The sequence below is a fragment of the Natrarchaeobius versutus genome (assembly GCF_041205745.1).
Classification (GTDB): Archaea; Halobacteriota; Halobacteria; order Halobacteriales; family Natrialbaceae; genus Natrarchaeobius; species Natrarchaeobius versutus.
In genome coordinates, this window is the sequence record NZ_JBGFCC010000006.1 from 1 (window position 1) to 56,082 (window position 56,082).

At 61.9% G+C, this 56,082-nt stretch carries 57 protein-coding genes and 3 tRNA genes (1 of these 60 only partly in view); 27 read left to right on the plus strand and 33 right to left on the minus strand.

Annotated elements, in window-relative coordinates; translation table 11 throughout:
• The coding region (locus tag AB7C87_RS13875; protein WP_369730074.1) for an ATP-dependent nuclease at window positions 1-1,400 on the plus strand (1,400 nt) is incomplete at its 5' end.
• On the opposite strand, the gene AB7C87_RS13880 is transcribed toward AB7C87_RS13875, so the two are convergent.
• Window positions 1,392-2,174 (minus strand): DUF7961 domain-containing protein, encoded by a 783-nt coding sequence (locus AB7C87_RS13880; protein WP_502260462.1) that lies wholly within the window; start codon window positions 2,172-2,174, stop codon window positions 1,392-1,394. The two genes, AB7C87_RS13875 and AB7C87_RS13880, sit on opposite strands and share 9 nt — an antisense overlap.
• Window positions 2,175-2,216: 42 nt before the next feature.
• The gene (locus AB7C87_RS13885) at window positions 2,217-2,351 is read right to left on the minus strand and encodes a DUF7557 family protein (protein ID WP_369730076.1); all 135 of its coding nucleotides are present in this window, start codon (window positions 2,349-2,351) and stop codon (window positions 2,217-2,219) included.
• A 542-nt stretch (window positions 2,352-2,893) separates the two neighbouring features.
• On the opposite strand from AB7C87_RS13885, the gene AB7C87_RS13890 reads away from it, so the two are divergent.
• The gene (locus AB7C87_RS13890; RefSeq protein WP_369730077.1) at window positions 2,894-3,046 is read left to right on the plus strand and encodes a hypothetical protein; all 153 of its coding nucleotides are present in this window, start codon (window positions 2,894-2,896) and stop codon (window positions 3,044-3,046) included.
• Window positions 3,043-4,071, plus strand: a complete 1,029-nt coding sequence (locus tag AB7C87_RS13895) for a tyrosine-type recombinase/integrase (protein WP_369730078.1) — start codon at window positions 3,043-3,045, stop codon at window positions 4,069-4,071. Before AB7C87_RS13890 ends, AB7C87_RS13895 begins: the two co-directional genes overlap by 4 nt.
• Window positions 4,072-4,337: 266 nt before the next feature.
• Here the strand turns inward: AB7C87_RS13895 and AB7C87_RS13900 are convergent, their stop codons facing one another.
• Entirely contained in the window at window positions 4,338-4,760 is a 423-nt protein-coding gene (locus AB7C87_RS13900; protein WP_369730079.1) for a CopG family ribbon-helix-helix protein, read from the minus strand.
• A 104-nt stretch (window positions 4,761-4,864) separates the two neighbouring features.
• Between AB7C87_RS13900 and AB7C87_RS13905 the strand changes: the two genes are divergently transcribed.
• The 7 genes from AB7C87_RS13905 to AB7C87_RS13935 all read left to right on the plus strand — a co-directional run bounded on the left by AB7C87_RS13905 (window position 4,865) and on the right by AB7C87_RS13935 (window position 10,724).
• Window positions 4,865-6,070, plus strand: a complete 1,206-nt coding sequence (locus AB7C87_RS13905; RefSeq protein ID WP_369730080.1) for a GTP-binding protein — start codon at window positions 4,865-4,867, stop codon at window positions 6,068-6,070.
• On the plus strand, window positions 6,071-7,435 hold the full coding sequence (locus AB7C87_RS13910) for a CobW family GTP-binding protein (RefSeq protein ID WP_369730081.1): 1,365 nt from the start codon (window positions 6,071-6,073) through the stop codon (window positions 7,433-7,435).
• 60 nt (window positions 7,436-7,495) lie between these two features.
• Window positions 7,496-8,089 (plus strand): MogA/MoaB family molybdenum cofactor biosynthesis protein, encoded by a 594-nt coding sequence (locus tag AB7C87_RS13915; RefSeq protein WP_369730082.1) that lies wholly within the window; start codon window positions 7,496-7,498, stop codon window positions 8,087-8,089.
• Window positions 8,090-8,173: 84 nt separating this feature from the next.
• A complete protein-coding gene (locus AB7C87_RS13920; RefSeq protein ID WP_369730083.1) occupies window positions 8,174-8,410 on the plus strand; it encodes a hypothetical protein in 237 nt (78 codons plus the stop codon).
• Between the two features lie 130 nt (window positions 8,411-8,540).
• Window positions 8,541-9,470: a replication factor A gene (locus tag AB7C87_RS13925; RefSeq protein ID WP_369730084.1), complete on the plus strand. Its 930-nt coding sequence runs from the start codon at window positions 8,541-8,543 to the stop codon at window positions 9,468-9,470.
• Between the two features lies 1 nt (window position 9,471).
• On the plus strand, window positions 9,472-10,107 hold the full coding sequence (locus tag AB7C87_RS13930; protein WP_369730085.1) for an RPA family protein: 636 nt from the start codon (window positions 9,472-9,474) through the stop codon (window positions 10,105-10,107).
• 122 nt (window positions 10,108-10,229) lie between these two features.
• Window positions 10,230-10,724, plus strand: coding sequence for a VOC family protein (locus AB7C87_RS13935; RefSeq protein ID WP_369730086.1), 495 nt, complete (start codon window positions 10,230-10,232; stop codon window positions 10,722-10,724).
• 32 nt (window positions 10,725-10,756) lie between these two features.
• Here the strand turns inward: AB7C87_RS13935 and AB7C87_RS13940 are convergent, their stop codons facing one another.
• Both AB7C87_RS13940 and AB7C87_RS13945 read right to left on the minus strand, forming a co-directional pair.
• Entirely contained in the window at window positions 10,757-11,470 is a 714-nt protein-coding gene (locus AB7C87_RS13940; RefSeq protein ID WP_369730087.1) for an alpha/beta hydrolase, read from the minus strand.
• Complete coding sequence (locus AB7C87_RS13945) at window positions 11,467-12,576, minus strand: VOC family protein (RefSeq protein WP_369730088.1); 1,110 nt, start codon at window positions 12,574-12,576, stop codon at window positions 11,467-11,469. The genes AB7C87_RS13940 and AB7C87_RS13945 overlap by 4 nt, the downstream gene beginning before the upstream one ends.
• A gap of 129 nt (window positions 12,577-12,705) precedes the next feature.
• On the opposite strand from AB7C87_RS13945, the gene AB7C87_RS13950 reads away from it, so the two are divergent.
• Window positions 12,706-13,119, plus strand: a complete 414-nt coding sequence (locus tag AB7C87_RS13950; protein WP_369730089.1) for a DUF8146 domain-containing protein — start codon at window positions 12,706-12,708, stop codon at window positions 13,117-13,119.
• 59 nt (window positions 13,120-13,178) lie between these two features.
• Here the strand turns inward: AB7C87_RS13950 and AB7C87_RS13955 are convergent, their stop codons facing one another.
• Window positions 13,179-13,634: a DUF5814 domain-containing protein gene (locus tag AB7C87_RS13955; protein WP_369730090.1), complete on the minus strand. Its 456-nt coding sequence runs from the start codon at window positions 13,632-13,634 to the stop codon at window positions 13,179-13,181.
• 176 nt (window positions 13,635-13,810) lie between these two features.
• On the opposite strand from AB7C87_RS13955, the gene AB7C87_RS13960 reads away from it, so the two are divergent.
• A tRNA-His gene (locus tag AB7C87_RS13960) sits at window positions 13,811-13,882 on the plus strand.
• Window positions 13,883-14,358: 476 nt separating this feature from the next.
• Here the strand turns inward: AB7C87_RS13960 and AB7C87_RS13965 are convergent.
• From AB7C87_RS13965 to AB7C87_RS13975, 3 genes are all read right to left on the minus strand, one after another.
• A complete protein-coding gene (locus tag AB7C87_RS13965) occupies window positions 14,359-14,856 on the minus strand; it encodes a DUF1269 domain-containing protein (protein WP_369730091.1) in 498 nt (165 codons plus the stop codon).
• 184 nt (window positions 14,857-15,040) lie between these two features.
• Entirely contained in the window at window positions 15,041-15,889 is an 849-nt protein-coding gene (locus tag AB7C87_RS13970; protein WP_369730092.1) for an aldo/keto reductase, read from the minus strand.
• Between the two features lie 39 nt (window positions 15,890-15,928).
• On the minus strand, window positions 15,929-17,074 hold the full coding sequence (locus AB7C87_RS13975; RefSeq protein WP_369730093.1) for an AI-2E family transporter: 1,146 nt from the start codon (window positions 17,072-17,074) through the stop codon (window positions 15,929-15,931).
• Window positions 17,075-17,353: 279 nt separating this feature from the next.
• On the opposite strand from AB7C87_RS13975, the gene AB7C87_RS13980 reads away from it, so the two are divergent.
• Together AB7C87_RS13980 and AB7C87_RS13985 are read left to right on the plus strand one after the other, a co-directional pair.
• Window positions 17,354-18,676: an ABC transporter substrate-binding protein gene (locus AB7C87_RS13980; protein ID WP_369730094.1), complete on the plus strand. Its 1,323-nt coding sequence runs from the start codon at window positions 17,354-17,356 to the stop codon at window positions 18,674-18,676.
• Window position 18,677: 1 nt separating this feature from the next.
• A complete protein-coding gene (locus tag AB7C87_RS13985; RefSeq protein WP_369730095.1) occupies window positions 18,678-18,971 on the plus strand; it encodes a hypothetical protein in 294 nt (97 codons plus the stop codon).
• Window positions 18,972-19,200: 229 nt separating this feature from the next.
• Here AB7C87_RS13985 and AB7C87_RS13990 read toward each other — a convergent pair whose 3' ends face one another.
• From AB7C87_RS13990 to AB7C87_RS14000, 3 genes are read right to left on the minus strand one after another with little or no spacing between them, the layout of a single operon-like run.
• The gene (locus tag AB7C87_RS13990) at window positions 19,201-20,166 is read right to left on the minus strand and encodes a carbohydrate ABC transporter permease (protein ID WP_369730096.1); all 966 of its coding nucleotides are present in this window, start codon (window positions 20,164-20,166) and stop codon (window positions 19,201-19,203) included.
• 1 nt (window position 20,167) lies between these two features.
• Entirely contained in the window at window positions 20,168-21,121 is a 954-nt protein-coding gene (locus tag AB7C87_RS13995) for a carbohydrate ABC transporter permease (protein ID WP_369730097.1), read from the minus strand.
• Window positions 21,122-21,125: 4 nt separating this feature from the next.
• Entirely contained in the window at window positions 21,126-22,196 is a 1,071-nt protein-coding gene (locus AB7C87_RS14000) for an ABC transporter ATP-binding protein (RefSeq protein WP_369730404.1), read from the minus strand.
• A 280-nt stretch (window positions 22,197-22,476) separates the two neighbouring features.
• On the opposite strand from AB7C87_RS14000, the gene AB7C87_RS14005 reads away from it, so the two are divergent.
• Together AB7C87_RS14005 and cofH are read left to right on the plus strand one after the other, a co-directional pair.
• Entirely contained in the window at window positions 22,477-22,821 is a 345-nt protein-coding gene (locus AB7C87_RS14005) for a cupin domain-containing protein (RefSeq protein ID WP_369730098.1), read from the plus strand.
• 247 nt (window positions 22,822-23,068) lie between these two features.
• Window positions 23,069-24,451, plus strand: a complete 1,383-nt coding sequence (gene cofH / locus AB7C87_RS14010) for a 7,8-didemethyl-8-hydroxy-5-deazariboflavin synthase subunit CofH (protein ID WP_369730099.1) — start codon at window positions 23,069-23,071, stop codon at window positions 24,449-24,451.
• Between the two features lie 6 nt (window positions 24,452-24,457).
• On the opposite strand, the gene AB7C87_RS14015 is transcribed toward cofH, so the two are convergent.
• Entirely contained in the window at window positions 24,458-24,745 is a 288-nt protein-coding gene (locus tag AB7C87_RS14015) for a hypothetical protein (protein ID WP_369730100.1), read from the minus strand.
• Window positions 24,746-24,883: 138 nt separating this feature from the next.
• Between AB7C87_RS14015 and AB7C87_RS14020 the strand changes: the two genes are divergently transcribed.
• A complete protein-coding gene (locus AB7C87_RS14020) occupies window positions 24,884-25,246 on the plus strand; it encodes a VOC family protein (protein ID WP_369730101.1) in 363 nt (120 codons plus the stop codon).
• A gap of 93 nt (window positions 25,247-25,339) precedes the next feature.
• On the opposite strand, the gene AB7C87_RS14025 is transcribed toward AB7C87_RS14020, so the two are convergent.
• Entirely contained in the window at window positions 25,340-27,526 is a 2,187-nt protein-coding gene (locus AB7C87_RS14025) for an elongation factor EF-2 (RefSeq protein ID WP_369730102.1), read from the minus strand.
• Window positions 27,527-27,874: 348 nt separating this feature from the next.
• Between AB7C87_RS14025 and AB7C87_RS14030 the strand changes: the two genes are divergently transcribed.
• Entirely contained in the window at window positions 27,875-28,630 is a 756-nt protein-coding gene (locus tag AB7C87_RS14030; RefSeq protein WP_369730103.1) for a DUF5781 family protein, read from the plus strand.
• Window positions 28,631-28,641: 11 nt separating this feature from the next.
• On the opposite strand, the gene AB7C87_RS14035 is transcribed toward AB7C87_RS14030, so the two are convergent.
• The 6 genes from AB7C87_RS14035 to AB7C87_RS14060 form a co-directional block, all read right to left on the minus strand.
• Window positions 28,642-29,532, minus strand: a complete 891-nt coding sequence (locus AB7C87_RS14035; RefSeq protein WP_369730104.1) for an ABC transporter permease — start codon at window positions 29,530-29,532, stop codon at window positions 28,642-28,644.
• A 4-nt stretch (window positions 29,533-29,536) separates the two neighbouring features.
• Window positions 29,537-30,451: an ABC transporter ATP-binding protein gene (locus AB7C87_RS14040; protein WP_369730105.1), complete on the minus strand. Its 915-nt coding sequence runs from the start codon at window positions 30,449-30,451 to the stop codon at window positions 29,537-29,539.
• Between the two features lie 3 nt (window positions 30,452-30,454).
• A complete protein-coding gene (locus tag AB7C87_RS14045; RefSeq protein ID WP_369730106.1) occupies window positions 30,455-31,306 on the minus strand; it encodes an ABC transporter permease subunit in 852 nt (283 codons plus the stop codon).
• A 427-nt stretch (window positions 31,307-31,733) separates the two neighbouring features.
• The gene (locus AB7C87_RS14050; protein ID WP_369730107.1) at window positions 31,734-32,342 is read right to left on the minus strand and encodes a 30S ribosomal protein S7; all 609 of its coding nucleotides are present in this window, start codon (window positions 32,340-32,342) and stop codon (window positions 31,734-31,736) included.
• Window position 32,343: 1 nt separating this feature from the next.
• Complete coding sequence (locus AB7C87_RS14055; RefSeq protein WP_086887596.1) at window positions 32,344-32,772, minus strand: 30S ribosomal protein S12; 429 nt, start codon at window positions 32,770-32,772, stop codon at window positions 32,344-32,346.
• Window positions 32,773-32,947: 175 nt separating this feature from the next.
• Entirely contained in the window at window positions 32,948-33,205 is a 258-nt protein-coding gene (locus AB7C87_RS14060; protein WP_369730108.1) for a hypothetical protein, read from the minus strand.
• Between the two features lie 143 nt (window positions 33,206-33,348).
• On the opposite strand from AB7C87_RS14060, the gene AB7C87_RS14065 reads away from it, so the two are divergent.
• Window positions 33,349-33,909 carry a hypothetical protein gene (locus AB7C87_RS14065; RefSeq protein ID WP_369730109.1) on the plus strand — a complete coding sequence of 187 codons (561 nt, stop codon included), beginning with the start codon at window positions 33,349-33,351 and terminating at the stop codon, window positions 33,907-33,909.
• Window positions 33,910-33,957: 48 nt separating this feature from the next.
• On the opposite strand, the gene AB7C87_RS14070 is transcribed toward AB7C87_RS14065, so the two are convergent.
• From AB7C87_RS14070 to AB7C87_RS14095, 6 genes are read right to left on the minus strand one after another with little or no spacing between them, the layout of a single operon-like run.
• Window positions 33,958-34,413 (minus strand): NusA-like transcription termination signal-binding factor, encoded by a 456-nt coding sequence (locus tag AB7C87_RS14070; RefSeq protein WP_369730110.1) that lies wholly within the window; start codon window positions 34,411-34,413, stop codon window positions 33,958-33,960.
• A 3-nt stretch (window positions 34,414-34,416) separates the two neighbouring features.
• Window positions 34,417-35,634, minus strand: a complete 1,218-nt coding sequence (gene rpoA2 / locus AB7C87_RS14075) for a DNA-directed RNA polymerase subunit A'' (RefSeq protein ID WP_369730111.1) — start codon at window positions 35,632-35,634, stop codon at window positions 34,417-34,419.
• Entirely contained in the window at window positions 35,627-38,554 is a 2,928-nt protein-coding gene (locus AB7C87_RS14080) for a DNA-directed RNA polymerase subunit A' (RefSeq protein ID WP_369730112.1), read from the minus strand. Before AB7C87_RS14080 ends, rpoA2 begins: the two co-directional genes overlap by 8 nt.
• Window position 38,555: 1 nt before the next feature.
• Window positions 38,556-40,385: a DNA-directed RNA polymerase subunit B gene (gene rpoB, locus AB7C87_RS14085; RefSeq protein WP_369730113.1), complete on the minus strand. Its 1,830-nt coding sequence runs from the start codon at window positions 40,383-40,385 to the stop codon at window positions 38,556-38,558.
• 3 nt (window positions 40,386-40,388) lie between these two features.
• Entirely contained in the window at window positions 40,389-41,966 is a 1,578-nt protein-coding gene (locus AB7C87_RS14090) for a DNA-directed RNA polymerase subunit B'' (protein ID WP_369730114.1), read from the minus strand.
• Window positions 41,967-42,194, minus strand: coding sequence for a DNA-directed RNA polymerase subunit H (locus tag AB7C87_RS14095; RefSeq protein WP_369730115.1), 228 nt, complete (start codon window positions 42,192-42,194; stop codon window positions 41,967-41,969).
• Between the two features lie 319 nt (window positions 42,195-42,513).
• Here AB7C87_RS14095 and AB7C87_RS14100 point away from each other — a divergent pair.
• The 4 genes from AB7C87_RS14100 (at window position 42,514) to AB7C87_RS14115 (ending at window position 45,910) form a co-directional block, all read left to right on the plus strand.
• Window positions 42,514-42,586, plus strand: a tRNA-Asp gene (locus tag AB7C87_RS14100).
• Between the two features lie 282 nt (window positions 42,587-42,868).
• Window positions 42,869-42,941, plus strand: a tRNA-Asp gene (locus tag AB7C87_RS14105).
• Window positions 42,942-43,306: 365 nt separating this feature from the next.
• Window positions 43,307-43,723 (plus strand): group I intron-associated PD-(D/E)XK endonuclease, encoded by a 417-nt coding sequence (locus tag AB7C87_RS14110; protein ID WP_369730116.1) that lies wholly within the window; start codon window positions 43,307-43,309, stop codon window positions 43,721-43,723.
• 75 nt (window positions 43,724-43,798) lie between these two features.
• Window positions 43,799-45,910, plus strand: a complete 2,112-nt coding sequence (locus AB7C87_RS14115) for a bacterio-opsin activator domain-containing protein (protein WP_369730117.1) — start codon at window positions 43,799-43,801, stop codon at window positions 45,908-45,910.
• A gap of 130 nt (window positions 45,911-46,040) precedes the next feature.
• Here the strand turns inward: AB7C87_RS14115 and AB7C87_RS14120 are convergent, their stop codons facing one another.
• The 3 genes from AB7C87_RS14120 to AB7C87_RS14130 all read right to left on the minus strand — a co-directional run bounded on the left by AB7C87_RS14120 (window position 46,041) and on the right by AB7C87_RS14130 (window position 48,341).
• Entirely contained in the window at window positions 46,041-46,787 is a 747-nt protein-coding gene (locus AB7C87_RS14120) for a protein-L-isoaspartate O-methyltransferase family protein (protein WP_369730118.1), read from the minus strand.
• A gap of 109 nt (window positions 46,788-46,896) precedes the next feature.
• Window positions 46,897-47,550, minus strand: a complete 654-nt coding sequence (locus AB7C87_RS14125) for a protein-L-isoaspartate(D-aspartate) O-methyltransferase (protein ID WP_369730119.1) — start codon at window positions 47,548-47,550, stop codon at window positions 46,897-46,899.
• Window positions 47,551-47,681: 131 nt separating this feature from the next.
• Window positions 47,682-48,341, minus strand: a complete 660-nt coding sequence (locus tag AB7C87_RS14130; RefSeq protein WP_369730120.1) for an HVO_0476 family zinc finger protein — start codon at window positions 48,339-48,341, stop codon at window positions 47,682-47,684.
• 238 nt (window positions 48,342-48,579) lie between these two features.
• Between AB7C87_RS14130 and AB7C87_RS14135 the strand changes: the two genes are divergently transcribed.
• Window positions 48,580-49,395 (plus strand): helix-turn-helix transcriptional regulator, encoded by an 816-nt coding sequence (locus AB7C87_RS14135; RefSeq protein ID WP_369730121.1) that lies wholly within the window; start codon window positions 48,580-48,582, stop codon window positions 49,393-49,395.
• A 111-nt stretch (window positions 49,396-49,506) separates the two neighbouring features.
• Complete coding sequence (locus AB7C87_RS14140; RefSeq protein WP_369730122.1) at window positions 49,507-50,337, plus strand: class I SAM-dependent methyltransferase; 831 nt, start codon at window positions 49,507-49,509, stop codon at window positions 50,335-50,337.
• 104 nt (window positions 50,338-50,441) lie between these two features.
• Here the strand turns inward: AB7C87_RS14140 and AB7C87_RS14145 are convergent, their stop codons facing one another.
• The 4 genes from AB7C87_RS14145 to gap form a co-directional block, all read right to left on the minus strand.
• A complete protein-coding gene (locus AB7C87_RS14145) occupies window positions 50,442-50,897 on the minus strand; it encodes a pyridoxamine 5'-phosphate oxidase family protein (protein ID WP_369730123.1) in 456 nt (151 codons plus the stop codon).
• 318 nt (window positions 50,898-51,215) lie between these two features.
• Window positions 51,216-52,160 carry an aminopeptidase gene (locus tag AB7C87_RS14150; RefSeq protein ID WP_369730124.1) on the minus strand — a complete coding sequence of 315 codons (945 nt, stop codon included), beginning with the start codon at window positions 52,158-52,160 and terminating at the stop codon, window positions 51,216-51,218.
• Window positions 52,161-52,250: 90 nt separating this feature from the next.
• A complete protein-coding gene (locus AB7C87_RS14155; protein WP_369730125.1) occupies window positions 52,251-53,462 on the minus strand; it encodes a phosphoglycerate kinase in 1,212 nt (403 codons plus the stop codon).
• A 45-nt stretch (window positions 53,463-53,507) separates the two neighbouring features.
• Window positions 53,508-54,581, minus strand: a complete 1,074-nt coding sequence (gene gap / locus AB7C87_RS14160; RefSeq protein WP_369730127.1) for a type I glyceraldehyde-3-phosphate dehydrogenase — start codon at window positions 54,579-54,581, stop codon at window positions 53,508-53,510.
• A 262-nt stretch (window positions 54,582-54,843) separates the two neighbouring features.
• On the opposite strand from gap, the gene AB7C87_RS14165 reads away from it, so the two are divergent.
• A complete protein-coding gene (locus AB7C87_RS14165; protein WP_369730128.1) occupies window positions 54,844-55,911 on the plus strand; it encodes a type II glyceraldehyde-3-phosphate dehydrogenase in 1,068 nt (355 codons plus the stop codon).
• A 50-nt stretch (window positions 55,912-55,961) separates the two neighbouring features.
• A protein-coding gene (locus tag AB7C87_RS14170; RefSeq protein ID WP_369730129.1) for an Hsp20/alpha crystallin family protein crosses the window boundary here: on the plus strand, window positions 55,962-56,082 show its beginning. 281 nt of this gene lie beyond the right edge of the window; only the first 121 of its 402 coding nucleotides appear in the window; its start codon is at window positions 55,962-55,964; the stop codon falls past the right edge of the window.

A 56,082-nucleotide genomic window follows, 5' to 3' on the forward strand; every position in this document is an offset into this window, starting at 1 on the left:
AAATTCTAAATTCAGGAACGACCCGAAAGGCCGTAGAAAAATCTTATTTTACAGATATAGATTCCGATTGGGTACCGTTTAGGGAGGCAGGTCGTTGTGTCTCTGAATTTGATGGAGAGGGACTCAAGCGTATGATAGGCTGGACGATTGAAGACTTTCGATTCGTAAGTCCATTTCGTCAACCAAGAAATATGGGGACCCCGCACTTTGAGTTAGATCTTGAGCCAAGTGGCGATAATCTGGTAGAAGTTCTCCATTCTTTAGAAATGAATCAGCTGGACAAATTCGAGTCAATATCTGAATCATTCATTGATATTATGGATGGCGTGACGAATTTAACCATTAAGTATGATGTTGAGGCGGGTGAAAAAAGCAATAAAGAAATCACAATAATTGTGGAGGAAGATAATTATGATGTTGAGTTTAAGTCTGAGGACATATCTTCTGGGTCAAAAGAAATTCTAGTATTACTCACCCAATTACATCTAGCAGCGGACGATACATCCGTCCTGTTTTTAGAGGAACCCGAGTTACATATGCATCCTGGTGCTGAGAATAAGGTCTTTGGTATCATTCGAGATTTAGTCAAAGACTCTAAAATACAAGTTGTTATCTCAACCCATTCAGATGTTTTTGTTAATCAAGCAAATGCAAGTAGCATAACTCGTGTTGATCGAAATGGGAAAACTACTCTTCGAAGTATTAAACCTGAAAATGTAGATGTTGAACTACAGGATCTGGGTTATGAAAAGAGCGAGCTACTTCAATCCGAAGTTGTTGTTTTTGTAGAAGGTGTGTCTGATAAGAGAGTTTTACGTCAATTCTTGAGAACAGCCGGTGTTCGTATTGATGAAACGGATATCGAAATAGTAGAACTAGAAGGTATAAATAATATGAAAAAAGATTCCAAATCACTTGTTAAGCTATTATACTCATTTAACATTCCCTATCTATTCGTCCGAGACCGCCACGATTTAACTATTGAACAGGCAAGAGGAGAATTATTTGAAAAGATGACTAGAAGCGACAATAATGAATGGTGGGACGTGTCTCTGGATAATATTATTGTATGGGATGCGTATGGAATTGAAAAGTATTTGCTCATCCCTCGGGCGATATCACAGGGTTTTGAATTATCGCGGGAAGAGGTAAATGATATAATACTTAATTCGAGTGACAAAACTGATGAAGCGGATCTTCTGAACGAGGTTTTTAAACAAGAACACAAGGGCGTGACTGATGTTGAGGAGGTTTATGATAAGAAGCGTGATGGAATGTATATTGCAAAGGAAATGAAGCCAAATGAGCTACATGATGATGTTATTGATGTCCTATCTCAGATAGTTGCCCTTTCTGATAGCATTGATCCTAACTCCCTCAAGATAGACGTTTCAGACTGAGTTCACAAATTTGAGATTCGAATATTTGTACGGGTACGTCCTGATATTCTGGTCGTCACAGTACGATGCCAGTTTTGCGGGATGAATCTCCTCCCAGTTACCCGGACCGTCCTTGAGCTGCGGAACGAACGCAACAGCAACGGCTTCGTAGTCCAACTTCTCAGGTGGCACCCGCTCGATCACGATCGCCTCGTCTCCCTCCCCGTCTCGCTTGCAAACTCGATCGCCAGGTGAGAACGGATTCTTTGGTCGCTGGTCCATCTGTGCAGTACTCGGACCGAGTTCGAGCAGTTGGTTCATCGGTCGAGCGGCCATGTGATCCAACTTTTTTGGCTCGTCTCCAGAGTAGTCAGCTTGCGTTTCCGCCTTCGACCGCAACGTTTCGATCCGCTCCCATCCTAGCAGAATCAGCGCATCCTCGTTGTCTCGGTGCCAGACCATCACGATGATATCGTCTTCGTCGTCGCCCTCGAGGATCTTCTCGGGAAGAAACGCGGACACGTCCCTCGAGGTCTTCACGTCCACCTCGTAGCCGAATATCTCGAAGTCGTAACTCGAGAATGTCTCGGGATTACAACGTCGAATCGCGAACTCGTTCTTCCAGTCCCACATCTCGACCGGAATGAACTCGCGACAGAACTGTTCGAAAGCCAGTTCACCGAGGTTTCCGACTCGCTTTACGTCGATACTGCCTCTGTTCGTTTCTGAAACCTGAATAACAGCCTGGTGTTCAGCACGCTCGTTATCAATTTCATCCGGAGTGTACCGGTACATTCTAATCGCTATTAGCGCTGACGAGTCAAATTTATAAAAGATCTACTCTTCTAACTCTTCAGCGGTATCAAGGAGATCGGAGATTACGTCGTCAAAACTATCGCCCGGCTCCTTCCTCATCGTAAGTCGTTTCCAGGTTTTCTTGGAAACCGTCACTGTCGTCGTCTCGTCGCTCATATTGTTTCATTAAACTCTGAGATCAAATCTTTATGGATGTCATGATACTATGGAACCATCGACAGATAGTTTTATGAAGTCATGAGATCATGCATTTCTTAGGAGCGATACAGAATCCTGATTGTCAGGGTATAGTACTCGAAGCGTTCCGGTGCTGGAACACCGGACCGCTAGAAGCTCCCGTAATCATGGTGCGGAAGCATGACAAGCAATGCACACAGGGAACAAAAGCGTCCCTACACGACTATCGGAAGTAGTTTCGGAAATCCCCAAAGCGAACAGAGTAGGGGTCGAAGACTTAGAAAACCGTCAGTTCCCCAACTGTCGGAAAATTCGGAAACAGCCTCCTCAAGAATAAGTCATGGTGGACAGGACATTTCAGATGACCAACGGAGCCTGACCGCACGCGCCCGAAGCTCCTACACAACGACGCGTGCGGTCTGTCCGTGGTCCCAGAAATCTGAGACCATGCACGAATGCACGCTTCACCACGGTAAGAGTACCGAATCCAACCATATCGCTGACACGCACGAGGCGGTTCGATGAGCTCGGTCGACTGGCCTGCTTTGCAGGATCTGTCGTACGATCTCGTCGACGTCGATCTCCCCGGACTCCCCGGTGCAGTCGCCTGGGATGAAGCAGGTCGACAGACTCGCGACGCGATCACCGCGACGCTCCTGGAGGACTCGAGATGACGAGCGGTCCGAAGGATCTCACTCCTCGAGCCGCGTGGCATCGCTATCTCGACAGCCGGCGAACGGAGCTGACCGAGGAAACCGCGTCGACGTACCACTACCGACTGAAGCTCTTCGGCGAGTGGTGCGAAGAAAACGGGATCGAGACGGTCGACGAACTCAACGGCTGGCTGCTCGATCAGTACGAATCCTACCGGTCCGGTCAGGGTGTCGCCGCGACGACGCTCCACAACGAGATGGAGACGTTGAAGACGTTCATCGAATACCTCGAGCGGATCGAGGCCGTTGAGGACGGCCTCGCCGAACGGGTGAGCGTTCCACACGTCCCGAGCGACCAGCGATCTCGGGAAACGAAACTCTCGACCGAACAGGCGCTCGAGCTGATCCGATACTATCGATCGGACGGCACCCTATACGGCTCCAAACGACACGCACTGCTGGAAACGGCATGGCATACCGGCGCACGACTCGGTGGCCTCCGGGCGCTCGATCTCCGTGACTACGATCGCGACGAGCAGACGATCGAGTTCGTCCACCGTCCAGAGTCGAACACGGTGCTAAAGAACAAGCGAGAGGGTGAGCGAGTCGTCGCGCTGAACGAACGGGTCTGCGAGACGATTTCGACGTTCATCCAGACTAACCGTCACGACAAACACGACGAACACGGTCGACAACCGCTGTTCTCGTCGCTACAGGGTCGTCCGAAACCGGGTACGCTACGCGTCTGGATGTACCGCGCCACCTTCCCCTGTATTGCGACCGAGTGTCCGCACGGGTACGACCGGGAAACGTGCGAGTTCCGAAGCCACTCGAAGGCGAGTCAGTGTCCGTCGTCCCGCGCTCCGCACCACGTTCGAACAGGCTCGATCACCTGGCACTGTGATCGAGGCGTTCCTCGAGAAGTGACCGCTGAACGGGTGAACGCCTCACAGGACGTGATCGACGAGTACTACGACAAATCCGAAGAGCGCGACCGGATGGAGAAACGCCGCAGACCCCACCTTAATAAACTCAACATCGAGTAGACCCATGTCAGCCACTAAAACCACTTCGTGCGTCGGACTGGGCCGTGAAAACAGCGTTAGTTCAAGGCCGGGCGATCCCATATTTCTGCCGCAAACAAACTCCTCAGCGACAGCGATTAGAAGAAGTCCGCATTTGCGCGAGGCCGAGGTTCTGTGCAATGGACCGGTTCTCGGGTCTGTTCAGATCTGGGCGGTCAAATAGCGATGGTCTGGGTTGTCCAACACTCATGCGGCAGGTTCACTCGAGTCACTCGAGATACGCTGAATTACGTATCTCGCAGGGTCCCGACTGAATCGATCGGGATCAACGAGTAGTCGACGGTCCCGACGTCTTCGATCGTCCGCAGGTTTCCGACGAACGCGGAGATCGATTCGAGGTCGCCCTCGAGGACGAACAGGTCCAGACAGTAGTCGTCGACGTGGCTGTGGTCGTTCGAGACGATAATCTCCTCGTGTTCGTGTCGAAGCTCGGTAACCCGGTGTTCGATGGGTTGCGTTCCGAAGTCGTAGAGTACGCTCACGGTACCGGCGAGTTCCCGATCCTCGAGACGTTCGTCGTCGAACTCCGAGAGCAGGGTTCGAGCACCTTCCCGGACGACTTCGCTCCGACCGGTGTAGTCGTGTTCGTCCGCGAGAGCGTCGATTCGATCGATCAGTTCAGCGGGCATGGAAACGCTGACGACGGGCATATATGAACTCGATCCTATACGATAATAGAATTTGTTATTCAGTCGATAGGGGTTGTGAAATAACTAATATTAATAAGCTCGGGGACATAGTTCACAATTAGCTGATGAACGACGATCACATCCCTGTTACCGTCCTGAGTGGAAGCCTGGGGGCGGGGAAAACGACTGTACTCAACCATATCCTGACCGCAGACCACGGTCTCGACGTCGCCGTCGTCGTCAACGACATGGGAGAGGTCAACGTCGACGCCGAACAGGTCGCCCAGCAGTCCGATCTGGGTGGCGACGAGGAGATCATCGAGATGTCGAACGGCTGTATTTGCTGTCGGCTCCGCGGGGACATGCTAGACGAGGTCGGCCGACTCGCCGACCGCCGTGAGTTCGACTACTTGCTCGTCGAATCGTCGGGCATTTCGGAACCGATTCCGGTCGCTCAGACGTTCGCGATGGGGTTCGAGGACGCGAGCTTCGATCCGACCGGCACCTACGAACTCGACACGATGGTGACTGTGGTCAACGCTCACAGTTTCTGGGACTCGTTCGACTCCGGGTCCGCGCTGACTGACCAGCAACTCGAGGACGACTCCGGTCGCGTCCCCGAGGAGGTGTTACTCGACCAGATCGAGTTCTGTGACGTTCTCCTGTTGAACAAGTGTGATCTCGTCCCGGACGACGCGCTCTCGGAGATTGAGGCAGTTCTCGAGCGGCTTCAGCCCCGCGCAGAGATCATTCGGACGGAGTTCGGTGAGGTTCATCCGGATCGGATCCTCGGAACCGACGCGTTCGATTTCCAGCGGGCACAGGATTCGGCGGGCTGGAAACACGAACTCAAGCACGACCACCACCACGATCCACAGGAGGAACACGGCGTCACTTCCTTCGTCTATCAACGCGATCGGCCGTTCCACCCCAAGCGGATCGCCACGTTGCTCTCGGACCTGCCGGACGAACTCATCCGTGCGAAGGGCTTTTTCTGGAGTGCCGGTCGCGAAGACGTCGCGATGGGGGTCGACAAGGCCGGCACCTCCGTCCGCGCGGGACCGTCCGGAAAGTGGCTCGCGACCCTCCCCGAACGGGAGCGAAAGAAGTACTTCGCCGCCCGTCCGGGGCTGAAAGACGACTGGAACGACGAGTGGGGCGACCGAATGACCCGACTCGTCTTCATCGGTCGCGAGTTCGAGGAAGACGCCCTGATCGAGCGACTCGACGACTGCGTCCTCACCGACGCCGAGATGGACGAAGACTGGGACGCTTACATCGACCCGTTCGAACCACAAGAGCGACGTGAACTCGCGCTCACGAACCAGTAGATGGCGATTCCGGTCACCATCCTCTGTGGCGAACTGGGCGCGGGAAAGACGACGTTGCTCTCCGGCTTGCTCGAGTCGAGCGACCGCGAGATCGGACTCGTCGTCAACGACGTCGGCGCGGTGAACGTCGACGCCGATCTCGTCGAGGCCCGAACCGATCTCTCGACGGGCGAGGAGGTTCTCGCCCTCGAGAACGGTTGTATCTGCTGTAGCCTGAGCGGCGACCTCTCGCGGGCGGTGATACGACTCCAGCGCGAACGCGAGTTCGACCACCTCGTCGTTGAGGCCTCGGGCGTCGGCGAACCAGAGCCGATCGCCCGTCAGTTCGTCCGCGGTCCGGCGGCGGGCGTCTACGATCTCGAGTCGGTCGTGACGGTCGTCGACGCCCGTCGATTCCACGACCGGTTCGTGGCCCCGGAAACCGACGAAGTACCCGCGATCGAGGGACCGGACGAGACCGGCACGCGGCCCCTCGCGGATCTCGCCCTGGAGCAAGTCGAGTTCTGTGACTTACTCGTCGTCAACAAATGCGACCTCGTGACCGAGACCGAACGCGAGCGCGTGGTCGCGGTACTCGAAACCCTCCAGCCGAACGCGGCTGTGGTGACGACCGAGTACGGCCGCGTCGACGCCGACGATCTCCTCGGGATCGAGCGATTCGACCTCGAGACGGCCGCCGAATCGGCTGGCTGGAAGCGCGTACTCGAGGACGAAACGGCCGCTCACGACCACGACGAGCACAGTGCGGATCACGATCACGACCACGACGACCACGGTGAGGGTCACGACCACGCTGACCACCACAATCACGGCCACACGCACGACGAACCGGCCGGTCACGATCACGACCATCAACACGACGATCACCATCACGGTTCCGGCGAGGCTCACGACCACCACGATCACGCGCACCCGCCCGAGGAGTACGGCATCGATGTCGACGGCTACCGGCGTCGACGGCCGTTTCATCCCGAGCGCTTCGCCGCCCTCCTCGCCGATCTGCCGGACGGCCTCGTCCGCGCGAAGGGGCTGTGCTGGATCGCCGGCCGCGAACGCCAGGCGATCACGATGAGCTTCGCCGGTTCGGAGACGAGCCTCGAGGTCACGGGCCGCTGGATCGCGAGCCTCTCCGAACAGCGCCAGGAGCGATACCGGTCGGGAGAGACGGACCTCGAGTGGGACGAGCAGTGGGGCGATCGGGAGACTCGACTCGCGCTCATCGGCCGCGACCTCGAGATGGACGCGCTGATCGAGCGGCTCGACGACTGTCTGCTCACCGACGACGAGATGGACGACGACTGGACTGCGTTCGAAAACGACGCGCCGACGGCGATGGACGAGACCGTCACCCTCCCAGTCGACTGACGAGTCAGCATTCGAAGACCGCTAGCAGTTATCGCCCTCGAGCGTACATTCACAGACGATATGACGACAGACAGAGACGACAGACGAAGTACCGACGACCACGGACACGACGTCATCGACCCGCTGTACGTCGGAATCGTGACCGTCTCGAGTTCGCGCGCGGGTTCGGACGAGGACGATCCGGACGACCCGGGCGGCGACACAATCCAGGAGTGTTTCGAAGCGGAGGGCCACGAGGCTCGCGAGCGCCTTCTGGTGCGAGACGATTACGCGTCGATCAGAACTGCCGTTCGCGGACTGGTCGCCCGACGCGATATCGACGTCGTTCTGACGACGGGCGGAACCGGTGTGACGGCCGACGACGTCTCGCCCGAGGCGACGTCGTCACTGTTCGAACGCGAACTGCCCGGTTTCGGTGAACTGTTCCGCTCGCTGTCGTGGGACGAAGTGGGAACCCGCGCGATGGCCTCGCGCGCGACAGCGGGCATCGCGGTCGACACGCCGGTCTTTTGCCTGCCCGGGAGTACGAACGCCTGCCGAACCGCCTGCGAACAGCTGATCGTCCCCGAAGCGCCACACCTCGCGGGTCTGGCGACGAGCCACCGTGCGGACGTGACCGAGGGGTCGCTGTCCGACTACGGCGACGGAGAGTGAGCGAGGACTGGATCGTCGGCTCGGCGAGAACGCACCGACGAACGAACCGACACCGTTGAGTCCGTTCGCTCACGAGAACAGACGATGCCCGACTGCGACTACTGTGCGGCGTCGTTCGACGACGAGGATGCGTATCTCGAGCACCTCGCGAGCGAGCACGCTGGCGAACTCGGGCGGATCGACCGCCGCCGGGTCGTCGAACGCGGCGCACACGAGACCGTAAACGACGGCGACTCGTTCGTGCGGTACGGCCTCGCGATCTCGATCGTGTTCATCGTCGTCGGCGCGGTCGGCTACGCGGTCACGTCCGGGCTAGTCTAACCGTCGACCGACCCGAAGGCGTCTTCTCGAGGCGATCAGTTCACTTTCGCTCCGGTGGCGGCAGTTTAAATACTATTGGGCGCGAACGTCGGTATGCCTCCCAGTGAAACCAAAGAGGAGGCGTGACACAATGAGCGACGTACGACAGCACGCGGACGACATACACGACCAGTTTTCGGACCACATCGACGTCAGCGTCGACGACGTCGAGGACCGCCTGAGCACGCTCGTCGACGAGTACAAGGTGCCGATGGACGAGGCACGGCGAAGCGTCACCAACCACTACCTAGAGGAGGCGGGACTCGACCGCGAGGACATCTCCAGTGGCTCGAGCGAACACGTCAACGTCGAGGACGTCGACGAGCCCGAACAGTGGATCGACCTAACGGCCAAAGTCATCGAACTCTGGGACCCCCGGAGCGACTCGGTCGCCCAGGTCGGCTTGCTCGGCGATCCGACGGGAACGATCAAGTTCACCAAGTGGGCGAAATCCGACCTTCCGAGCCTGGAGGAGGGGGGCGTCTACGAACTCCGAAACGTGGTCACCGACGAGTACCAGGGCCGGTACTCGGTCAAATTGAACAGCACCACCGTCATCGAGGAACTCGATGAGGAGATCGAGGTCGGCGACGACACGAGCGTGATCGAAGGCGCCCTCGTCGACATGCAAAGCGGCAGCGGACTCATCAAGCGCTGTCCCGTCGAGGGCTGTACCCGCGTCCTCCAGAACGGCCGGTGTAGCGAACACGGCGAGGTCGAAGGCGAGTTCGACCTCCGGATCAAAGCCGTCGTCGACGACGGTATCGACGCCCACGAAGTCATCTTCGATAAGGAAGCCACCGAGGAACTGACTGGACTCAGCCTCGAGGAAGCCAAGGAGATGGCGATGGACGCACTCGATACGACGATCGTCGCCGACGAGATCGCAGACGACATCGTCGGCACCTACTACCGCATCGAGGGACCGACGTTCGGCCGGTACGTCCTTGCCGACGACGTCTCCGAACTCGACGGGCCGGCGGATGCAGAACAACTGCTGATCAAAGCGAGGTCGATGTAACATGAGCGGCGCAGAACTCACGCGCGAAGTCGCCCGACGCGTCTTCGCCTCCGAATTCAACGACTCGACGTACGCGTTCAAAGAAAGCGACGACGAGCGCGCACCCAACTACGCGCTCCTCCCGACGGGCGACCGCGCGAACCGCGTGTTCGTCGTCGGCACCTTAACCGAGACCGAGGACGTCGGCAACGACAGCGAGTACTGGCGTGGCCGCGTCGTCGACCCGACGGGGACGTTCTTCGTCTACGCCGGCCAGTACCAGCCCGAAGCGGCGGCCGCGCTCCGCGATACGGAGCCGCCGGCGTACGCCGCCGTCGTGGGCAAACCCCGAACGTACGAGACCGACGACGGGACGGTCAACGTCTCGCTTCGACCCGAATCCATCGCGATCGTCGACGAGGCGACCCGCGACCGCTGGGTCGTCGAGACCGCCGAACGCACGTTAGAGCGCGTCGAAGCGTTCGAGGAGTGGGAGGCCGAACAGGAGCCTCCCGAGAGCGGATCGACCGCACCCACGAACGAGTACGCCCAGATGGCTCGCGAGCGCTACGACTCCCCGGTCGTCAACTACCGCAACGACGTGATCCAGGCACTCGAGTCTATCGAGGGCGCACAAAACCCCGAACCGACCGCCTAACTCGCCGAACGAAACCAACCGCGACACACCACCGATTTCGTTCGGCGGGTGGACCACCGCCGGTCGATCGGCACGGATCGGCCGGCAGGAACCTTTTTGAGATCGGTACCGACGACGTCCGTATGACCGAACCGTCGACCCCATCGACCGATCGCGGTGACGATCAGAATATCGACAGCCGACCGCAACTCGTCGGCATCAACCACGTCGCACTCGAGGTGGGTGATCTCGAGAGGGCACTCGAGTTCTACGAGTCGATCTTTGCCTTCGAGCGACGCGGCCGCTCCGAGACGAAGGCGTTCGTCGATATGGGCGATCAGTTCATCGCGCTCGCGGAGACCGAGGGTGACGGGGTCGACGACGCCCGACACTTCGGGCTCGTCGTCGACGACGCAGACCGCGTCGAGCGTCGACTCGAGCAGTTGGGGATCGATCGACTCGACGCACCGGGTCTCGAGTTTCGCGATCCCTGGGGCAACCGGGTCCAGATCGTCGGCTACGAGGACATCCAGTTCACCAAAGCCGACCACGTTCTCCGCGGGATGGGGCTCGAGAAATGCGAGAAGACGGCGGCGGCGATCGAAGAACTCGCGGAGAAGGGCATGGGTCCCGACTGACGCCGGTCGGTGGCCGATGAGACGAGAACCGGTTACGACTCCGGGAGCATCGCTCGAATCGCCTCGAACTCGTCGTCGGTTACTTCGTGGCCGACGTCGGGATAGATCCGTTCGTCGACGTCACCACCCGCTCGCTCGAACGTTTCGGCTGTCTCGGCGGCGCGTTCGGGATCAATCCGTGGGTCGTCCTCGCCCCACCCGACGAGGATCGGTGTTCCCTCGAGGCCGGCGGGAATGGTTCGGTCGTTCCGGCGGTCTGCATCGCTCGCGTCGACGGGATCGGTGACGTCGGTCGCGTCGTCGACGTCGCCAGGGAGCACCCCGGAGAGGAGGAAGACCCCGCCGTAGTGCCCCGGGTTTCGGCGGACGAACTCCGCGACCACGCTCGCTCCCTGCGAGAAGCCGCCGAGAAGCGTCCGCTCCGGCGGGACGCCGATCGATCGGGCCGCCTCGAGTCCGGCGTCGACGCACTCGACGCTCGAGGTGAGCCACGGTTCGTTCTCGGTCCGCGGGGCGGTCGTCGGACGCGGGTACCACCGGCTTCGTTCGGCTTGCGGGGCGAGGAAGGCGACGCCGTGGCGGTAGAGTGGATCGAAGAGGTTGAGGACTCCCTGGGCGGTCGCGCCGCGGCCGTGACAGAGTACGACGGCCGCCTCTGTCGCCATCGCGGGTGCACCCGCAGTGAGCAGTTCCTGTCCCTCGTGGGGGCCCGACGCTGCGGTCCGTCGACGGCTCGAGTCCGTCACGATTCCCTCTCGTCTTCGGCATCGCGGTTTTCCCCGTCGCTCGGGATCCGTCCGCGCGTCGAGGCGTTCGGTGTCGACAGCGGGGGAAGCTGGCTCTCGACCAGCTCACGGTCGGCTTCGAACCACTCCGGGAGGTAAAGCGGCAGGTCGGTCGACCCCCTCGAGTCAGTCGAGTCGTCCACCTTCGCGTCCGGCCTGCGTTCGGCGGCGACGCCTTCGGTCTCGGTCGCGAGTTCGAAGAGGATCCCGCCGGGTTCGCGGACGTACAGCGAGTGAAAGAAGTGGCGGTCTTTGACCCGCGAGACGTCGTATCCGCGATCGTCGAACAGCTCGCGCCACTCGGCCAGCGCCTCTTCGCTCTCGGCTCGGACGGCGACGTGGTGGACCGTTCCCGGCCCCTCCCGACCGAACGACGCCGCTCGTTCGGCCACCGAGTCGCCCTCGAGCCCGTCCGAATCCGTTCCGGGGCCATCCGATGTTTCCTGGGTTCCAGTTCGGACGTCGACGACCGTTGCCCGATCGCCTGGCGCGCGATACCGGACGCGGCCGTCACCTTCCGCGTCGTACGCGAATCCGAGAGTCTCGAGCGTGCTCGCCGTGGCGTAGGGATTGAACGAAAGCGCCGACACGCCGTACAAATCGCGGATTGCGGCGTCTGTCGGAACGTCGCTTTCCGGCCACGGTTCGGCGGCGAGGTCGCCGGCGTCGGCATCGGCGACGAGTTCGAGTCCCGTTCCGGCGGGATCCTCGAGTCGAAGGAACCGTTCGTCGAATCGTTCGAGCGGACCGTCGACGTCGATGCCGTCGGTCTCGAGACGCTCGTGCCAGTACGGAAGCGAGCCGTCGGGAACGCGGAAGGCGACGGCGTCGACCTGTGGTTTGCCGACGCGTCCGGGATCGGCGTGTGGGTCGGGAAAGCAGGTGATGACCGTCCCCGGCGAGCCCGTCGCGTCGCCGAAGTAGAGGTGGTGCTGGAGGATATCCTCGAAGTTCACGGTTCGGGTGACGGGGTGAAGTCCCAACGCGCCAGCGTAGAAGTCGATGGCTTCCTGGGCGTCGCCGACGATTCCCGTCACGTGGTGAATCCCGAGTGTGTCCGCGAGCATGGGTGGCGTTGGGGCTCGAGCGGGTTAGCCTGCCCGACTCCGGAGCTCTCGGTTCGAGCCGTTCCGGTCGGAACGAAAGACCGTCGTCTGACGAATCGTTAAGTGCTCGGAGCGCCCACTAGCTGGCGAATGGGCAACAAGAACAAGACGATCTCGTTTCGGGTCAACGAGGACGCCTTCGAGGCGCTCCAGGACATCGCCGAGGAGCGAGACATCTCGCTTTCGGCCGTCTTTCGGGACTACGTCGACCAACTCGTCGACCACGACGGCCAGGTCGAGGTCGTTCCCACGCGCGAACTCGAGTCGCGTTCGGTGCCGGCGGAGGGCGAAGATGGCGACATCTCGTTCCCGCCGACGGTTGAGGTTCCCAAGAGCTTCATCCGCGAGCACGAACGGCTCGAACTCGAGGCCGACCACCTCCGGGAGCAACTCGACGAGTACAAGGCGTACGTCAACGACCTCCAGGACCGACTCGAGGGCGAAGACGAGGTGCTCTTGCTCGACGACCTGGATGGCGAGGACGAGTCCTACCAGCTCCGGTGATCGGACCGGGGTGGCGCGAGCGGGGGCGATGTGCGTCGATTGCGGTTCCAGAGTGCGTCTTATCTGGAGAGATTTCGTTTCTCGCGTCTGATCTCGTCGGCTTTCTCGTCTGCGCCGTCGACGCGGGCGAGTCCCTCGGCGGCTTCGAGCGTTCGTACGCCGTTGTCGAGGAACGAAAGAACGTCGCCTGGATAGGCATAGAGCATGTAATCGTCGCTCATCACGTCGACGATGGCGTCCGGGCCGAGTCCCTGGGCCCGTAACTCGAGGAGGTACCGTTGGAACTTCCGCTCGGGGCAGCCACAGTAGGGGTTGTTGTCGCAGTCACAGTCGAGGAAGTCCTGTGCGAATTCGAGGACGCGGTCGCGCGTTGCGTCGTCGAGTTTCTCGAGGCCCTCCCCCTGGAAGAGCACGTCGAGGGTCGCCCCCTTGAACGCTCCCTTCGGGATGTTCGTCTCGAGCTGGGAGCTGAGCTGTCGGTGGTTCTTGACGTAGATCTTGTCGGTGATGGCCACGCGTTGGCGAGCCTACGGTCGGCCCGCCGAAAAACGTCCCGGTCGCGAACGCGACGAGAAGCGGCGGGCCGACGTTCCCGAAAGCGGGAAAATCCGCGTCACAAACTCGCATACGGACCGTACTCGAGTCGTAACGTATTTCAGGTGGACCGATCCTAAATAAGCGTGCAAGCGTGTCCGGGTTGGGGTAGTGGTTATCCTTCAGCCTTGTGGAGGCTGAGACGCGGGTTCGATTCTCGCACCCGGACTATTCTGCGACGAACGGACGTGAGGAGCGAATAGTCCCGGGAGAGATCGAATCAGGGAGAGTGCAGTCTTCCGAGCAACGCGAGGAAGGAAGCGATCGACCGTGGTTCGATTCTCGCAGCCGGACGTTCTGCGACGAACGGACGTGAGGAGCGAATAGTCCCGGGAGAGATCGAATCAGGGAGAGTGCAGTCTTCCGAGCAACGCGAGGAAGGAAGCGATCGACCGTGGTTCGATTCTCGCACCCGGACGTTCTGCTGGCGATACGTGGAGGTGGGAATTGGCCGGGGAGAGAATCGAATCAGACGAGTCGCGCGCAGTGTGCGAGCACGTCTCGGCGTGGTTCAATTTTCGCATCCGGACGCTAGCTGGTAAAAAAGTCTGTCAGTCACGGCGGCCTCGAGCGGCGGGACAGTCGAGTCCGGACCGTTCGTACTGGCCGTCGTCGACGAGAGAGGCCTCCTGCGTCTTCTCGGAGTTAGGCCGCGACTTCTTCGGCGGCGAACGTCTCGCGAAGCCTGTCTTCGTCCGATGGCGAGAGGTTCGTCCGAATAACCTCGGGATCGTAGGGCGCGAGATCCTCGATGACGCGGTCTTCGGAGATGTCGTGGGCGAGCATGAACAGTGCGGAGTGACCGGGCTCGACGGTCTCCGACACTTCGTCGACGAACTCGTCGTCGATGCCGACGTCGGAGAACTTGCCGGCGATCGCTCCGCTGGCGGCGCCGATGGCGAGGCCGAGCCACGGCATCCAGAAGATGATTCCGATGAGTAGGCCCCAGAACGCACCGCCGAGGGCACCAGCACCGACCAGACTTCGTGCTTGTTTCACTTTGACGTGGCCGTCTTCGTCTCGAGTGACGACTGCGGCGTCGTCTAGCTGTAGTAACTCCTGTTTCTGAAGGTCGTAGAGTTCGTCACGGACGTCTTTCGCGCCGTCCATGGAATCGAACGCGAGTACGATCAGTTCTTTCATCTGCAATCGTCGAACATCGATCGAGGTGATAACTGTTTCACATGACTGTTGAGAACACAGGCGACGGTGACTGTCACCTCGTCGTCAACTCACGAGCGTCGATCCCGCTGAAATCCCGTTCGATCGCCGCTCGCTTGGATCGAACCGATCGTCAGTGTCCACATCGTGGCTGGCGTGTCGGTGATCAGGTCCCGGCGTCGGTCAGGCGCCTGACGTCCTCGTCGCTCAACGATACCTTTCGTGCTTCGAGGTTCGATGCGAGGTGTTCGGGACTCGAGGTGCCGGGAATCGGCAACACGACGGGCGACCGCTCCAAGAGCCACGCCAGCGCGACCTGTCGCCGGGTCGCGTCGTGTCCGTCCGCAATCTCGTCGAGGAGGTCGCCGTGGCTCTCGAGGTCGTCGGCGTCGATGGGTGCCCAGGGGATGAAGCCGACGTCGTTCTCGGTGCAGACCTCGAGGACGTCCGCGGAGGAACGATCGTCGACGTTGTACCGGTTCTGGACGGTTGCGATCTCGACGTGTTCGCGGGCGATCTCGAGTTGCTCGACGGAGACGTTGCTGAGGCCGACCTGCTCGACGAGCCCCTCGTCTTTGAGTTCGGCGAACGTCGCGACGGAGTCCTCGAAGGGGGTGTCGGGATCGGGGCGGTGGAACTGGTAGAGATCGATCGTGTCGGTTCGAAGTCGGTCGCGGGAGGCGAGTACCTGATTGCGGATGTAGTCGGGATCGCCGTGGGCGAGCCACTCGCCCTCACGGTTGCGAAGGAGACCGGCTTTCGTCGCCACGACGACGTCTTCCGGGTCGCCGATCGCCTCGCCGACGAGTCGTTCGCTCACGCCGGGGCCGTAGGAGTCGGCAGTATCGATGAAGCTGACGCCCGAATCGACGGCTCGTCGGACGACCTCGCGTGCGGTCTCTTCGTCCGCTGGCGAGCCGATGATTCCCTCGCCACAGAGGCGCATCGCGCCGAAACCGAGCCGGTTGACCCTCGTCTCGCCGATGTCGAACGTTTCGGTCGTATCGTTTCTCACGGACGGTCTATCGGACCCCGGCCTGATAATCGTTGACCGTCACTGGCTGGCTTCGCCAGCCGGTTCGCTCGAGGGTGGTTGCTTCGAGACCGAGACGCCTTCGGTTCGTTCGGGTGGGCCGGAACGGCGGCCGGAGTCGGCGCCGAGCAGTCGCGGGAGTGCGGTGTCGGCGAACGTCAAGCCCAACACGAGGATGATCGGGGCCAGAAAGAGCCCGTAGAAGCCGAAGACGATCGGGCCAAAGATGTACGCGAGCATCAGCAAGCCGACGTGGGTGCGCTCGCCGCTTAGATACGGCCGGAGCACGAGGTCCGGAATCGTATCGACGATGACGACTGCAAGCACCAGAAAGCCGACGAGATAGACGACCATGGCGGTGTTGCCGTCGAGGACGAGCGGAACGGCCGCCGCGATGGCGACGGGGATGTAGATGATCTTCATCCCGACGACCGGAATCAGGCTAGCGATGCCGGTGAGTGCGCCGGCGAGTGCGGGGTAGGGAATCTCGACGGCCGACGGAACGGCGAGATTGTACCCCATGAACGTGACGATGGCGATCAGCGAGATGAGGATCACGTTCAACAGGTTTCCGAACAGTACGGCCTCGAGTTCCTTGTCGGCAGTTTCCAGGTATTCGCGGACGATCGCGTCGTCGTCGAACCGAAGTAACCACTCGTGGAACTTCGCGCCGTCGATCAGAAGGTAGTAGGTGACGACGACGACGATCAACAGGTTCAACAGGACGTTCGAAACGACGCTCGTCAGCAAGCCGGCGTGGTCGACTGCAAAATCGATGAACGGATCGAAGGTGCCGGCCTGATAGGCGCCGGCCAGCCCCTGGATCGTGAGTTCCGGGGGATTCTCGAGACTCTGGACCCAGACGACGTCCTGGGGGAGCATTTCGGCGACCGGGTACTCGGCGACGAAGTTGCGGACTTCGACGACGAGGAGGGCAACGGTGTAGGTAATAAGGCCGAGTAGGGGGACCGCGAGAAACGAGATGACGAGCCCGGCGCGTGCCTTATCAGGGAGGTGAAGACGCTCGAGGGATTTGTAGAAGCGCCGCGTCGAGTAGTAGAGGAAGATGGCGATGGTAAGCGCTGCGATGAATCGATAGGCGATATACGCCGTCACGACCGCGACGCCGGCCCCGAATAAGGTAACTACCGCGCGTTTCTCGTTCATTTTGTCAAACTAGTATCGTGAGGGATTTCAAATAAATCATACGGTAGGTGACGTTCGTGAAAACTCGATCGTCGACGAGATACGAGACCACCGATCGATGATGGATGCGTTCGGAGCCATCCGTCCGTTCCGCTGTCGGATGCTCGCGGTCGTCGATGGGCATGCCAGTCGCGTCGTTTCGGTCGCAGGGATTATTCCGAACAGTGGTAACTCTCCGCGGATTTAATTACACTCTACTCGAGCAAAGCATTAAGTTTCAGATCGTCGTCGGGAACCCGTATGCGTGAGAGTAACATGCCAGTCCGGCGGCGGACCGTTATCGGAGGAGTCGGAGCCGGTGTCGTCGGCCTCGCGGGCTGTCTCGGAGAAGAAGGGGGCGACGTCGAGGAGCGTATCGACGAGGGAGCCGATGCGACCGCCGAAGTTGGAGAGGCGGGCACGCAGGACGGGCCGATCTCGGTCACTGGCGTTTGGGCCGAAGACGAAGAGGAGGACTTCCTCGCGGTCGTCGACTACGTCGAGGAAGAAACCGGGATCGAGATTACCTACGAACCGCGGGACACGGAGGCGATACTGACCGGGACTCTGATCGATTACGAGGCGGGCGTTGCGACCGCCGACGTCGTCGTGATGCCGTCTCCGGCCCGCGTTCAGTCGGACGCCGAATCGGGACACCTGGCGCCGTTGACTGACACCTGGGATCCCGAGGAGTTCGCGCCGGATCCGGACTTCGTGAGCGTCGACGGCGAAGCCTACGCCGCACCGTTCAAGATGGACCTCAAACCCGGGTTCTGGTACCGCCCGTCGTTTTTCGACGAACACGACCTCGAGGAGCCCGAAGACTACGACCAGTTCCTCGACTTGCTCGCCGAGATCGACGACATCGACGGCGTCGAAGCGCCGCTCGCGTCGGGCAACGGCGCCGGCTGGCCACTGAGCGACGTCACGGAGGCATTTATTCTTCGCCAGGACGACGGCGCGCAACTTCAACTCGACCTCATCGATGGCGACGCGGAGTTTACGGACGACCGCGTCGTCACCGCCTTCGAGGAGATTCAGGACCTCCTCGAGCAGGGGTACTTCAGCGAGGTTCGGGACTTCGGCGTCCAGTACGAGTTCTTCTGGGAGAACGAGACCCCGCTTTACTTCATGGGGTCGTGGACGCCGACGTTCGGAGCAATCGAGGATCCCGACGATCTGGACGTCTTCATGCTCCCCGGTACGGAGGCGATGGTCGCCGCCGAGAACTGGTTTACCGTTCCGGAGTACGGCGACGACGTCGAGGCGGCACGGACGGCCGTCGCCGAGATGGTGTCTGCCGACGGTCAGTCGGTGTGGGCCGAACGCGGCGGCTTCATCGCCTCGAACCTCGAGGTTCCCGAGGACGCTTACGACGTCGAGATCATGCTCGAACTCTCGCAGACGGCCGACGAGGTGGAGCTCGTGCCGGACTTAGACGACACGCTCGGCGATCCGTTCCAGTCGGAGTTTTGGTCCGTGCTGACGGGCTTCTGGGCGGAACCCGATCAGGACGTCGAGGGAATCACTGAATCGCTCGACGCCGTCCTACAGGAGACGGTCGAGGAGCAAGACGAGGTGTAGCGTGGTCGAACGCGAGCGCGCTCGCGACGGCGTCGTCGATTCGCTGATCGTCGTCGGCCAGGAACTTCGCCGACGAAATTCCAGCGCGCTCGTGGTCGACGTCCTCTATCTGTTTACGACGGCCTTTCTCGCGACGCTGGCGGTTCAGGGTGTCCGACCGGCGGTCGTCGCCGCTCTCCCCCTCCTGACCTTCCTCTATTTCGCCTGGAAGTCCACGACGGCCTTCTTCCTCGCGAACCTGCTCGCGATCGCTCTTGCGGTGATTGCGACGGAGACGGGGATCGGCCTGCTATAACAGCAACGGTCGGCCTCGCTCCGGTTCGGTCCGCCGTTTTACGACGTTTCACCGGTTTGCTGTCCGCCGTTTTTGGCCCAATACTACCCGGGCAGTTGCGTCGGGAAATCGGGACAGCAAACCGTACCAGTATCCTCGAGTCGACGAGTGCGATTCTCCGGTCGACGGGTACGAGCACCGGTTCGGCGACGAACCATCGGGCACAAACCGGATCGACGCGCGGTCACCGTCAGTCCGTGACCGCGGCGACCATCCCCTGTTTGTAGTACCGCTCGAGCATCAAGAACAACAAGACGGGGACGGCCATCGTCATCACCGACCCGGCGGCGACGAGCCCCCACTCGACCTGGATGCGGCCGGTCATCAACGGCAGGACCTGCGGGGCGAGGTAGAGTTCCGGCGAGCGCATGAACACCAGCGGGAAGAAGAAGGCGTTCCAGACCCAGGTGAACTGGATGACCGCCACGGAGACGAGCGCGGGCGTCGACAGCGGCAGGATGATCGTCCGAAAGATCTGGTAGCGCGAGGCGCCGTCGATGCGTGCGGCTTCCTCTAACTCGACGGGAATGCCAAGGAGATAGTTCCGCAAAAAGAGAACGACCCATCCCAGTCCCCAGCCGATGTGGACCAGTATTAGCCCCATGTAGCTGTCGAACAGGCCGATCTCGCGGAGGGTGTTGTAGTTGCCCATCGCGACCAGTTCCGGCGGTGCGGCCATCACGAGCAGAATCAAGAAGAACAGCGTCGTCTTCAGCGGAAACTCGAAGCGCGCGAAGGGGTACGCCGCCATCGCGCCGAGCAACATGACGACGAGCACCGAGGGGATGGTGACGACCAGCGTGTTGAACAGCGCTCGGCCCATGGGCGCCGTCTGATACGACCACGCCCGCGTGTAGTTCTGGAGAGTGATCGTCATCCCCTCTATGTGCCACCAGCCGGCGAGGATCTCGCCGAGGGGGCGGAACGAGGCCATGAACAGCCCCAGAAACGGGACGATCCAGAGCACCGCGACCGTGATCGCGATCGCGTACTTCAGGAGCCGAGGCATCGACGGAACGGCGGAGGCGAGTCGCGTCGCCACGTCGTCGTCCGTCGGTGGCGCGGTTTTTGGTATCGCGTCCGGGGGGAGATACTGATCGGTCTCGCGACTCGAGGCCGGGTTCGGTTCGCCTGGAGTGTGGGTATCGTCTGCCATGTTAGTTCATTCTGGCGATGTACAGCGCGAGCGGGGCGACGATGACGAGCTGAACGAGCGCGACGACCATCGCCTTCCCGTAGTCGATCGGCGGTTCGAACGCGGCGCGATAGACCTCGATGCCGAGTACCGAGTAGGCGTGATTGGGTCCGCCGGCGGAGCCGCCGGCGGCGTAGACGATGTCGAAGACGCGCATCACCCAGATGATCCCCATGATGACGACCACGGCGGTAACGGGTTTGACCAGCGGCCAGGTGATGTCCCAAAACCGGCGCCAGCGTCCGGCACCGTCGACTTTCGCCGACTCGATCAGCGACGGATCGATCGCGGCGAGGGCCGAACTGTAGAGCAACATGTTGAATCCCGTCTGGACCCAGATTCCCCCGGCGATGAGGGCGTAGATCGCCACCTGGGGCGATTGCGTCCAGTTGCGAACCTGCCCGCCGAGACCGACGACCCGTAACAGTTCGTTGAAGATACCAGCCTGGGGGTCGTAGATGAACAACAGGACGAGGCCGATGATGATCGTCGGCGTCGTAAAGCCGAGAAAGACCATCGATCGCAGGATTCGCCGTCCCCTGAGATCGACGAACAAAAGCGCCATTCCAAGCCCTAGTAAAGTGCTGATCGGAACGTGAAGAACCACCCAGAGGAGATTCTGCGTCAACGCGCCCATCGGGAATCGCCAGCGGAGGACGTTCTCCCAGTTGATGATGAGGGGATCGGCGAACGTCCGAATCCAGTTGTCCAGTCCGATAAAACTCTCTATCGAGAATCCGTCCCACGAGAAGAAGCTCCCGACGGCCGAGTAGGCGATGGGTCCGACCGAGAAGATCCCGAACAGGGTCAGACCGGGGAGGAGAAAGACCGCGATCGCCGCCGCTTTCTCCCGATCGACGTTCGGCCATGCAGTACGGTCCGCCTCGAGCGCGTCGATGTGGTCTCGGAGGCTCATCGTCTCAGGTGAGCAGTTCGCCGTTCTCGTCGTAGAGGTAGGCGTCGTCGTCGTCGAACGTCAGATAGACACGATCTTCGCGATCGACGGACGTCGACGAAACCTTCGCGTTGACGATCTGATCGTCGACGGTGACGTTGACGATCGTGTACTCCCCGAGCGGTTCGACGGTGTCGACCGTCCCCTCGATCGCAGCCGTTCCGGGTGGTGGATCGGTCTCGATCGAGACGTCCTCCGGTCGAACGCCGAGCGAGACGGTCCCGCGTGGAACGGTCTCGAGGCCGCCGGCGCTCGTTCGATGGAGGTCGACCGACCCCGCTTCGCCGAAGGCGATCGAGCCGTTCTGGCGGGTCCCCCGGAGCAGGTTCATCGGCGGCGAGCCGATGAATCGGGCGACCCACTCCGTTCGCGGTCGCGCGTAGAGTTCCTGGGGCGGGGCGATCTGTCGGATCGTTCCCTCGTTCATGACGACGACCCGATCGGCCATGCTCATCGCCTCCTCCTGGTTGTGGGTGACGTAGATCGTGGTGATCGCGAGTTCGTCCTGGAGGCGTTTCAGTTCGCTTCGCATCTCCTGGCGGAGTTTGGCGTCGAGATTCGACAGCGGTTCGTCGAGGAGAAAGACGGACGGTTCCCGGACGATGGCTCGAGCCAACGCCACGCGCTGGCGCTGGCCGCCGCTCAGTTCGTCAGGGGACTTTTCGGCCTGATCCTCGATGTGGAGAAAGCCCATTGCCTCCTCGATGCGTCGATCGCGTTCGTCGGGCGGAACTCCCTGGATCTTGAGCGGATAGGCGACGTTCTCCGCGACGCTCATGTGGGGGTATAGCGCGTAGTTCTGAAACACCATCGCGACGTTTCGATCGCTCGGCGACCGAGCGTCGACTCGCTCGCCGTCGAAGTAGATCGAACCCTCGGACGGGTCCTCGAGTCCGGCGATGAGTCGGAGTGCTGTCGTCTTTCCACAGCCCGACGGTCCGAGAAAGACGAGGAACTCGCCGTCTTCGACCTCGAGGCTGAGCCGGTAGTTGGCCACGGTGTTGCCCCCATCGAAGTACTTGCTGACGTTCTCCATGGTGATGTGTGTCATGTACTGTCGATGTCCACGGACCGATCCATTAAACCTCTCCAACACCTCAAACCAAAATTACGTGTAAATCGACCGATAACGATCGGATTCGTGGAAGCAAATAATATTTCAGACAGTATTTCGTTCCAGGGACACTGTCTCGAATCCCGGTCGGTCGCCAGTCGCCAGTCGCCAGTCGTCGGTCGGAACTCGTCCGGACCCGTCGATGGTCTTCCAGTTTGCCGACACGAGAATCGTTTACCGGATGGGCGTAGACCGGAGGCACATGGGCTACGATACAGCGGCGAAGGCTGATCCCGAATCGGTCGTTCCAGCGGAGTTTGGTGGGATGTGGTTCCTACGCGAGGAACTCGAGACGACGGCGCTCGGATTCACCGTCCTCGAACTCGAGCCGGAGGCGAGCGGCAAGGAACACGACGAGACCGAAAGCGACCAGGAGGAGATTTATTACGTCGTCTCGGGCACGGTCGACGTCGAGTTGCCCGACGCCGAAGAGACGGTTTCACTCGAGAGCGAGGACGCGATCCGAATCGACCCCGAGGAACGTCGACAGATCCACAATCGCGGCGACGAGCGAGCGACGCTCGTCCTCGCCGGCGCGCCGCGCTGATCGGGCGTCGATCGCGTCGACGACGGATCGACAGACCGAGATTCGATAGCCGCTACCGACGGTAATGTGAAACGAGACTGTCAAAATGTGGCTGGTTGTAACATCCACCGAAGAGGGAGGAAATCGGTGGACGTGGCTCGAGAGGCGGTCGACTCGATACAGTTATATCGGATAGACTGACTGTCTTCGTATCGTCGTCGCCGGCGATCCATCACGCTTTTCTTGCTGTACCCGCATCGTTGCCACGATGGAGCGACCGGTGACGGAGGCCGACCTCACGTTCGAACGCGTTCCCGAGACCGACCAGTCGTTCGAGAACGCGCTGGCGAAAGCTCGCGACGGCAATCGGCTCACGGTCGACGACGCCATCGAGCTACTGACCACTGGAACCGACCTCGACGGTATCGACCGGTGGCGCAAAGAGCAGGTGCTCGAGGCCGCCGACCGCCGCCGGGCCGAGGTCGTCGGCGAGGAGGTCACCTTCGTCGCCAATCTCAACAACAACGTTACGACGGCGTGTAACGTCGGCTGTCTGTTCTGTAACTTTAAAGACGCCGCCCACACGTTCGAGGTCGGTCACGACGGACAGACCGCGGGATTCACCAAGACGCCCGCCGAATCACGTGAGATCGTCGCCGACGCCGTTTCCCGTGGCATCTACGAAGTCACCTCGGTCTCCGGTCTCCACCCCGCGTTCGTCCTCGACGAGGAACACCGCGAGACCCTCGAAAGCCACCCGAATCCGAAAGAAGTCAACTACGTCCCGGCCCAGCGCTACGAGACCGATCCCGGCACGTACGTCGAACAGATGGCCGCGATGAGCGTCGACGACGTTCACGTCCACTCGATGACCCCTGAAGAGGGGTACCACGCCCGCCGTGGGACCGACTGGTCGTACGAGGAGGTGTACAGTCGCCTCGAGGAAGCGGGCTTAGACACGGTTCCGGGAACCGCCGCCGAAATCCTCGTCGACGAGGTCCGGGACGTGATCTGTCCCGGAAAAATCGGCACCGACGAGTGGCTCGAGGCGATGGAAGCCGCCGCCTCCGTCGGTCTCGGACTCACCGCGACGATCATGTACGGCCACGTCGAAAACGAGGCTCACCGTGCGGTCCACTTAAAACGGATTCGAGAGCTTCAAGAGCGCGTCGACGGCGCGATCACCGAGTTCGTCCCGCTTTCGTTTGTCCACCAGAACACGCCGCTTTTCGAACACGACGTCGTCTCCGGCGGCGCGAGCACGGACGAAGACGAGCTGATGATCGCCGTCTCGCGGCTCTTTCTCGATAACGTCGATCACGTCCAGTCCTCGTGGGTCAAATACGGCGACGAACAGGGGCTGAAGATGTTGAACTGCGGAGCCGACGACTTCATGGGGACGATCGTTTCCGAGGAGATCACCAAGCGGGCAGGGGGTACCTACGGCGAGTTCCGCTCGTTCGAAGAGTACGTCGATCTGATCACCTCGATCGGCCGAACGCCGGTCGAGCGATCGACCGACTACGACCGTCGCCGGGTGATCGATCCCGACGACCCGCCGTTCGGTCCCGAACTCGGGCCGAACGCCGACGGAACGCCAATTCTGACACGAGAGGAGCGCTCCGAACGGGCCGTCCTCGCCGACGACTGATCTCCGCTACTGGTCGCCGTCGACGCCCGGCGAACGGTCGCCCGATCGCGCCGTCCGATCTCGAGGCCGCGGCCGAGTGGGGAAATCGGTACAGGTGGCGAGTTCGAACAGCCCTCGCCAGATGATGACACAGATGGCCACCGAGATCGAACCAGCGACGAGCAGTTGCAGGATACGCGAACCGCCGATCGCGGCGGCGGTTCCGACGCCGAGAAAGCCACCGACGAGTGCCGCGTTAGCTCCGACTCGCAGCGTATCGATTCCGTCTGGAATCCGATGCCGGTGATCTTCCACGACAATAACAACACTGGGTCCTTAGTTAATAAGAATTGCCAATCTCTTCTGGACGAATCGCACGCCGGTAGTCACCTGTGCAATCTCGCCAACCGCGGGACGTGAACGGTTATATTTTCACGGAGTGTCGTTGGCTCAATGGTCAACATATCGTACGTCAACTTCGCCTGTGACGATCCCGACGCGATGGCGACGTTCTGGGCTGACACACTCGAGGGCGAGCGTCGGGACCTCCCTCCGTCGGCGGAGATCGAAATCGTCGACCAGGTCGGTGACCGCCCGTCGCTCATGTTTCGGGAGGCCACGCGAGGGACCGACGAGGACCTCCCGATCCACCTCGATCTCGGCGCCGAAGACCGATCCGAGGCCGTCGAACGCCTCGAGGAACTCGGCGCGACCGTTCGCGAGACCAAGTCGATCGAGGACGACGGCTACGAACTCACCTGGACGGCGATGGAAGACCCCGAGGGAAACGGGTTCTGCGTCAGCGAACACGAGTGAGCGGTCCCGTCGGTCGAACCGTCGGAAGCCCGTCGCCAGCGGCTGAAACGAGCGAAAGATCGAAACGACTCGAGTCGAAAAAGCGAGACCGCGTTAGATGTAGTCGACGCTCGGTGGGAGTTCGAGTTTCATGCCTTTGCGCTCGCGGATCTCCATGATCTCATCGCGCTGGAGCGAGTCGGACATGACTTCGAAGCCGGCGTTTTCGGTGTTCCAGGACGCACGACCCTCGGTCGCAGAGCGGATGTCACTCGCGAATCCGATCATCTCTTCGACGGGTGCGATGCCCTCGACGACCATGAGGTCACCCTCCTGGTACATGTCGTCGACGCGGCCACGTCGACCCTGGATCTCGCCGGATGCGGCGCCCATGTGGTCGTTTGGCACGTCGATGCGGACGTCCTGCATCGGCTCGAGCAGTTTGATCTTCCCGGCGATCAGCGCCTTGTGAAGCGCGTTTCGGGTTGCCGGGATGACCTGTGCCGGACCGCGGTGGATGGTGTCCTCGTGGAGTCGGGCGTCGTGCAGTCGGATGAGGGTCCCCTGAACCGGCTCGTTAGCCAGTGGCCCGTTGTCGAGGGCGTCCTCGAACCCTTCGATCACGAGTTCCATCGTCTCGTTTAGGTGCTGAATCCCCTTCGTGTCGTCGATGAGGATGTTCGTCCCGTGGATGTGTTCGACTTCCTGGGAGTCGTCTTTGTCCATCCCGGCCTCTTGCAGGGCCTCTCGGCGCTCCTGCTCGGGCATGTCCATCGACGCCTCGCCGAGCTTGATCGTGTCGACGAGTTCGTCCGACATCGGCTCGATCGAGATGTAAAAGCGGTTGTGGCGGTTCGGCGAGATGCCCTCGACCTCCGGGCTCGCTTCCTGGGACTGCTCGCGATAGACGACGATCGGCTCACCGGTGTTGACCGGGATGCCCTGGTTCGCCTCGATACGCTGGGTGATGACCTCGAGGTGAAGCTCACCCTGTCCGGAGATCAGGTGTTCGCCGGTGTCCTCGTTGATGGTGATCTGGATCGTCGGGTCCTCCTTGGAGACCTGGCGAAGCGTCTCGATGAGCTTCGGGAGGTCGTCCATCGTCTGGGCCTCGACGCTTTTCGTGATGACCGGCTCGGAGATGTGCTCGATGGACTCGAACGGCGTCATCTCGATACTCGAGACGGTCGAACCGGCGATGGCGTCGCGCAGACCGGTGACGGCCGCGATGTTGCCGGCCGGGACCTGTTCGACTTCCTCGCGTTCGCCACCCATGTAGATGCCGACCGACTGGACGCGGTTTTTACCCGCGGTGCCCGAAACGTACAGCTCCTGGCCCTTCTCGAGGCTTCCCGAGAAGACGCGGCCCGACGCGATCTCGCCGGCGTGTGGGTCCATCGAGATGTCGGTGACCATGAAGACGACCTCGCCGGATTCGTCGACGAGACGCATCGTCTCTGCGAGTTCGGACTCGTCGTCACCGCGCCAGATACGCGGGATACGACGTGGCTGTGCGTCGACGGGGTTCGGGAAGTGCTCACAGACCATGTCGAGAACGACGTCCGAAAGCGGCGTCTTCTCGTGGAGCTCTTGGCGCTTGTCCGCGCGCTCGAGTTCCATGATCTCGGCGAAGTCCATCCCGGTGCGTTGCATCGACGGCATCGAGACGCCCCACTTGTACAGCGCGGAGCCGAAGCCGACGGTGCCGCCCTCGACGCTTACGGTCCAGTCGTCGACGTCGTCCATATCCTTGGTCATTCCACGGATGAGTTCGTTGACGTCGTGGATGACCGAGAGGAGACGCTCTTGCATCTCCTCGGGACCCTCCTGGAGTTCGGAGATGAGGCGGTCGACCTTGTTGATGAACAGGGTCGGCTTGACGCCCTCGCGGAGGGCCTGCCGGAGGACCGTTTCGGTCTGTGGCATGGCTCCCTCGACGGCGTCGACGACGACGAGCGCGCCGTCGACGGCGCGCATCGCGCGGGTCACGTCGCCACCGAAGTCGACGTGGCCAGGCGTGTCGATCAGGTTGATGAGGTGGTTAGTGTCCTCGTACTCGTGGGTCATCGACACGTTCGCCGCGTCGATGGTGATCCCACGTTCTTGCTCGTCTTCTTCCGTGTCCATCGCGAGCTGTTCGCCGGCAGTCTCGTCGGAGATCATGCCCGCACCAGCCAGCAGGTTGTCAGAAAGGGTCGTTTTCCCGTGGTCAACGTGAGCGGCGATGGCGATGTTCCGGATGTTCTCCGGTTCGTCCATCAGCCGTTCACACTCTTGGACGATCTTCTTGCGTCGGCCCATATACACCTTGTTACCGCCAGCGGGGTCAAAAGGGTAGTGTTTCGTCCTCGCGTGGATTCGGCGTTTTCCCCGGGTTGAGCGGTGGAATCTCTTTATTGAGTGAGTGAATAACACACAGATTACGGGGCCCGACACGTTACGGAAACCGAAAATCATCATCCGCCCGCGCTCGAGTTTGCAACCGCCACGAACCGCGCCGGTCGCTCGAGTTCGAACGGAGTGATACGAGCCGTCGTGTACACATCGCGGGGCGACGATCCTTCGTCAGGTCCGCTCGCGCGGCTGTGGGTACAAGCTGTGAAAACGGGCGTAAGAGACATACTGTAACGGACCGAGTACCGTACACGCATGGATATACGAGTACAGGGTTCCGGTCCGACCGCTCCTTTTCTCAGCGCTCGAGGTCTCTTCGAGACCGAACACGACCTCACCCTGCCGGTGTACGTCCACCTCCGGGAAGATCCGGACGAACGAACCTGGGCCGGCCACTACGACGACCGCCACGTCCTGAACATCTCGAGACAGGCCGCCTCGAGTGCGATGGCTCGCGAACTCGCCCTCCACGAGTTCGCCCACATGGCCAGACACGAGCAAGAACACCCCTCTCACGTCCAGTCGACAGAAGAGGCACTCTACCTCGCACTCGCTGGCAAGAGTGTCGAACGTCGAAAGCTCTCTCACTGCTATCAGATCGCCAACCACATGAAAGACATCTACGCCGACGACATCACGCTCTCGGTCGGCCCCGGTGAGAAACTCCTCTCCTTTCTCGAGTCGAGCCTCGCGACGGCGGTCGCGAACCGTCCAGAAACGCCGGCACGACCGGGACTCGAGCGTCTCTCTCCCAGTGCGGACCCCGAGATTACGGCGGTCAACGCGGCGTTCGCGCTGGCGCTCGCCGAGCGACACGGCCTCGTCGACGACGACCACCGACTGTACGATCTCGCCCACGCGGCCGCGATGGATGCACCCGGCGTCGACTTCGCGGGGTTCAAACGCCGCTTTCGGGAACTCGCTCGCGACCCCGACACGAGTGGATACCGGCAGGTGCTCGTCGACGCCACGCGGGCGTACGTCGGCGGATCGGGGCCGGCGGCCGACTGATACGGATCCGACTACAGGTCGTGGCGACGATGAGCCAGGACGGCGATCGGGAGACACACCGCGGCCCAGGCGAGCAACGCCGCGACCGTCCCGAGTTCGCTTAGGTACGCCGGCGCCGTCGCCGCCAGATCGGCAGTCGTCTCGAGAGTCTCGAGGGAGCGATCACTGTCGGCGGCGAGTGCCCACTCGAATCGCGGGACGGCAAAGAGGTGGTCGTGTGTGTCCGCGACGAGAATCTGATAGGGCTGGTAGAGCAATCCCGTCCGAAACGGGACGGGAACGCCGTGATCCGAGCCGAATACCAGAAAGAGCACGAGCGGCCCCAGCGAGAACGCGATCGACCGAAGACGCGTCGACACGACCGCCGAGACCGCGAGCGTAATCGTCACGAGTACCATCGAAAACAGCGCCGAAACACCGGCGAACGTGGCGTAGGGAACGATCGAGATCGTCCCGAACCGGACCCACGTCGCCGCCGCGCCGATCGCGAGTCCGACGACGACGATACCCGAAACGAGGGCGGATCGGCCCAGCAGTTTTCCACAGACGACGGCGCTTCGAGAGACCGGAAGCGACTGTAACATTCGGATCGTCCCCGCTTCGCGTTCGCCGGCGAGTGCACCAGCACAACAGCCGACGGCGAGAAACGTCAGGACGAGCGGGAAGAGACGGCCGAGGGTGAAGATCACCGTCGCCGTGGGATCGACCGGATCGACGCCCTGGTCCACCCCGACGAGATAGCCGAGGCTGATCGCCGCGTCCGGCGCCTCGGCGATCCAGACGCCGGCGACGACCGCGAGCGAAAACGCCGCCCCCCAGAGGGGAACCGCCCGCGACTGCCGTCCCGTCGATAGCTCCGTCCGAGCGACGAAAGAGATCTGGCGAAGCCACGCGCGGCCCATACGGTCACCCACCCGTGTACGCCGCGAACACTCGCTCGAGCGATCGGCCGCCGGTTTCGATCGACTCGATCGCCAGGTCGGTCCGCTCGAGGGCGGCGATGACCCGCGCCGTCGCGGCGTCGTCCGCACAGCGAACGACGAGTTCGTCGCCGTCGATTCGCACGCCGCTGACTGCGTCGATCGACGTGATGCGGTCGCGAACGCCCGTCGGCGGCTCCGCCGTTCGGATTCGAACGACTGTGTCGTCGCCGACCGCCTCGTGTAGCGTCGCGACGTCGTCGTCTGCGATGAGCCGGCCGTCGTCGAGAATACCGACCCGGTCACAGACCGCCTCGACCTGATCGAGAATGTGTGAGGAGAAACAGACCGTCGCGCCGCGGTCGTTTTCCTCGCGGATGAGGTCGCGCATCAACGCCACGCCGTGGGGATCCAGCCCTGTCGAGGGCTCGTCTAAGATCAGGAGATCGGGTTCGCCCACCAGCGCCATCGCGAGCCCGAGTCGCTGGGTCATCCCTTTCGAGTAGCCGCCGGCGGCTCTGTCCATCGCGTCGGTCAGCTCCACGCGCTCGAGAACGGCCGTCGGCTCCGCGTCGACGTCTTTCGCGTCGGCCGCCAGCGCGACGTGCTGGCGACCGGTCAGTTTCGCGTACGGGGTAAAGCCGTCGAGCAACACGCCGGTTCGCTCTCGGACCGCGACCGGGGAGTCTTGCGTGTCGTAACCGAGCACCGTCGCCGTGCCGGCCGAGGGCCGCACCAGATCGAGCAAAATGTCGATCGTGGTCGATTTTCCGGCGCCGTTGGGCCCGAGAAAGCCGTAGATGCATCCCGCCGGAATCTCGAGCGAGAGATTTTCGAGTGCGGTTACGCTTCCGAACCGTTTCGTGAGGTCTCGAGTCTGGATTGCGATGTCGGGCGTCATGGATCAGGTCGTGAGGTCACAGCGTTCGTATCGGTACAGCCCGTACAGAAAGGGCGCGACGAGCAAGACGAGGTGGGCGGCCACGGCGGCCCGCGTCGAGACGCCCGAAAGCACGTTCCAACCGCCGTGTAAGGACGCAACGAGTCCGTAAAACGCCTGCCGCGGTGCGAGGACTGCGGCCTCAGGTGCCAGCCGTGACAGGGGAACGTAGAGGGTCGAGAGCCCGATAGCGACGAGCAGTGCCACGCTGTGGATCGCACCGCGTCGCCACCGGAGCGTCGACAGCGCCGAACCGATGCTCACGAAGGCGGCGAGGTGGATCACCAACACCGGGAGAAACAACACGAGCATTCGGATCGACGGCGCGTACCCCTGCTGGTGGGCTCTTCCGAACGTCAATCCGACCACGGCGGCCGCGACGACGGCGACGACGGCGACGCGCGAGAGGACGATCCCGACGAACACGCCGCGTCGGTCGAACGGAAGCGACTGCAGGGTTCGTCCCGTCCCGTTCTCTCGCGTTCCGGCGATCGCGTTCGCGCCGACCAGGACGGCGAAGCTGACCAGAAACAGCGCGATCAGCGGATCTCTCGCGAGAAAGACGTAGAGAATATCGTACTCGGTGGCGGAGATCTGAAAGTTGTTCGTCGTCCGCATGAACGACCGCCGAAATTCGCGGAGTCGAACGATGTTGAACGCGAGCAGGGTACAGATTCCGATCACCGACAGCACGGTCCCGACAGTTCGAGGCGATCGACCGTGGCGACGGAGTTCGGTCTTGCTCACGGTGAGTACGGTCCGAACGGAACGTCTCGTCTCACCGATGAACGTATCGGACGGAGCGCGTTCGATCACGGGACGACACCAGCGATCGCTGCCGGGACGGGCGGTGGGCTTCTCATGGGGGCGGCCGAGTCGGGACACGATCCGCGGTGGGTGTAACCGGGCGGGACTCCCGTCGGAATTGTCGACGCGGTTCGGTGGGGAGCCGGGGTGTCGCCCCGACGGCGCCCTCGAGTACCGAGCGAGGACCGCACGTCGCTTGCACGCGGTGTGGCGGCGCGATCGAATGGGAGGGGGTTCAGGGCGTACTCGTTATCGGCCATCATCCAAAACGAGGACGTTCAGCCACTAAATCATTTTTCGTACAACACGTTTCCGACGAAAGACGGCTCGAGTGCCCGGTGCCGACGGGTTCGTCCCGTCGTCGGCGAAGTATCGGGACGTCAGTCCGTACGACTCACCGAACGGGAGAACTGAGATGAGAAAATCGACTCGAGCGTTAGCGCGCGGCCGCCGCGACGCGCTCTTTTTCTTCTTTCTGGCTGATCGCGTACGTCTGGACGTCGTAGTCGGCCGCGCCGGTGAGCTGGCGTGTGATGGCCTCGGGGACCGACGTCGACGTCTTGAACGAGTCGTTGTGGACACCTTCGGCGAGGAACTTAAGCGCCTGGTCGACCCGGCGCTGTGGGGCAACGTCGACTGCCTTCGGGACCGAGATACCACCGTACTTCAGGCGGACGGTCTCCTCGCGCGGCGCGGCGTTCTCGACGGCGGTAACAAGCACCTGCACGGGGTTTTCCTCCGTGCGCTCGTGGATGAGGTCGAACGCCTCGCGGACGAAGTTCAGGTTCTGTTGTTTCTTGCCCGTGTTCTCCTCGGACTGCATCAGCCGGTTGATGAAGCGCTCGACGATCGAGATCTGGGACTTCTGGAACTGCTTGCTCGCGTGACGACCGGCGGTGTGTGCGACCGGCGTCACCGAGATGTACCGTTCCGTCGAGGGGTCGGCGTACTCGATCTCGTCGATCTCCCACGTGCCAAAGAGCTTGGCGCCGACGTCGGCGCCGCCCGCGGGTGCGTCGGGGTCTGGTTGGTCTTCTGCCGCCATGTTATCGCACCGGTTTCTCCGCGTTTCCGCGAACGAGTTCGAGCAGTGCGACGCCGTTGACCTTGTCGACCTTGTAGTTGACACCGGAGAGGTCACCCATCGCACGACCCTTCGCCCCGCCGATACCGGCGATGGTGACTTCGTCGTGTTCGTCGATAAACGAGATGGCGCCGTCACCGGGACAGAACGCGGTGACCTGTTTGCCGTTTTTGATCAGCTGAACCCGAACGCACTTTCGGATCGCCGAGTTGGGCTGTTTTGCCTCGATGCCTACCTTTTCGAGTACGATACCTCGAGCCTGGGGGGCGCCCTCGAGGGGGTCGGACTTCTCGCGAAGGCCCCGTGCGCGGCGCGCGTAGTCGGAGTCGGACCACCGCTGGTTCTGGCGGTCCTTCTTGAGCTTGCGCGCGGCGTACTTGCCGTTTGCCATGGGGGTCGCTATCCGACGGAGGCACTTAAGCGACCCGTTTTCGAGTTCCTCGAGACGGTCTGAGATCGATCTAACAGGGTGTAAGAAGAGATATGAGCACGTTTCGTTCCTCGAAGATCCGTCTCGTCCGTTCGTTCGCGAGCGAGGAAATCGGAAACAGGCGAACGCTCGCCCGCTAACACTGCTCGTTCGATTCATCGTCGTACGGCCACAGCTTTCCCGCGAAAAAACACAGCGCCCCCGTTATCAGGACACCCACCTGTTCGACGTCGGAAACCTCCAGTGACAGCGCGACGCCGACGTACCCCATGGTGAACAGGCCCATCGCAGCCCAGTGGGGAACGTTGAACGGGAGTGCCTCACGATGGGAGAGGTATTCGAGCGCGACGAGAACCAGGAGAACGCCGACGAACACTACCTGGAGGGAATTCACTACTCGTGATTTATTACCAACACAGACAATGGTTTTGTTTTCGGCACCGAAGCGACCCCAGGAGGGCGTACCGACCGTCCGCCGCGTCGGTCGCCCGATCGACCAAACCATTGATATCGGTCGACTCCATCCAGAAGGTAACGATGTTCGGAGCGCTGAAACGTCTGTTCTCGAGTGAATCGAACGCTACCGACGACGCCAACGACGTCGTTACGGAACTCAACGACGGACTCGAGGAGAAAGCCGAACTGGCGGACGAACTCGAGGTGGCGTACGGAGACCTCGAGACGGCGATCGACGAGTATCGGTCGACGGGACTCGAGAGCGACGCGGATCGGATCGGAACCAGTCTGTACGAGATCCGGGATCGGCTGAACGAACTCGAACGCCACACGGCTGGGATCGTCGAGATGTTCGACGCCGAGTTCGGAGACCCCCACGAGGAACCCGTCGCAGCGGATATGGACCTGCGGAGGCTGTACGACGAACTCGAGATGGAACTCGAGTCGATTCGAAAGGAGAAACGGGAGATTCAGACGGACGTCAACGCCTACGAGGACGACGTCGACGGCTACGTCGAGGTGTGGTCGATACTCGAGACCGATTCCGACGAGGAGTTCGCCGCACTCGCAAGCGACGACGACGTGATGGCGACAGTAGACGAGTTTCACGAAACGTACACACCCGACGAAGACGAGCTCTGACGCTGGACCACACCGATTTTCGACCGAGAACTAGCCGCTACCGCTCGCTCAGATCAACTGCACGTCGTCGATGTCGAAGTGTCGCTGTGCGAGCGTGCGCGCCGCCTCGATCGTTCGGCCGTTCGTGCCGATGGCGATCCCGCGATCGTCCTCCGCGACTTCGACGTACGCGACGATATCCTCGTTCTCGCTGATCGTGACGTTGTAGACCGCCGCCGGTGCGAGGGTGTTCGCGACGAACTCCTCGGGGTCGTCGGCGTCTTCGACGAGTCGAACCGGCAGATCGACCCGATCTTCGTACTGCTGGATCGTTCGCCCCCCGGGCCCGATTGCCTCACCCATCTGCCCGCCCGAGACGACGACGATCAACCGCCCGCCGGACGATTCGTTGTCGGCCACCTCGTCGACTCCGTCGACGGACAGACAGTCGATTCCGTCCGCTCCGGTGACGTCTTCGAACAGCGCGAGGTGTCGTCGAGCGTCGTCGTCGAGGGTAACGTCCATCGATTACTCTGCCTGTCGACTGCTCGAGGACGTCGACCCCATCCGGAGGTCGACGTCGCCGGTGCCGAGTTTGATCGGCTTGCCGACGATGACGTTCTCGGTGACGCCGTCGAGTTCGTCGATCTCGCCGTGGATCGCGGCGTTGAGCAGGTGGTTGACCGTCACCTCGAACGCCGCACGCGCGAGAACCGATTCCTTCGAGCCGGAGATGCCGTGGCGCCCGATCGACTCGATCTCGCCGTTGTTCGACATCATGTCGGCGACCAACATCAGGTGTCGGACGTTGACGTCGTCCAGCCCCTGTTCGGCGAGCGTGTTGTTCGTCTCCTCGATGATGGCCTCTCGAGCCGCCTCGATCCCGAGGTTGCGGTGAATCTCGTGGATGTTGTTACACGTCGTCCGGGAGGCGTCGACGCCTTCGATCTCTAAAGCGTCGCCGAAGGCCGACCCTTCGGTGTAGAGGACGAACTCCTCGTCTTCGTCTCCGTTCGCGGCGGTTCCCGTCTCGCGCTCCTCGCGTCGGATGACGACCCGCGAGACCTCTTCGATCCCCTTGAACGTGATATCGCGCAGCTCCTCGACCAACTGGAGGAGATCGCGGTAAGACGGCTCTTCCGGTCCGAACTGGATTTCGGTGCCGTTTTGTACCGTCTCCACGCCGAGGTTGTCCTCGATAATCTCGGCGACTTCCTCGGGCGTGATCATCCGCTCTTCGAGCGTATCGCGGTTGAGCGAGATCTGCACCCGCATGTCCGCGACGTTCGTCGAGACGTCACCCAGCGCCAGAATCTTCGTCGCCTCGATGTTCCAGACGACCTCGTGGGCCTTCTCGCGCTCGGTGGCGTACTCGTCCTCTAAGTGGACGGTCATCATCGGCGTATCCGGCGTCTTCCGGGCGTCGACCAGTTCGATGAGCCGCGGAAGTCCCTGAGTCACGTCGATCTCTGCGACCCCCGCGTAGTGGAACGTGTTCATCGTCAGCTGGGTCCCCGGTTCGCCGATCGACTGGGCGCTTACCGTCCCGACCGGGTCGAGCGGATCGACTCGCGTCCCCAGGTATCGCGTCTCGACGGCCTTCGCGAGTTCGTCCGCGTCCTCGACGGTCGCGCCGTCGCGTCCCTCGAGTTCCGCGTAGACGTCGTCTTTGAGCCGTCGGGGGAGGTTGGTGTCCTCGACGACCGCGATCGTGTCGTCGTCGACGTCGTAGGTGACCTCAGTCATCGGAGGTCACCTCCGCTCCCTCGGTGAGGCGATTGTCGGCGTGTTCGGAGAGGTTCGTCGGTTCACGGCGCGTGCCGAGGAACTCCTCGCGTTCGGCTTCGGATGCGAACTCGGAGTCGAGGACGCGGCCCGCGATCTCCCCGACGTCGATCGCGTTCTCCTCGCCGGAAGAGACTTTGACTGGCGAGGTGCCGTCCTCGCCGAACTCGAACTGGACGATGGTGTCCGAGGTGTCCCGGACGGTGCCGTCGTACTGCGTCTCGAGTTCCGAGAGGGCGTTGATGAGTCGACGCTGGAGGTAGCCGGACTTGGAGGTTCGCACTGCGGTGTCGACCAGGCCCTCGCGGCCGCCCATCGCGTGGAAGAAGAACTCCCGCGGGGTCAGCCCGGAGGTGTAGGAGTTCTCGACGAAGCCGTGTGCTTCCGCCGAGAGATCGTTCGGCTCGTAGTGGCTGAGCGTGCGGTCCTCGTAGCCGCGGTTGATCCGCTCGCCCCGAACCGCCTGCTGGCCGACACAGCCGGCCATCTGGGTCAGGTTGAGCATCGAGCCACGGGCGCCCGAGGAGGCCATGACGACCGCCGGATTGTCCTCGGTGAAGTGCTCGTCCGCGATGTTCCCTGCGTTGTCTCGCGCACGCGAGAGCGTCTGCATGATCTTCATCTCGAGTGTCTCGTCGAGGGTTCGACCGGGCAGGCTCTCGAGTTCGCCCCGTTCGTAGGCTTCGATGAGTTCCTCGACGCGGTCGTTGGCGTCCTCGATCGTCTCGTCGATCCGGGCCTGGGCTTCCCCCGGAATCGTCTCGTCGTCGATCCCGATCGAGAACCCGAAGTGCATGATCGCACGCATCGCGAGCGTCGAGACCTCGTTGATGAAGATCCGCGAGCGTGTGTTGCCGTAGGCCTTCGTGATCCGGTCGACGATCTCGCCGCCGAACTCGCCGACCTCGTCCTCGGCGATCGTCCCCTCGACGAGCTGGCCGTCCTCGATGACGACGTCGGTGCCGACGGTACCGGTGAACTCGAGGTTCAAATCGTCGGGAAGCAGTTCGCTGAAGACGTCGTGACCTGTCCAGAACGGCTCGCCCTCGTCGTCGATGCCGCTCGGTTCCGGAAGCTCGTCGATCCGCGTCGCACGCAGGAGGTCGAGCGCCTGCGTCTCGTTGAATCGCGGGTTATCGTGGGTGAGCAGGTACGTTCCGGAGATGTGGTCCTGGATCGCACCGATGATGTTCTCGCCGAAGCGCGGGCTCAGGATCTGTTCCTGGACGCGCATGAGGACGCGGGCCTCGGCACGGGCTTCCTCGTTCTGGAGGGCGTGCATGTTCATCTCGTCGCCGTCGAAGTCGGCGTTGTACGGCGGACAGACGACGGTGTTGAGACGGAACGTCTTGTACGGCATGACCACGACCTCGTGGGCCATGATCGACATCCGGTGGAGCGAGGGCTGGCGGTTGAAGATAACGATGTCTCCGTCGACGAGGTGGCGGTTGACCTCCCAGCCGGCCTCGACTTTCTCCGCGAGCTTCTCGCAGTTCTTCTCGGTTACCTTCAGTCGCCGCCCGTCGGGTCGGCGGACGTAGTTTGCACCGGGGTGGCCCTCCGGACCGTTGGAGACGTACCGGCGGGCCTCCGGGACGTTTCGCTCCGTGACGTTCATCGTCTGGGTCATCTCCTTTGCGACGCGGTCCGGCACGCCGACCTCGTTCAGCGAGAGGGTCGGGTCCGGCGAGATGACGGTTCGGGCGGAGAAGTTCACGCGCTTTCCGGACAGCGAGCCACGGAAACGGCCCTCCTTCCCTTTCAGACGCTGGGAGAGGGTTTTGAGCGGCCGCCCGGAGCGGTGTCGCGCCGGTGGCGTCCCCGAGATTTCGTTGTCCATGAACGTCGTTACGTGATACTGGAGTAACTCCCAGAGGTCCTCGATGATCAGTTGTGGCGCGCCTGCCTCGCGGTTCTCCATGAACCGCTGGTTGATCCGGATGATGTCGACCAGCTTGTGGGTGAGGTCGTCCTCGGAGCGTTGGCCGTTGTCGAGCGTGATCGATGGCCGTGTCGTCACGGGTGGTACCGGCAACACGGTCAGGATCATCCACTCGGGACGTGAGCGCTCGGAGTTGATGCCCAGCACCTCGATGTCCTCGTCCGGAATCGCCTCGAACCAGTCGCGGATGTCGCTTGGCATCAACTTGTTCGTGTCCTCTTCGGTGAGGTCGATGTCGAGTGCCGACTCGATCGCCGCCCGCTGGCTCTCTCGCGGTCGGAACGAGCCCGAGAGGATCTCGTTGACCCGGGTGAGGTCGATGTCGGTTTCCTCGGCAAGTTCGTCCGGTGACGTTCGCTCGATGCCGGCTTCCTCGTCGCCTTGCATCGCCGCCGCGATGCGCTGGGAGTATTCGCCGGTCAAGACCTGCTGAACCTCGTAGTACGTCGTTGGCTTCTCGTGTTCGATGTCGTACTGAGTCTCGCCACAGTGAGGACAGCGGTCTTTCTTTCGGGCCTGCCGAATTGCGGCTTTCAGCACGTCCTGTGGATCACGGCCGAGGCGGTGTGCTTCCGAAAGTCGGTCACGAAACTCCTCTTTTTCGTCTTCGGTGAGCAACAGACGTGAACACTCCCGGCACGTGCCACGCAGCAGTCGACGGATGAGTTTCGTAAAGCCGACGTGAATTACCGGCGCGGCGAGTTCGATGTGTCCGAAGTGGCCCGGACACGATCCCGAATGTTGTCCACAGGTCGGACACTCGAGACCGGGATCGATGACGCCCAGACGCGTGTCCATGAGTCCCATATCGATGGGGAATCCGTCGTCGTCGTAGGTGTCCGCCGTAATGACCTTCGTGACCGAGAGGTCCCGATACGTCTCCGGGTCCATGAGCCCGAACTCGATCTCGTCGATTTCTTTTGGTGTCTGAATTGACATGTTAGACTGCGTCCTTGAGGTTGAGCCGTGGTCGAATGCCGAGTGCCATCATCTCGTCTAGCAACAGTTTGAACGCGTAGCTAATTTCGACGCGGTGGATGTCGCTTTCGTCGCCAGTGAGCTGGTCGTAGACACGGCGCTGATTGACGTCCTGAACCGCGATCATGCCGGTTTCGGCCGAGATGTACACCTCTTCGCGGTCGGATTCGTCGACCAGCCGTTCTTTCAGCGTCATCGCCGCGCCGTGGCCGATGAACACGTCGCGTTCCATCTCCCCGATACGGAGTCCGCCCTCGCGGGCGCGACCCTCGGTCGGCTGGCGGGTGAGTACCTGTACCGGCCCGCGCGAGCGGGCGTGGAGCTTGTTCGAGACCATGTGGTAGAGCTTCTGGTAGAAGATGATCCCGACAAAGATCTCGGCCTCGATCTTCTCACCCGTGACTCCCGAGTACATCGTCTCTTTGCCCGCCGAGTCGAAGCCGTTGGCCTCGAGTCCCTTGCGGAGTTCGTCCTCGTCCTCGCCGAGGAACGGCGTGCCGTCGACCCGCCGACCCTCCATCGCACCGAGTTTGCCGCCGATCATCTCGAGGATGTGCCCGACGGTCATCCGCGAGGGCAGGGCGTGGGGGTTGAGCACGAGGTCGGGAACGACGCCTTCCTCGGTAAAGGGCATGTCCTCCTGGGGTGCCAGGTGGCCGACGACCCCCTTCTGTCCGTGCCGGGACGCGAACTTGTCCCCGAGTTCGGGGATACGCTCGTCGCGCACGGAGACCTTCGAGAGCTTCGAGCCGTCCTCGCCTTCCATCAGCGTGACGGTGTCGACGACCCCGGACTCACCGGAGCGCATCGTCACGGACGTTTCGCGGCGTTTCTGGGGCGATAAACCGCCCATGTCGTCGGGTTCTTCTAAGAACCGCGGCGGGCTCGTCTTCCCGAGCAGGACGGAGTTCTCGTCGACCGTCGTCTCCGGGTTGACGAGGCCGTCTTCGTCGAGATGAGAGTACGCCTCCTCGCCGCGGGCCCCGCGGACGTCTTGACTCGGAATCTCGAAGCGGTCCTCTTGGCCGCCGGGGTAGCGTCGCTCCTCGCCCTCGTACGTCCGGAAGAAATGAGATCGCGCGAGCGCGCGCTCGACCGACGCCTTGTTCATGACGAGGGCGTCCTCGATGTTGAACCCCTCGTAGCTCATCACGGCGACGACGAAGTTCTGGGCGGCCGGTCGGTCGTCGAAGCCGATCTGCTCGGTCGTCTGGGTCTTGACCATCGAGAGCTGCGGATAGTGAAGCAAGTGCTGGCGCGTATCCGGCCGGATACGGTAGTTCGCACTCGGAAGCCCCAGCGACTGCTTGATCATCCCCGCCCCCATCGTAATCCGCGGACTGGCGTTGTGCTCGGGGTAGGGAATCATCCCCGCACCGATCCCGAAGATGAGTTGCGGGTCGATCTCGAGGTGGGTGTGTTTCTCGTTCAGGTCGTCCTCCTCGACCGCCACGTAGATATCCTCTTCCTCCTCGGCGTCGATGAACTCGATGTAGCCGTGAGAGACGAGGTCCTCGAACTCGAGGTCGTCGTCGCGAACCGCTTCGATCTCGGCCTCGGAGATGCGTGGTTCGCCGTTTTCGACGACCAAAAGCGGGCGGCGTGCGCGACCCGCGTCGGCGTTGACGATTACCTCGCGCGTGCGGTCTTTGACCGAGACGTTGACCATCTCGCTGACGTCGCCGATGCGACGCGCTTCGCGGATCTGTTCTGCGAGTTCGTGCGGATCGGGATGGGTCCCCACCAGCGACCCGTTGACGTACACTTTGGCTTCTCGTTGTTGGCTGCTCATGATTTAGTCGTCTGCTGGCGTCGATCGTTCGATTCCCTCGATACCCGGAATGCCCTGTACCCCCATCGAGGCGAGTTCCCGTTTCAGGGCCTGTTCGTCCTCGACGTTCTGGGAGAGCTCCATCGCCTGTGCGAAGTTCTTCACCAACCCACAGTTTGGCCCCTCGGGCGTCTCCGAGGGACAGATGCGACCCCACTGGGTCGCGTGGAGATCCCGTGCCTCGAAGTGCGGTTGCGAGCGCGAAAGCGGCGAGCGCAGTCGGCGCAGGTGTGAAAGCACACCCATGAAGTCGGTCCGGTCGACCAGTTGCGAGACGCCGGAGCGGCCGCCGACCCAGTTGCCCGTCGCGATCGGGTGCTCGAGTCGTTCGGTGAGCACGTCCGAACGGACGACGGTCGAAACCGACAGCGTCCGGTTTCGCATGTTCGCACGCTCGAGTTGGTACTTGACGTCCCGTGCGAGCTTGTTCAGCGCGGTCCGGAACAGGTCTTTCATCAGGTCGCCGCTGACCTTCAGGCGCTTGTTGGCGTAGTGGTCCTTGTCGTCGGCCTCGCGCCGGCCCAGTGCGAGTTCGAAACAGGCCTCGGCCATCCGACAGAGGTAGTGGGCCTTGTTGATCCGGACGTCCTCCTCGTCGACGCCTTCCTCGTGAAGGTGTGGGAGGAGGTAGCGGTCGATGACGTAGTTCGCCCGCTTGAGCTGGTAGTTCTTCCCCTGTCCGGAGGCGACGCGCTTGCCTAGTGCCTCGATGGCCCCTTCTTCGGTCTGCACCTCGGCTTCCTCTAAGTTCTCGAGCATGTACTTGACGACCTCGGGGTCGTTCGAGACCTTGTGGACGATCTCCTCGTCCGATTCGAGGCCCAACGCACGCACGAGCGTGACGAAATTGATACTGCCGGAGACGGAGGGGAACGAGACCTCGAGTAGGCCGTCACGTGTTCGTTCACACAGCACCAGCGCGCGGTAGCCACGGCGCTGGGAGAACGTTTTGGCGACCTGGATTTCGTCGCCGTACTTGGTGTCGTACTCGGCGAGGATTTTGTTCGGCGCGAGGTCCTCGCTGGTCATCAACACTCGTTCGGAGCCGTTGACGATGAAGTAGCCGCCGGGATCGGCGGGGTCCTCACCGATCTCGATGAGTTCCTCGTCGGAGAAGCCGGCGATGTTACACTTCTCGGAGCCGACCATGATCGGCATCCGCCCGATCTTCGTCTCTGTCGAGTCGACGACCCGTTCGTCGCCTTCCTCGCCTTTGACGATGGACATCTCCATGAACACCGGCGCGGAGTAGGTGATGTTCCGGAGGCGGGCTTCCTGGGGGTACAGCAGTTCCTCGGAGCCGTCGGCCTCGCGGACGCGTGGCGTGACGACGCGTACGTCCCCGAGCTCGACGTGAACTGGCTCTTCGCCTTCTTTATCGCCGATATCCGTGTCGATCGTCTCCTTCTCGTCGACGACCTCCTGCATTCCTCGGTTGAGGAAGGCGTTGAACGATCGATAATGGTGTTCTGCGAGCCGTTCCCTCGAGAAGTATTCGCGCGAAATGTCCCGTCGTTTGTCGCGGTCGAGTTCTATTGCCATTTATTCCACCACGAGTCGGTATACGACTGCCTGGTCGGTCGTCCGTGAGTTGCGAACGATCTTGATGACGTCGCCGACCTCCGCGTCGTCCGGAAGCGCGGAGTCGGTGCGTTTGATTTTGGGAAGGTCTGTGCGGTCGATGTCGTACTCCGCGAGCACCCCCTCGAGGACCTCCTCCTCGATGACGGTGTGCTCCGGAACGAGTTCGTGTTGGCTTACGTCTACCATGTGTCGGTGTGAGTGTCGATGTGCCTGCGGGCTATTGGGAGAGAAGTGGCTGTCACGAGATACTACAGGGTGTTAACGGTGGCACGCATTTAACGGTTACTAACTCGGGCCAGAAGCGGGGCTAACCGACCGGGCGTCCCTGACCGGGAGTGCCGATCACACGTAGCAGTACCCGATTCTCGGTTAAATTCCTTGTGGGTCGTGTGAATGTGTGACATGGTCCGTGGTCGAACCGCTGGCGTCGTGGCCCGATTCACCGTACCACACGGCCCTCGATTGGAAAGTCTTAATACTGCGACCGGGAAACCTTGAGTTGCGAGCCCGGATGGTGTAGTGGCCTATCATACAACCCTGTCACGGTTGTGACGCGGGTTCAAATCCCGCTCCGGGCGTTCTCTCGATTTCACCTCCTGAGCGAGGGGCCTCCGCGACGAGCGAACGCTGAAATCGAGAGAACCACAACGGGGATTTGAGCGACGTTCGGGTGGTTTAAATCCCGCTCCGGGCGTTTTTCCGAAACTGAATCTCGAGCAACGGGGTCTACCGGTGAGTGAGCCCGGAGCGGAGCCGTCTTCGAGAGGAGTGACATCTGTAATTCAACTGACTGTCTCGAGTGCTATGAGACGAGCAGAGCAAAACCCTTAATACCGTCACCGGGAAACGCTGGGTTGCAAGCCCGGATGGTGTAGTGGCCCATCATACAACCCTGTCACGGTTGTGACGCGGGTTCAAATCCCGCTCCGGGCGTTCTCTCGATTTCGCCTCCTGAGCGAGGAGCCTCTGCGCCGAGTGACCGCTGAAATCGAGAGAACCACAACGGGGACTTGAACGACGGAACGAGCGAACGTAGTGAGCGCGTTCGGGTGGTTCAAATCCCGCTCCAGGCGCTTTCTGCTGGCGTCAATTCGTGAACGAGCGAACGACGACGGCGCGAAACGCTAACGAGGGATTTGAAGCCTGGAAATCGCAGCAGTCGAGCGGAGCGAGACTGACCGTTTTCCTCCAGTTCAAAATCCCGCTCTGAGCGTTCTCTCGATCCCTCGAGTGTCCCTCGATACGCTGTTGCGTCGGTCGTCCTCGACTTTTTCACTGAAAACGGGTCCACGATCAGCATGCGCAACTCGAAGGACATCGGTGACGAAACTGAGGCAAGGGCGGTTTCGAAACTCGTCGCGAACGGATACAGTGTATCGATCCCCTTCGGGGACAACGACAGGTACGATCTCGTCGTCGACGACAGCGCTCGACTCTACCGGCTCCAGTGTAAGACTGCCTGGTCGAACAAGGAGCGGACGATTCGATTTAACACGCACTCCCAGACGACGAAAAACGGGGCGTACCACGAGGAAACCTACCGTGGTGAGATAGACGCGTTTTTCGTACACTATCCGCGCGAGGAGACGTTTTACTGGATCGACGCGGCCGATGCGAACGACCAGAAGATGGAGTTGCGATTCGGGTCCGAGATCGATCACCCGTCGATAAACTGGGCGGACACGTACGAGTTCACCGGCGATATTCCGAAGTGAGTAGCATACGACTCGTAGAGCACTAATCATTTAGTATTCGATCGAGTATCGGTCTCTCGAGAGCAGACCACCACAATGACCACCTCGATCACCGTCCTCGTCGTCGATAACGAACCTGGCTTCGCGGAGTTGGCCGGCGAAATGCTCGAGCGAGAACAGGAGTCGATCGTCTCGGTGCCCGCGACGAGTGCGGACGAGGCGCTCGAGGTGTTCGACGGCCGGGAGATCGATTGCATCGTCAGCGATTACGAGATGCCGGAACGGAGCGGGATCGAGCTGTTAGAGCGGATTCGATCGATCGATCCAGAACTCCCATTTATTCTCTTTACCGGGCGGGGGTCGGAGGACGTCGCGAGCGAGGCGATCGCCGCGGGTGTGACCCAGTATCTCCAGAAGGGAACCGGGGGCGAACAGTACACGTTGCTGGCGAATCAGATCTCGAACGCCGTCTCGCAGTACCGGACCGAGATCGAGCTTCGCGAGAACAAGCGACGATACGAGCGGACGTTGGCGACGCTCCACGAGACGACCCGAAATCTGATGCGGGCCGGAACGAAAACCGAGATCTATCGGGAGACGGTCGAAACGGCGGCGAAAATCCTCGACGTCGCCGTGGCGGCGGCGTACGTGTTCGACCCGAACGAGGGTGTTCTCGAGCACGTTTCCTCGGCGGAAACGGGACGGGAACTCGTGGATGCGACGTCGACGTTCGAACGCGGCGATGGGCGCGTCTGGGATGCGTTTTCGGCGGGCGAAAGCGTCTACTACGACGATCTGCGGGGGGCTGACGGAGTGACGACGGAATCGTACTGTCGAAGCGAACTAATCGAGCCGCTGGGATCACACGGCGTGTTGGTCGCGGGGGCCGAAGACGGCGACGGCTTCGACGAGACGATGACGGAACTGGTACACATTTTGGGGGCGAACACCGAGGCCGCACTCGACCGTGCCGAGCGCGAGGAGCTGGTACGCGAACACGATCGAACGCTGGCACAGCAAAACGAGGAGCTGACTCGACTGAATCATATCAACGAGGTGATCAGGGAGATCAACCAGGGCGTGACGCGAGCTTCGACGCGCGCCGAGATCGAGCGAACGGTCTGTGAACGGCTCGCCGATACGGAGCGATACCGATTCGCCTGGATCGCCGACAGCGAGAGCGAACCGCCGGAACCGGCGGAGTGGGCTGGCATCGAAGCGGCGTACGTCGACCGAATCCGAAGCGATGGGGAGCGGGCACCGGAGACGAATCTGGTTGGCGAGACGCTCGAGCTAGAGGAGGTTCGGGTCGTCGGGAACGTCCTCGAGGCCGATGGCTGGGACCGGCGTCGAACGGAAGCGCTAACGTACGGCTATCAGACCGTGCTTGCAGTCCCGCTGGTCGACGACGAACGGCGCTACGGCGTGTTGCTCGTCCACGTCAGCGGCGTCGATTCGATCGCCGAAAGCGAGCGCGAAGTGTTCGCCGAACTCGGGGAGACGATCGGCCACGCGATTCGAATGGTCGAGCGGACGCGTGCGATGCTCACCGATAGCCGCCTCGAGATCGAACTCGAGTGTCACGATTCGCGACTGCTGTTCAACCGGCTCTCGTCGATCGCCGGCGAACGGATCACGCTCGAGGGGCTGATCGACAGGGGTGAGACGGTCGTCGCGTTCGTTGGTGCCCCGTCGGCGACGGAGCTGGCCGAACTCGAAGACCAGCGGGCGTCGATCGAAACGACCTCGGTCGTCTCCGAGGGCGATCACCGGTCTCTCCACGAGGTGACGATTACGTCCTCGCCGCTTCTTTCCGTGTTGCGGACGTACGATGCGCGATTGCGTGCAGCGACGGCCGACGGCGGAACGTCGACGCTCGTCCTCGAGCTTCCACAGGGCGTCGAAGCACGGTCCGTAATCGAGGCGATCGAAGCGGCACATCCCGAAACGGAACTGGTCGCTCGCCGCGAGACGACGAGCACGCAAACGGTGGGTCGACTCGATACCCAACTCGAGGATCTACTGACCGGCAAACAGTTCGAAGCCCTGCAAGCCGCACACTACAGCGGGTTCTTCGAGTGGCCGCGAGAGTCCACCGGAGAGGACATCGCCGACGCGCTCGAGATCTCTTCACCCACCTACCACTACCACCTCCGCGCGGCGGAACGGACGCTCGTCTCGTTAGTGTTCGACTCTGACACTAAATAATTAGAGTTCTCATTTTGAGGTTGCTAAACAGATAAAGGGTATATTTAATCCTTGTCGGGCGCTACGATGAGACGGCGATCTGCGATAGACTGTCGCCACCCCCAATCCCCCCACCCCCACTTTCCGAACGTTACTCCCCCAGAGACGTCTCCCACTCGATCCACTCGTGCTCCCAGCCGCGTCGTGATCGTGCGTTTCGATCCGCGTGTTCTCGATCCTCACGAGCGGTGCGATTTCGCTCGACGGCTCCGTGTTGTTCGCCGTCGACCAGAAGCGGATCGAACGAGACGGCGTCGAACCGGTCTCGTTTGCCGTCGCTCGAGACCGCCTCGAGTCGTTGTCGGTGTGTTCCACAGGGAAAGACCAGTCGACCGCCGTCGGCGAGTTGATCGAACAGCGCACGCGGCGGCCTGATCGCGGCGGCCTCGAGCAGGATGCGATCGAACGGCGCGTACTCAGGGAGACCGCTGGCACCGTCCCTGCAATCGACGAGAACGCCGTCGTAGCCGGCCTCGGAGAGGTTGGTTCGTGCGTCGAAGACGAGCGGCCGCGCGATGTCGACCGCGTGGACGTTCGTCTCTCCGACGAGTTCGGCGGCGATTGCGGCCGTGTAGCCGACGCCGACGCCGACGATCAGGACGGTGTCGTCGTCTTCGGGCGAGAGGGCTTCGAACAGTCGAGCCACCGTACTCGGTGCGAGCGCGCGAGTGCCGCGGACGTCGTGTTCGCGGTCGGCGTAGGCGGTTCGCTCGTCGCCGACGAACTCGTGGCGGGGGACCGTACACATCGCGGCGGCGACGGCGTCGTCTTCGAGGACTTCCTTGGGCGGGGACTCGAGGCCGTCGACCATATCCGCTCGCAGTACCGCAGGGTCCATATTCGAGGTATCCGCTCTGCCGGTATCAATGGCGCGCTTGCTCGAACGGCGGTCGGTCGCGGTCCAGTCGCCGTCGAAGCGATCGGAGTCAGGACCACCGCCCAAGTTCTCACTCGCGCATCCGGACGAACCGGACGCCGCCGTGTTCGGTTCGCTCGAGCGAGCCGTCCTCTCGTTTCGTCGCGTGGACGAGCGTTTGGCGCGCCTGGCCGATCGGTGCGAGCACTTCGCCGCCGGCGCGCACCTGAGAGACGACGGGAGAAGGAAAGGCGGCCGCCGCGCAGGTGGCGTACGCGGCGTCGTACGGCGCGTGTCCGTCCCAGCCGTTGTGGCCGTCGCCGGTCCGAATCGAGACGTCTCCGTAGCCGATTTCGGCGAGCGTCTCTCGGGCCCGGTCGGCGAGTTCCTCGCCGTACTCGACGCTGTAGACGTTCTCGGAGCCGACGATCTCGGCCGTCACGGCGGCGTGGTAGCCACAGCCGGTGCCGATCTCGAGGACCTCGTCGCCGGCTTCGACGGCGAGTGTGTCGGCCATGATCGCGACCATGTGTGGCGCGCTGATGGTCTGTCCGTCGCCGATCGGCAACGGGCGATCCGCGTAGGCGCTCTCTCTGTGGTTCTCTGGAACGAACTCGTGGCGAGGAATCGCCTCGAGCGCCTCGAGCACCCGACCGTCGTCGATGCGGTGGGCGACCGTCTCGACCATCCGCTCACGGGCGGCCTCGTGGTCGTCGACGTCGTCGGAGCCGAACCGATCGAACATGTCAGTGGCTACTCTTCCCCCGACAAAAGGCTGTGGGGGGCGTTCGGTGGACTCGAGCGTTCCGGTTCTCGTGGTAGCGTTCGCGTACCGAGTGGGCGAGTGCGCAGGAACCGACGGAGGGAGGAAAACGACTACCAGGCCGACCAGGCGCTGGTCGTCTCGTCGTAGGCGTAGACTCGTTTGGTGTCTTTCGCGAAGACCGTATCGCCCTCCACCTCGTAGCGGTCGCGATGGTAGCCCGTGGCGTCGCCGCGGACGACGGCGGCGTCGATCTCGAACTCGTCGTCGCCGAAGCTTTCGACCGCACCGACTTCGAACTCGTAGTCGCCGGGAACGTAGACCGTGATCGAGCGGCTGTCGTCTCTCGAGCCGTCCTGGGGGTGGACGGTGACGTTGACCGCGACGTTGTCGACCTCGCGGCTCCAGACGGTTTCGATTTCGTCGGCGACGGCTTCCTCGGTCCGCCGTTGTTGACCCAACTCGAGGCTGGTGACGCGCACGGTCGACAGCACTTCTTGGGTCTCTAAGATGAACTCGTCGCCGACTTCGAGTGTCTCCTCCTCGGGGATGGTGACGTTCGCGGTGAACGATTCGCCCTCCTGGGAGACGACGACGTCGAGGGTGACCTCGCGGGTCCGTTCGGGTTGGACCTTGTGGACGTGGCCACACTCGCTACAACGGACGGTGACGGTGCCGCCACCCTCGCTCGTCGTCAGCACCTCGTGGACCGTCTCGAGGTCCGGCGAACACGACGGACAGGGCGTCGGAACGCGGTCCGGAATATCAGTCATACCACGCCGTAGACGCTACGCGCGTAAAAGACGATTGAACCGGGCGCCGGCGAGAACGGGCGCTAACGAACGTGGATTGCAACCACGCGTTTTCGATATCTACCCCTTGTCATGTCCACCAGTAATACGGTGGGTGTCTCCTGCAGAGACTATCGTCGTCACTGAACGTTCGTACGATCGAGATCGCCCGGTAGCATTTCCACCACACGATTATTGCGTGCCAACACATACCACAACCATGGACGGGACACACGACGACATCGAGTTCCTCGTCAGTTCGACCCACCGCGTCGGGGTCCTCTCGACACTGGCCAGGAGTTCGTGTGATCGGGACGATCTGCGTACAGCAACTGGTGCATCCTCCCCGACGATGGGGCGGATCCTCTCCGATTTTCAGGATCGTCGCTGGATCGAACGGGATGGACGGACGTATCAGTTAACGGAGTTAGGCGAGTTCGTGATCTCCCAGTTCGAGGAGTTCAGAGACGCGATGGCCCACCAGCGACGACTCCGGGAAGTCTGGCCGTGGCTGCCACGCGAGACCGACGGATTCCGCGTTGGATCGTTCACCGATGCGGTGGTCTCCCAACCGGGACCCGGATATCCGTACGAACCCGTCGATCGGCTTACGGAACTGATAAGAGAGACCGAGACGGTCCGCGGATTCGGGATGGTGATGCTCAAGTCGGGAAATCTGGAGCCGTTTTTCGATCACATCACAGACGGCCTCGAGTGTGAATACATCTACCCGCCTACCGTTTTCGAGGAACTGCTCTCGTGGGACGAAGAGACTGTCGTGGAGACGGCGACGCGCGCCAACTACTCCGTCTTGTTACACGACGAGCTTCCGCTCGACGATCGGTGTGGTGTCTGTCTGTTCGACGAACGGGTCTGTCTCTGCTGTTACGATCCGGAGACGAGAACGTTACAGTCGCTGGTCGACACCGCGAGCGACGAGACGCGTGCATGGGCGGAGTCGTACTACGACGAGTTTCGAGACGATGCTCGCCCGCTCGCCGCAGACGACCTCCGCTCGGTCGAGTCGGTTCACTGATCGACGCGCTGACTCGAACCGGCCCTGAGGACCACGCTTTCACGCCGTGAAATATTTCACTAGACATTTATACGTCCGCTCACGGCGTCCGTGCTCTCGTGGTGAACGCACGTGAGCAACCCCACTCCTCAAACTGGTTGGCAGGTCGAACAGAACGCGTCCGAAGCCTACGAACGATATCTAGTGCCGTCGATTTTCGCGTCTTGGGCGGACCGACTCGTCGAAACCGGCGGCGTCACCGAGGGAGACCGAGTTCTGGACGTCGCCTGCGGGACCGGTATCGTAGCGCGTCGCGTGTCGTCGTCGGTCGGCGATAGCGGATCCGTCGCGGGACTCGACGTCAACGAGAGAATGCTCGCAGTGGCGAACGAAACCGCCGCGGACAGCCAGCCGTCGATCGAGTGGCAAGCGGGAGACGCGACCGATCTCCCGTTCCCGGACGAGAGGTTCGACGTCGTCTGCTGTCAACAAGCTCTCCAGTTCTTCGACGACCCCGTCGTGGCACTCGAGGAGATGCGTCGGGTTCTCACGTCGGATGGACGTCCGGCACTGAGCGTCTGGCGCCCCCTCGAGTACCAGCCTGCGTACGTGGCGTTAGCCGACGCCGTAGAGCGACACGTTGGAGCGGAAGCCGGGACGGTGATGCGCTCTCCGTTCCCGACATGGGATGGGGAGGACCTCCGATCGCTCGTTCTGGAGGCTGGGTTCGACGACGTCTCGATTACCATCGAGATCGGGTCGGTTCGATACCCGTCGGTTGCGGAGTTCCTCCGTCGTGAGGCGGCGAGTTCGCCAGTCGCCGACTCGGTCGCCGCGCTCGAACCAGCGGTCCGGAACGAACTGATTCAGGCGCTCGAGGGTGCACTAGACACGTATCGCGACGACGACGGAATGGTCGCACCGATGGAATCGTACGTCGTGACGGCCGAAGAGGCGACGTAACCGCTCGCCGGCGATTCGAAATCGCTTCACGATCGCTTCGGTCGGGGCAACTGGCTTACCAGGGTCATCTCATCGGTCGTTTCGAGTGGAGTGTCAACTAATAGCTACGATCGAGAAACGTCACGCATTCGCTCGGAGAAATCCCAGCTATAGAACTGATCGGGCTCGATCAGAATTCGAACCTCCTCTCGGTCGTCGTCGAGAAGCTGTTGTGCGAGGGCTGAATCCGTTCCGCCGAGATACCGTTCGATGAGTGCCCGTAGCACAGCCGAATCCTCGTCTGCTGTGAGCGTCGCTGTTCCAGTCCCCCGCACGCCGCGGTATGGAATTTCGTTCGTCGAGACGTCGAACCCGACGCCCGAGTTGGAGCGAAGAAACTGCAGGAGGTGAGCGTTTGCTTCGGTCGCACACTCGAGGTATCCGTCGCGGTAGCGATACCAGAGGGCGACGATCCAGAGCGATCCGTCCGGTTTTCGAGTGGCAAGGCGAACTGGAATCTTCGCGTCCTGAAGAAAGGTTTCAACGTCGTCACCGGTCCACGGGCCGCGAAACTCGACCATACCGTATGGTTCGCTACGAAGGAGTAAAATGATTCACCCGCCACCGAGATCGGTTACACAGAACGAATTCGGTTGCCCGAGTGACGGTAACTGACATAGCGAATCGAACACCGATGACAACTGCCAGGTTCGCCGGCAATCAGCAAGCGTCTCTCCCGGCCGTGCTCTTCGTATCTCTCCCGATGGTGCTCTTCGTCGAAGAGCCGGTCGAATCAACTCCGTGAATACGACGTCCTCATACGGTTTGCTGTAACGATGTACCGGTGGGACCGCAGGACGGGTCGCGGTCGCACCGGAACTGACTGACAGCAGACCGTATCAGGCCTCCGGCAACTCGAGTTCCTCGCCGTCGACGAACACCTGTGGATTGCGGATAATGCCGTCTAGGTGAAGGGGTGCGTCGGTCTCACCGCCGATGCCGGCGTTGTCGCCGATGGCGATGTGGACCGTTCCCGCGGCCTTCTCGTCCAACAGGACGGAGCCGACGAGTTCGGTAACGCCGACGTTCGTCCCGATACCGAGCTCGGCGAGGTTATAGGCCGCGTCGCCGACTTCTTGTGCACCCGCTTCGACCTGTTGGCGGATCTCGTCGTCAGAGATTTCGGTGACGTAACCGTCCTCGACGACGAACTCGAGTTCCCGTCCGTCGAGCAGGCCGTGGGGGCGCATCGTGCCGTCGACGACGTAGGTGCCGTCGGCGGATTCGGGGCTGACGAACACCTCGCCGGCCGGGAGATTCGAGAACGAGCCGGGTTCGCTTACGTCGCCCGTGTCGTCGAACCACTCGCGTTCGCCCAGTTCGAACGTGATATCGGTGCCGCGGTCGGTCGTGACACGGATCTCGTCGGCACCGGCCACCCGCTCGAGCGTTCGCTCGCACTCCTGGCTGATTCGGTCGTAATCGGCGTCGAGTCCGGCGACGAACACTTCGTCGGTGATCCCCGGGAGCGTCGCGCCGCGAGCGCCGCCGTCGGTCGCGTCGGAGCGTGCCCGGGTGTGGCTCAGGCTCTTCGTCGTCGGCGCGAGGAAGGCGTCGGCCCCCTGCAGGGCCGCGGCGACGGGCGCGGGGGGTTCGCCACCGTGTTGTTCGCCCGGCGGGTAGCGGATCACGGTGGCGTCGTCAGTGATCTCGCCGGCGACCTCGTACAGTGCCTCGCCGATCGGCTCGCGGTCGTCGTCGGTGACCACGACGCAGGACTCTTCGGGTGCGAGTTCGAGACACTCCCGGACGGCCGTCTCGGCGGCGGCTCTGAGTTCGGACATACGCGCACATCGGTGAGGGCGAACGAAAGGTCTTCCCTTCGATTCGCGAGGTCCGCACTCTCCAGCGTATCGGGGCGCCTTTGGCGACGGTCAGGCCGCTCGCTCGAGGACGTCGACGCCGACGAGTGCGTCGCCGGTGAGTGCGCGGACGTAGGCGCCGCCGGCGACCGAGACGTGCGAGAACTCCTCCTCGTCGAGGCCGTACATCCCGATCGCACGGGAGGTGTCGCCGCCGCCGACGACGGAGAAGCAGTCGGTGTCGGCGATCGCCGAGAGCACCTCGACGGTGCCGTCGGCGAAGCGTTCGTCCTCGAAGACGCCGAGTGCGCCCTTGACGAAGACGGCCTCCGAGTCGCGGACGAGGTCGGCGTACCGGTCGGCCGTTTCGGAGCCGACGTCGAGGTAGGAGGTGTCCTTCTCGATTTCCTCGACGGTTTCCTCGGCCCGATCTCCCTTGCTGTCCTCGTAGGCGAGGTCCTCGGCGAGCAGGAGTCGGTCGCCGTACTCGGCGAGGACGCGCTCGATCGTCTCCCGATGATTCTCCCACTGGTGGTCGAAAAAGTCGGTGCCGCCGACGTCGTAGCCGACGTCCTGACCGTCGGCGCGCAAGAAGAGTTCGCCGACGATGCCGCCCAGACAGAACCGATCGACGGTGTCGTCGACCCGTTCGATGACGGGGATGAGGTCCTCGGCTTTGGTCCCGCCCAGCGCCATCGTGACCGTGCCGTCGAACTCCCGCTCCCGGATCGCCGAGTTCGCGGTGTACTCGGCTTCCATCACGCGGCCCGCGTAGGCGTCCATGACGAGCGGGAAGCCGACCAGCGAGGCGTGCGAGCGGTGGGCGGCCGAGTAGGCGTCGTTGACGTAGGCGTCGAACTCGGGTCTCAGTGTCTGAACGAACTCCGTCTCCGCTTTGACCTCGGGTTCTTCCTCGGGCAGTTCTTCCTCGCACATCCGGACGTTCTCGAGGACGAGCACGTCACCCGACTCGAGGGCGTCGATCGCCGCGAGGGCGTCCTCGCCGAAGGTGTCGGCGACGTAGCCGACCTCGCGTTCGAGGTGGTCGGCGAGGATGTCGGCGTGGCCCTCGAGGGGGACGAACGTCTCCCGGCCGGGTCGTCCCTGGTGGGCGAGGACGGCGACGGCGTGGTCGTTTTCGAGTAGTTCGGCGATCGTCTCGGCGTGACGGGCGAACCGGCGGTTGTCCTGGACGACCCCGTCTTCTACGGGGGCGTTGATATCGATGCGAACGAGCAGTCGCTGGTCGGGCTCGAGGTCGTCTACGGTCTGGAACGTCGTCATTGTGAATAACTGGTGTATCGAATCGCTTAAACGTGAAAGAACGAGTTAGTGAGCGAGCGCTTCCTCGGGGCCGACGTCCTCGGATTCGGCGGCGATGTACGTCGCGAGGTCGAGCATCCGGTTCGAGAAGCCGAACTCGTTGTCGTACCAGGTGAGGATCTTCACGAGGCCACCGTCGAGAGACATCGTCGACTCGAGGTCGACGTAAGAGGAAAACGGAAGGCCGACGATGTCACGGGAGACGATCTCCTCGTCGGTGTAGCCGAGGACGCCGGCGAGTTCGCCGTCGGCGGCCTCGCGGAACGCCTCGGCGAGTTCCTCCTCGGAGACGTCGGACGCGAGGTCGACGGTGAGGTCGGTGATCGAGCCGTTGGGCACGGGAACGCGCATCGCCATCCCGTCGAGTTTGCCCTCGAGTTGGGGGAGCACTTCGGTGGTGGCGATGGCGGCGCCGGTCGAGGTGGGGATGATGTTCTCGGCGGCGGCGCGACCGCGGCGGCGCTTGCCCAGCGGGCCGTCGATCAGGTTCTGCGTGCCGGTGTAGGCGTGGACAGTCGTCAGGAGGCCGGACTCGATGCCGAACTCCTCGTCTAGGACCTTGACGACCGGCGCGACGCTGTTCGTGGTACAGGAGGCGTTCGAGACGACGTCGGCGTCCTCGTACTCGTCGTGGTTGACGCCGTAGACGATTGTCTGGACCTCTTTGTCGCCTTTCGGCGGCGCGGAGATGATCACCTTCTCGGCGCCGGCCTCGAGATGCTGGGCGGCGTCGTCGTGCGTCCGGAACAGGCCGGTCGCCTCGAACGCGACGTCGACGTCGAGTTCGTCCCACGGCAGGTCGGTGGGATCGCGCTCGGAGAGCAACCGAATCTCGTGGTCGCCGACCGTGAGGACGTCGTCGTTCCGGGAGACGTCCTCGAGTCGGCCGTGGACGGAATCGTACTGGAGCAGATACTCCATGTCGTCGTCGGCCATCACGTCGTTGATCGCGACGATCTCGACGCCGTCGTACTCGAGCGATGCGCGAAGCACGTTGCGTCCGATCCGTCCGAAGCCGTTGAGACCGATACGCAACGAGTTCCCCTCTCCGTTCTCTCCCTCGTAAGAATGTTCACTCATATACGAGTTCTACAATCTCCGGCGTTAAATTTGTTGCCCAATCCAAAACGTTGATGAACGTTACACACGGACGGTTCAAAACCGGGAACACAGCGCGGCGGTAACGAATTAATGGCACAATACAAATATATCCATATACCTATTATTGGGTAAATATCCCTGTCGCCCTCTGTCGGTTTTTCTCGAGTTACTCAATTTCGAGTTAACATCTGTAATATTTTTGCGAAACGGTTATGGGCGTCGACGGTGGAGGGTGAATCGTATGATACGGGTCGGAGTCAACGGATACGGAACCATCGGCAAACGCGTCGCCGATGCGGTCCGTGCACAGCCCGATATGGAGGTCTGTGGCGTCGCGAAACGCAGTCCGGATTACGTCGCCATCGGTGCGACCGAAGCTGGATACCCCGTCTACGCCGCCGACGACGGTCGCGTTCACGAGTTCGACGCGGCAGGCATCGATCTCGCCGGCTCGGTCGACGAACTCGTCGCTAAAAGCGACGTCGTGGTCGACGCGACCCCGTCGGGGGTCGGTGCCGAGAATCGCCCGCTCTACGAACGCCACGATACCCCCGCGCTCTTCCAGGGCGGCGAGGACGCGACCGTCGCCGAAGTGAGCTTTAACGCCCGTGCGAACTACGACGAGGCCGAAGACGCCGACTACGTCCGCGTCGTCTCCTGTAACACGACCGGGCTCTCCCGGTTTCTCGCACCACTCTATGAGAACTACGGCATCGAGAAGGCCCGCGTGACGCTGGTTCGCCGCGGCGGCGATCCGGATCAGACCGGGCGAGGACCGATCAACGACGCGGTTCCGGATCCGGTTTCGATCCCCTCACACCACGGCCCCGACGTCCAGACCGTGTTCCCGGAACTCGAGATCGATACGATCGGACTGAAAGTACCGACGACGATGATGCACGTCCACACCGTCAACGTCACCCTCGAGGACGAACCCGACGACGTCACCGAGGTTCGCGATCGACTCCGATCCGAGGATCGCATCCTCACGATCCCCGAGTACGCCGGCATCGACGGCGCGGGGACGCTCAAAGACTTCGCGCTCGACGCCGGCCGTCCCCGCGGCGACATCTGGGAGAACTGCGTCTGGGAGGAGTCGCTCACCCTCCAGGGGCGGGATCTCTACTGTATGCAGGCGATCCACCAGGAGTCCGACGTCGTTCCCGAAAATATCGACGCGATCCGGGCGCTCTCGGGACACCTCACCGGGCCCGAAAGTCGCTCGCTGACGAACGAGACGCTCGGCATCGGATTCGGCCGACTCGACGGACGCGACGGTCGGACGCTCGACCGACAGACGGCAGACTGACCGCTTTCGCGCGGGGAAAGTTTTTGCACCTCCCCTCCTTACCCACACCCATGCGACGAGACGACCGCGACGAACCGTTCGACGACCTCTTTCGCGAGATCGAACGGATGATGAACGAGATGATGAACGGAGCGGACGCGAACGTCAACTTCGATTCTACAAACACCGTCG

Coding starts and splice junctions, on each gene's coding strand:
- AB7C87_RS13880 (WP_502260462.1), bottom strand. CDS start 2,174: ATGTACCGGTACACTCCGGATGAAATTGATAACGAGCGTGCTGAACAC.
- AB7C87_RS13885 (WP_369730076.1), bottom strand. CDS start 2,351: ATGAGCGACGAGACGACGACAGTGACGGTTTCCAAGAAAACCTGGAAA.
- AB7C87_RS13890 (WP_369730077.1), top strand. CDS start 2,894: ATGAGCTCGGTCGACTGGCCTGCTTTGCAGGATCTGTCGTACGATCTC.
- AB7C87_RS13895 (WP_369730078.1), top strand. CDS start 3,043: ATGACGAGCGGTCCGAAGGATCTCACTCCTCGAGCCGCGTGGCATCGC.
- AB7C87_RS13900 (WP_369730079.1), bottom strand. CDS start 4,760: ATGCCCGTCGTCAGCGTTTCCATGCCCGCTGAACTGATCGATCGAATC.
- AB7C87_RS13905 (WP_369730080.1), top strand. CDS start 4,865: ATGAACGACGATCACATCCCTGTTACCGTCCTGAGTGGAAGCCTGGGG.
- AB7C87_RS13910 (WP_369730081.1), top strand. CDS start 6,071: ATGGCGATTCCGGTCACCATCCTCTGTGGCGAACTGGGCGCGGGAAAG.
- AB7C87_RS13915 (WP_369730082.1), top strand. CDS start 7,496: ATGACGACAGACAGAGACGACAGACGAAGTACCGACGACCACGGACAC.
- AB7C87_RS13920 (WP_369730083.1), top strand. CDS start 8,174: ATGCCCGACTGCGACTACTGTGCGGCGTCGTTCGACGACGAGGATGCG.
- AB7C87_RS13925 (WP_369730084.1), top strand. CDS start 8,541: ATGAGCGACGTACGACAGCACGCGGACGACATACACGACCAGTTTTCG.
- AB7C87_RS13930 (WP_369730085.1), top strand. CDS start 9,472: ATGAGCGGCGCAGAACTCACGCGCGAAGTCGCCCGACGCGTCTTCGCC.
- AB7C87_RS13935 (WP_369730086.1), top strand. CDS start 10,230: ATGACCGAACCGTCGACCCCATCGACCGATCGCGGTGACGATCAGAAT.
- AB7C87_RS13945 (WP_369730088.1), bottom strand. CDS start 12,576: ATGCTCGCGGACACACTCGGGATTCACCACGTGACGGGAATCGTCGGC.
- AB7C87_RS13950 (WP_369730089.1), top strand. CDS start 12,706: ATGGGCAACAAGAACAAGACGATCTCGTTTCGGGTCAACGAGGACGCC.
- AB7C87_RS13965 (WP_369730091.1), bottom strand. CDS start 14,856: ATGAAAGAACTGATCGTACTCGCGTTCGATTCCATGGACGGCGCGAAA.
- AB7C87_RS13975 (WP_369730093.1), bottom strand. CDS start 17,074: ATGAACGAGAAACGCGCGGTAGTTACCTTATTCGGGGCCGGCGTCGCG.
- AB7C87_RS13980 (WP_369730094.1), top strand. CDS start 17,354: ATGCGTGAGAGTAACATGCCAGTCCGGCGGCGGACCGTTATCGGAGGA.
- AB7C87_RS13990 (WP_369730096.1), bottom strand. CDS start 20,166: ATGGCAGACGATACCCACACTCCAGGCGAACCGAACCCGGCCTCGAGT.
- AB7C87_RS13995 (WP_369730097.1), bottom strand. CDS start 21,121: ATGAGCCTCCGAGACCACATCGACGCGCTCGAGGCGGACCGTACTGCA.
- AB7C87_RS14000 (WP_369730404.1), bottom strand. CDS start 22,196: ATGGAGAACGTCAGCAAGTACTTCGATGGGGGCAACACCGTGGCCAAC.
- AB7C87_RS14005 (WP_369730098.1), top strand. CDS start 22,477: ATGGGCTACGATACAGCGGCGAAGGCTGATCCCGAATCGGTCGTTCCA.
- cofH (WP_369730099.1), top strand. CDS start 23,069: ATGGAGCGACCGGTGACGGAGGCCGACCTCACGTTCGAACGCGTTCCC.
- AB7C87_RS14020 (WP_369730101.1), top strand. CDS start 24,884: ATGGTCAACATATCGTACGTCAACTTCGCCTGTGACGATCCCGACGCG.
- AB7C87_RS14025 (WP_369730102.1), bottom strand. CDS start 27,526: ATGGGCCGACGCAAGAAGATCGTCCAAGAGTGTGAACGGCTGATGGAC.
- AB7C87_RS14030 (WP_369730103.1), top strand. CDS start 27,875: ATGGATATACGAGTACAGGGTTCCGGTCCGACCGCTCCTTTTCTCAGC.
- AB7C87_RS14035 (WP_369730104.1), bottom strand. CDS start 29,532: ATGGGCCGCGCGTGGCTTCGCCAGATCTCTTTCGTCGCTCGGACGGAG.
- AB7C87_RS14040 (WP_369730105.1), bottom strand. CDS start 30,451: ATGACGCCCGACATCGCAATCCAGACTCGAGACCTCACGAAACGGTTC.
- AB7C87_RS14050 (WP_369730107.1), bottom strand. CDS start 32,342: ATGGCGGCAGAAGACCAACCAGACCCCGACGCACCCGCGGGCGGCGCC.
- AB7C87_RS14055 (WP_086887596.1), bottom strand. CDS start 32,772: ATGGCAAACGGCAAGTACGCCGCGCGCAAGCTCAAGAAGGACCGCCAG.
- AB7C87_RS14065 (WP_369730109.1), top strand. CDS start 33,349: ATGTTCGGAGCGCTGAAACGTCTGTTCTCGAGTGAATCGAACGCTACC.
- AB7C87_RS14070 (WP_369730110.1), bottom strand. CDS start 34,413: ATGGACGTTACCCTCGACGACGACGCTCGACGACACCTCGCGCTGTTC.
- rpoA2 (WP_369730111.1), bottom strand. CDS start 35,634: ATGACTGAGGTCACCTACGACGTCGACGACGACACGATCGCGGTCGTC.
- AB7C87_RS14080 (WP_369730112.1), bottom strand. CDS start 38,554: ATGTCAATTCAGACACCAAAAGAAATCGACGAGATCGAGTTCGGGCTC.
- rpoB (WP_369730113.1), bottom strand. CDS start 40,385: ATGAGCAGCCAACAACGAGAAGCCAAAGTGTACGTCAACGGGTCGCTG.
- AB7C87_RS14090 (WP_369730114.1), bottom strand. CDS start 41,966: ATGGCAATAGAACTCGACCGCGACAAACGACGGGACATTTCGCGCGAA.
- AB7C87_RS14095 (WP_369730115.1), bottom strand. CDS start 42,194: ATGGTAGACGTAAGCCAACACGAACTCGTTCCGGAGCACACCGTCATC.
- AB7C87_RS14110 (WP_369730116.1), top strand. CDS start 43,307: ATGCGCAACTCGAAGGACATCGGTGACGAAACTGAGGCAAGGGCGGTT.
- AB7C87_RS14115 (WP_369730117.1), top strand. CDS start 43,799: ATGACCACCTCGATCACCGTCCTCGTCGTCGATAACGAACCTGGCTTC.
- AB7C87_RS14120 (WP_369730118.1), bottom strand. CDS start 46,787: ATGGACCCTGCGGTACTGCGAGCGGATATGGTCGACGGCCTCGAGTCC.
- AB7C87_RS14125 (WP_369730119.1), bottom strand. CDS start 47,550: ATGTTCGATCGGTTCGGCTCCGACGACGTCGACGACCACGAGGCCGCC.
- AB7C87_RS14130 (WP_369730120.1), bottom strand. CDS start 48,341: ATGACTGATATTCCGGACCGCGTTCCGACGCCCTGTCCGTCGTGTTCG.
- AB7C87_RS14135 (WP_369730121.1), top strand. CDS start 48,580: ATGGACGGGACACACGACGACATCGAGTTCCTCGTCAGTTCGACCCAC.
- AB7C87_RS14145 (WP_369730123.1), bottom strand. CDS start 50,897: ATGGTCGAGTTTCGCGGCCCGTGGACCGGTGACGACGTTGAAACCTTT.
- AB7C87_RS14150 (WP_369730124.1), bottom strand. CDS start 52,160: ATGTCCGAACTCAGAGCCGCCGCCGAGACGGCCGTCCGGGAGTGTCTC.
- AB7C87_RS14155 (WP_369730125.1), bottom strand. CDS start 53,462: ATGACGACGTTCCAGACCGTAGACGACCTCGAGCCCGACCAGCGACTG.
- gap (WP_369730127.1), bottom strand. CDS start 54,581: ATGAGTGAACATTCTTACGAGGGAGAGAACGGAGAGGGGAACTCGTTG.
- AB7C87_RS14165 (WP_369730128.1), top strand. CDS start 54,844: ATGATACGGGTCGGAGTCAACGGATACGGAACCATCGGCAAACGCGTC.